The sequence below is a fragment of the Arthrobacter sp. Z4-13 genome (assembly GCF_054792705.1).
Genome location: NZ_CP096459.1, coordinates 1,769,644 through 1,825,577 on the forward strand (window position 1 = coordinate 1,769,644; position 55,934 = coordinate 1,825,577).

General features: G+C 61.7%; 56 protein-coding genes and 1 pseudogene (2 of these 57 only partly in view). 25 read left to right on the forward strand and 32 right to left on the reverse strand.

Annotated elements, in window-relative coordinates; all coding sequences use genetic code 11:
• The 9 genes from M1E07_RS09825 to M1E07_RS09865 all read right to left on the reverse strand — a co-directional run.
• On the reverse strand, positions 1-451 hold the 5' portion of the coding sequence (locus M1E07_RS09825; protein ID WP_461190023.1) for an ABC transporter substrate-binding protein. 1,226 nt of this gene lie to the left of the window's left edge; only the first 451 of its 1,677 coding nucleotides appear in the window; it begins with the start codon at positions 449-451; the stop codon falls past the left edge of the window.
• A 78-nt stretch (positions 452-529) separates the two neighbouring features.
• On the reverse strand, positions 530-1,600 hold the full coding sequence (locus M1E07_RS09830) for a LacI family DNA-binding transcriptional regulator (RefSeq protein WP_461190024.1): 1,071 nt from the start codon (positions 1,598-1,600) through the stop codon (positions 530-532).
• A 161-nt stretch (positions 1,601-1,761) separates the two neighbouring features.
• The gene (locus tag M1E07_RS09835; RefSeq protein ID WP_461190025.1) at positions 1,762-2,718 is read right to left on the reverse strand and encodes a carbohydrate kinase family protein; all 957 of its coding nucleotides are present in this window, start codon (positions 2,716-2,718) and stop codon (positions 1,762-1,764) included.
• 27 nt (positions 2,719-2,745) lie between these two features.
• Positions 2,746-4,263 (reverse strand): glycoside hydrolase family 32 protein, encoded by a 1,518-nt coding sequence (locus M1E07_RS09840; RefSeq protein WP_461190026.1) that lies wholly within the window; start codon positions 4,261-4,263, stop codon positions 2,746-2,748.
• Between the two features lie 23 nt (positions 4,264-4,286).
• Entirely contained in the window at positions 4,287-5,198 is a 912-nt protein-coding gene (locus M1E07_RS09845; RefSeq protein ID WP_461190027.1) for a carbohydrate ABC transporter permease, read from the reverse strand.
• Between the two features lie 8 nt (positions 5,199-5,206).
• Positions 5,207-6,136, reverse strand: a complete 930-nt coding sequence (locus tag M1E07_RS09850; protein WP_461190028.1) for a carbohydrate ABC transporter permease — start codon at positions 6,134-6,136, stop codon at positions 5,207-5,209.
• Positions 6,133-7,590, reverse strand: a complete 1,458-nt coding sequence (locus M1E07_RS09855) for an ABC transporter substrate-binding protein (protein WP_461190029.1) — start codon at positions 7,588-7,590, stop codon at positions 6,133-6,135. The genes M1E07_RS09850 and M1E07_RS09855 overlap by 4 nt, the downstream gene beginning before the upstream one ends.
• 241 nt (positions 7,591-7,831) lie before the next feature.
• On the reverse strand, positions 7,832-8,875 hold the full coding sequence (locus tag M1E07_RS09860) for a LacI family DNA-binding transcriptional regulator (protein WP_461190030.1): 1,044 nt from the start codon (positions 8,873-8,875) through the stop codon (positions 7,832-7,834).
• Positions 8,876-9,493: 618 nt separating this feature from the next.
• Complete coding sequence (locus M1E07_RS09865; protein ID WP_461190031.1) at positions 9,494-9,925, reverse strand: universal stress protein; 432 nt, start codon at positions 9,923-9,925, stop codon at positions 9,494-9,496.
• Between the two features lie 272 nt (positions 9,926-10,197).
• On the opposite strand from M1E07_RS09865, the gene M1E07_RS09870 reads away from it, so the two are divergent.
• Positions 10,198-11,541 carry a GntP family permease gene (locus tag M1E07_RS09870; protein WP_461190032.1) on the forward strand — a complete coding sequence of 448 codons (1,344 nt, stop codon included), beginning with the start codon at positions 10,198-10,200 and terminating at the stop codon, positions 11,539-11,541.
• A gap of 303 nt (positions 11,542-11,844) precedes the next feature.
• On the opposite strand, the gene M1E07_RS09875 is transcribed toward M1E07_RS09870, so the two are convergent.
• Entirely contained in the window at positions 11,845-12,123 is a 279-nt protein-coding gene (locus M1E07_RS09875; protein WP_461190033.1) for a hypothetical protein, read from the reverse strand.
• 283 nt (positions 12,124-12,406) lie between these two features.
• Here M1E07_RS09875 and M1E07_RS09880 point away from each other — a divergent pair, with 283 nt between their 5' ends.
• The 8 genes from M1E07_RS09880 to M1E07_RS09915 all read left to right on the forward strand — a co-directional run bounded on the left by M1E07_RS09880 (position 12,407) and on the right by M1E07_RS09915 (position 19,407).
• Positions 12,407-12,556: a hypothetical protein gene (locus M1E07_RS09880; protein ID WP_461190034.1), complete on the forward strand. Its 150-nt coding sequence runs from the start codon at positions 12,407-12,409 to the stop codon at positions 12,554-12,556.
• Between the two features lie 685 nt (positions 12,557-13,241).
• Positions 13,242-13,835: a lytic transglycosylase domain-containing protein gene (locus M1E07_RS09885; RefSeq protein WP_461190035.1), complete on the forward strand. Its 594-nt coding sequence runs from the start codon at positions 13,242-13,244 to the stop codon at positions 13,833-13,835.
• Positions 13,836-14,626: 791 nt separating this feature from the next.
• A complete protein-coding gene (locus M1E07_RS09890; protein WP_461190036.1) occupies positions 14,627-15,007 on the forward strand; it encodes a VOC family protein in 381 nt (126 codons plus the stop codon).
• A 340-nt stretch (positions 15,008-15,347) separates the two neighbouring features.
• Positions 15,348-16,013, forward strand: coding sequence for a maleylpyruvate isomerase family mycothiol-dependent enzyme (locus M1E07_RS09895; RefSeq protein WP_461190037.1), 666 nt, complete (start codon positions 15,348-15,350; stop codon positions 16,011-16,013).
• A gap of 217 nt (positions 16,014-16,230) precedes the next feature.
• Positions 16,231-16,794, forward strand: a complete 564-nt coding sequence (locus M1E07_RS09900; RefSeq protein WP_461190038.1) for a dihydrofolate reductase family protein — start codon at positions 16,231-16,233, stop codon at positions 16,792-16,794.
• A 380-nt stretch (positions 16,795-17,174) separates the two neighbouring features.
• Positions 17,175-17,834, forward strand: a complete 660-nt coding sequence (locus M1E07_RS09905) for a hypothetical protein (protein ID WP_461190039.1) — start codon at positions 17,175-17,177, stop codon at positions 17,832-17,834.
• A gap of 237 nt (positions 17,835-18,071) precedes the next feature.
• Positions 18,072-18,668: a hypothetical protein gene (locus M1E07_RS09910; RefSeq protein ID WP_461190040.1), complete on the forward strand. Its 597-nt coding sequence runs from the start codon at positions 18,072-18,074 to the stop codon at positions 18,666-18,668.
• 268 nt (positions 18,669-18,936) lie between these two features.
• Positions 18,937-19,407: a hypothetical protein gene (locus tag M1E07_RS09915; RefSeq protein WP_461190041.1), complete on the forward strand. Its 471-nt coding sequence runs from the start codon at positions 18,937-18,939 to the stop codon at positions 19,405-19,407.
• Positions 19,408-19,789: 382 nt separating this feature from the next.
• On the opposite strand, the gene M1E07_RS09920 is transcribed toward M1E07_RS09915, so the two are convergent.
• The 7 genes from M1E07_RS09920 to M1E07_RS09950 all read right to left on the reverse strand — a co-directional run bounded on the left by M1E07_RS09920 (position 19,790) and on the right by M1E07_RS09950 (position 26,785).
• Entirely contained in the window at positions 19,790-20,986 is a 1,197-nt protein-coding gene (locus M1E07_RS09920) for an acyltransferase family protein (protein ID WP_461190042.1), read from the reverse strand.
• A 662-nt stretch (positions 20,987-21,648) separates the two neighbouring features.
• On the reverse strand, positions 21,649-22,038 hold the full coding sequence (locus M1E07_RS09925; RefSeq protein WP_461190043.1) for a four-helix bundle copper-binding protein: 390 nt from the start codon (positions 22,036-22,038) through the stop codon (positions 21,649-21,651).
• A 273-nt stretch (positions 22,039-22,311) separates the two neighbouring features.
• Positions 22,312-22,656, reverse strand: coding sequence for a beta propeller repeat protein (locus M1E07_RS09930; protein WP_461190044.1), 345 nt, complete (start codon positions 22,654-22,656; stop codon positions 22,312-22,314).
• 260 nt (positions 22,657-22,916) lie between these two features.
• Positions 22,917-23,552: a DUF305 domain-containing protein gene (locus M1E07_RS09935; protein ID WP_461190045.1), complete on the reverse strand. Its 636-nt coding sequence runs from the start codon at positions 23,550-23,552 to the stop codon at positions 22,917-22,919.
• A gap of 146 nt (positions 23,553-23,698) precedes the next feature.
• On the reverse strand, positions 23,699-24,172 hold the full coding sequence (locus M1E07_RS09940) for a hypothetical protein (RefSeq protein ID WP_461190046.1): 474 nt from the start codon (positions 24,170-24,172) through the stop codon (positions 23,699-23,701).
• Between the two features lie 82 nt (positions 24,173-24,254).
• On the reverse strand, positions 24,255-26,411 hold the full coding sequence (locus M1E07_RS09945; RefSeq protein ID WP_461190047.1) for a copper-translocating P-type ATPase: 2,157 nt from the start codon (positions 26,409-26,411) through the stop codon (positions 24,255-24,257).
• A 56-nt stretch (positions 26,412-26,467) separates the two neighbouring features.
• Positions 26,468-26,785, reverse strand: coding sequence for a heavy-metal-associated domain-containing protein (locus M1E07_RS09950; RefSeq protein WP_461190048.1), 318 nt, complete (start codon positions 26,783-26,785; stop codon positions 26,468-26,470).
• A gap of 1,069 nt (positions 26,786-27,854) precedes the next feature.
• Between M1E07_RS09950 and M1E07_RS09955 the strand changes: the two genes are divergently transcribed.
• The 5 genes and pseudogenes from M1E07_RS09955 to M1E07_RS09975 all read left to right on the forward strand — a co-directional run bounded on the left by M1E07_RS09955 (position 27,855) and on the right by M1E07_RS09975 (position 32,953).
• A complete protein-coding gene (locus tag M1E07_RS09955; RefSeq protein WP_461190049.1) occupies positions 27,855-29,180 on the forward strand; it encodes a BTAD domain-containing putative transcriptional regulator in 1,326 nt (441 codons plus the stop codon).
• 109 nt (positions 29,181-29,289) lie between these two features.
• Positions 29,290-29,477, forward strand: a pseudogene (locus M1E07_RS09960) (IS3 family transposase); the annotation flags it as partial.
• Positions 29,478-29,676: 199 nt separating this feature from the next.
• On the forward strand, positions 29,677-30,417 hold the full coding sequence (locus M1E07_RS09965) for an HNH endonuclease family protein (protein WP_461190050.1): 741 nt from the start codon (positions 29,677-29,679) through the stop codon (positions 30,415-30,417).
• Positions 30,418-31,031: 614 nt separating this feature from the next.
• Positions 31,032-31,826: a hypothetical protein gene (locus tag M1E07_RS09970; protein ID WP_461190051.1), complete on the forward strand. Its 795-nt coding sequence runs from the start codon at positions 31,032-31,034 to the stop codon at positions 31,824-31,826.
• 272 nt (positions 31,827-32,098) lie between these two features.
• Positions 32,099-32,953, forward strand: a complete 855-nt coding sequence (locus M1E07_RS09975) for a CAP domain-containing protein (RefSeq protein ID WP_461190052.1) — start codon at positions 32,099-32,101, stop codon at positions 32,951-32,953.
• A gap of 136 nt (positions 32,954-33,089) precedes the next feature.
• Here the strand turns inward: M1E07_RS09975 and M1E07_RS09980 are convergent, their stop codons facing one another.
• Positions 33,090-33,686: a dihydrofolate reductase family protein gene (locus M1E07_RS09980; RefSeq protein ID WP_461190053.1), complete on the reverse strand. Its 597-nt coding sequence runs from the start codon at positions 33,684-33,686 to the stop codon at positions 33,090-33,092.
• A gap of 192 nt (positions 33,687-33,878) precedes the next feature.
• On the opposite strand from M1E07_RS09980, the gene M1E07_RS09985 reads away from it, so the two are divergent.
• Positions 33,879-34,043, forward strand: coding sequence for a YciI family protein (locus tag M1E07_RS09985; RefSeq protein WP_461190054.1), 165 nt, complete (start codon positions 33,879-33,881; stop codon positions 34,041-34,043).
• Here the strand turns inward: M1E07_RS09985 and M1E07_RS09990 are convergent.
• Positions 34,015-34,260, reverse strand: a complete 246-nt coding sequence (locus tag M1E07_RS09990; protein WP_461190055.1) for a Rid family hydrolase — start codon at positions 34,258-34,260, stop codon at positions 34,015-34,017. The two genes, M1E07_RS09985 and M1E07_RS09990, sit on opposite strands and share 29 nt — an antisense overlap.
• On the opposite strand from M1E07_RS09990, the gene M1E07_RS09995 reads away from it, so the two are divergent.
• Entirely contained in the window at positions 34,255-34,740 is a 486-nt protein-coding gene (locus M1E07_RS09995; RefSeq protein ID WP_461190056.1) for a hypothetical protein, read from the forward strand. The genes M1E07_RS09990 and M1E07_RS09995 overlap by 6 nt on opposite strands.
• A gap of 70 nt (positions 34,741-34,810) precedes the next feature.
• Positions 34,811-35,272, forward strand: coding sequence for a tyrosine-type recombinase/integrase (locus tag M1E07_RS10000; protein WP_461190057.1), 462 nt, complete (start codon positions 34,811-34,813; stop codon positions 35,270-35,272).
• Between the two features lie 413 nt (positions 35,273-35,685).
• On the opposite strand, the gene M1E07_RS10005 is transcribed toward M1E07_RS10000, so the two are convergent.
• The 5 genes from M1E07_RS10005 to M1E07_RS10025 form a co-directional block, all read right to left on the reverse strand.
• Positions 35,686-36,660 carry an IS481 family transposase gene (locus M1E07_RS10005; protein ID WP_461189410.1) on the reverse strand — a complete coding sequence of 325 codons (975 nt, stop codon included), beginning with the start codon at positions 36,658-36,660 and terminating at the stop codon, positions 35,686-35,688.
• A gap of 93 nt (positions 36,661-36,753) precedes the next feature.
• Positions 36,754-37,239 (reverse strand): hypothetical protein, encoded by a 486-nt coding sequence (locus M1E07_RS10010; RefSeq protein ID WP_461190058.1) that lies wholly within the window; start codon positions 37,237-37,239, stop codon positions 36,754-36,756.
• Positions 37,229-38,137 (reverse strand): lysostaphin resistance A-like protein, encoded by a 909-nt coding sequence (locus M1E07_RS10015; protein WP_461190059.1) that lies wholly within the window; start codon positions 38,135-38,137, stop codon positions 37,229-37,231. Before M1E07_RS10015 ends, M1E07_RS10010 begins: the two co-directional genes overlap by 11 nt.
• A 328-nt stretch (positions 38,138-38,465) precedes the next feature.
• Complete coding sequence (locus M1E07_RS10020; protein ID WP_461190060.1) at positions 38,466-39,128, reverse strand: hypothetical protein; 663 nt, start codon at positions 39,126-39,128, stop codon at positions 38,466-38,468.
• Between the two features lie 125 nt (positions 39,129-39,253).
• Positions 39,254-39,523 carry a DNA gyrase subunit A gene (locus M1E07_RS10025; RefSeq protein WP_461190061.1) on the reverse strand — a complete coding sequence of 90 codons (270 nt, stop codon included), beginning with the start codon at positions 39,521-39,523 and terminating at the stop codon, positions 39,254-39,256.
• Positions 39,524-39,625: 102 nt separating this feature from the next.
• On the opposite strand from M1E07_RS10025, the gene M1E07_RS10030 reads away from it, so the two are divergent.
• Entirely contained in the window at positions 39,626-40,156 is a 531-nt protein-coding gene (locus M1E07_RS10030; RefSeq protein WP_461190062.1) for a hypothetical protein, read from the forward strand.
• Between the two features lie 676 nt (positions 40,157-40,832).
• Positions 40,833-41,318: a hypothetical protein gene (locus tag M1E07_RS10035; protein WP_461190063.1), complete on the forward strand. Its 486-nt coding sequence runs from the start codon at positions 40,833-40,835 to the stop codon at positions 41,316-41,318.
• A 124-nt stretch (positions 41,319-41,442) separates the two neighbouring features.
• On the opposite strand, the gene M1E07_RS10040 is transcribed toward M1E07_RS10035, so the two are convergent.
• From M1E07_RS10040 to M1E07_RS10060, 5 genes are all read right to left on the reverse strand, one after another.
• Positions 41,443-41,610, reverse strand: coding sequence for a hypothetical protein (locus tag M1E07_RS10040; RefSeq protein WP_461190064.1), 168 nt, complete (start codon positions 41,608-41,610; stop codon positions 41,443-41,445).
• Positions 41,611-42,214: 604 nt separating this feature from the next.
• Complete coding sequence (locus M1E07_RS10045) at positions 42,215-42,580, reverse strand: hypothetical protein (RefSeq protein WP_461186784.1); 366 nt, start codon at positions 42,578-42,580, stop codon at positions 42,215-42,217.
• 4 nt (positions 42,581-42,584) lie between these two features.
• Positions 42,585-44,360 (reverse strand): IS30 family transposase, encoded by a 1,776-nt coding sequence (locus M1E07_RS10050; RefSeq protein WP_461186785.1) that lies wholly within the window; start codon positions 44,358-44,360, stop codon positions 42,585-42,587.
• 210 nt (positions 44,361-44,570) lie between these two features.
• On the reverse strand, positions 44,571-45,164 hold the full coding sequence (locus M1E07_RS10055) for a hypothetical protein (protein ID WP_461190065.1): 594 nt from the start codon (positions 45,162-45,164) through the stop codon (positions 44,571-44,573).
• Positions 45,165-45,638: 474 nt separating this feature from the next.
• Positions 45,639-45,821 (reverse strand): hypothetical protein, encoded by a 183-nt coding sequence (locus tag M1E07_RS10060; RefSeq protein WP_461190066.1) that lies wholly within the window; start codon positions 45,819-45,821, stop codon positions 45,639-45,641.
• 642 nt (positions 45,822-46,463) lie between these two features.
• Between M1E07_RS10060 and M1E07_RS10065 the strand changes: the two genes are divergently transcribed.
• From M1E07_RS10065 to M1E07_RS10075, 3 genes are all read left to right on the forward strand, one after another.
• Positions 46,464-47,048 carry an RNA polymerase sigma factor gene (locus tag M1E07_RS10065; protein ID WP_461190067.1) on the forward strand — a complete coding sequence of 195 codons (585 nt, stop codon included), beginning with the start codon at positions 46,464-46,466 and terminating at the stop codon, positions 47,046-47,048.
• Positions 47,045-47,905: a peptidase M56 family protein gene (locus M1E07_RS10070; RefSeq protein WP_461190068.1), complete on the forward strand. Its 861-nt coding sequence runs from the start codon at positions 47,045-47,047 to the stop codon at positions 47,903-47,905. Before M1E07_RS10065 ends, M1E07_RS10070 begins: the two co-directional genes overlap by 4 nt.
• A 409-nt stretch (positions 47,906-48,314) precedes the next feature.
• Positions 48,315-48,569 carry a hypothetical protein gene (locus M1E07_RS10075; protein WP_461190069.1) on the forward strand — a complete coding sequence of 85 codons (255 nt, stop codon included), beginning with the start codon at positions 48,315-48,317 and terminating at the stop codon, positions 48,567-48,569.
• Between the two features lie 887 nt (positions 48,570-49,456).
• On the opposite strand, the gene M1E07_RS10080 is transcribed toward M1E07_RS10075, so the two are convergent.
• The gene (locus M1E07_RS10080) at positions 49,457-49,810 is read right to left on the reverse strand and encodes a hypothetical protein (protein ID WP_461190070.1); all 354 of its coding nucleotides are present in this window, start codon (positions 49,808-49,810) and stop codon (positions 49,457-49,459) included.
• Between the two features lie 1,161 nt (positions 49,811-50,971).
• Positions 50,972-51,523, reverse strand: a complete 552-nt coding sequence (locus M1E07_RS10085; RefSeq protein WP_461190071.1) for a hypothetical protein — start codon at positions 51,521-51,523, stop codon at positions 50,972-50,974.
• Positions 51,524-52,600: 1,077 nt separating this feature from the next.
• On the opposite strand from M1E07_RS10085, the gene M1E07_RS10090 reads away from it, so the two are divergent.
• Together M1E07_RS10090 and M1E07_RS10095 are read left to right on the forward strand one after the other, a co-directional pair.
• Positions 52,601-53,767, forward strand: coding sequence for an IS30 family transposase (locus tag M1E07_RS10090; protein ID WP_461190370.1), 1,167 nt, complete (start codon positions 52,601-52,603; stop codon positions 53,765-53,767).
• 379 nt (positions 53,768-54,146) lie between these two features.
• A complete protein-coding gene (locus M1E07_RS10095) occupies positions 54,147-54,953 on the forward strand; it encodes an AfsR/SARP family transcriptional regulator (RefSeq protein WP_461190072.1) in 807 nt (268 codons plus the stop codon).
• A gap of 5 nt (positions 54,954-54,958) precedes the next feature.
• Here the strand turns inward: M1E07_RS10095 and M1E07_RS10100 are convergent, their stop codons facing one another.
• Positions 54,959-55,201: a hypothetical protein gene (locus M1E07_RS10100; protein ID WP_461190073.1), complete on the reverse strand. Its 243-nt coding sequence runs from the start codon at positions 55,199-55,201 to the stop codon at positions 54,959-54,961.
• Positions 55,202-55,330: 129 nt separating this feature from the next.
• Between M1E07_RS10100 and M1E07_RS10105 the strand changes: the two genes are divergently transcribed.
• Positions 55,331-55,934, forward strand: the 5' portion of a protein-coding gene (locus tag M1E07_RS10105; protein ID WP_461190074.1) for a cyclodeaminase/cyclohydrolase family protein. 65 nt of this gene lie beyond the right edge of the window; 604 of the gene's 669 nt are visible here — the first part of the coding sequence; it begins with the start codon at positions 55,331-55,333; its stop codon lies off the right edge, out of view.

Sequence of the window (55,934 nt, forward strand, 5' to 3'; positions counted from 1 at the left end):
CGGCGCTCACGGTGTCCAGGTACTCGAAGCCGCCCTTGATTTTCTTCTGGAGCTCGAAGGTGTAGGCGACGTCCTCGGCCACGAAGGGCTGGCCGTCGGACCACTTAACGCCGTCGCGCAGGGTGAAGGTGATGGACTTGCCGTCGTCGGCGGCTTCCCATTCAGTGGCCAGCCACGGCACCGTGTCACCCTTGGCTGGGTTGAAGATCAGCAGCGACTCGTAGATGGACTGCTGGACCATCGGGTTCACGGTGGGGGCGAACGGGTTGAAGTTCTGCACGAACGTGCCCATGTCCTCACGCGGAATGGTGAGGAAGGCGCTGGCGTTCGCTGCGGCGTCGGTGCCGGCAGCCTTGTTGCCGGTGGCTGCACAGCCGGTCAGCAGCAGTGCGCCTGCCGCCAGCCCGGCCGCCGTGATGCGGGCAGCCCTCAGGAATCGGGGTTGTGTCATGATGGTTATCTCTTTCCTATCTTCATCAGCAAGGTGAAGGGGTGGGGGAGGGGTTGCTCTTCGCTAGTGATTTCGCGGTCAGACCGAAGAGCGTTCTAGCAGCGGACAGCCGACTAATTGCTGGTCGGCAATTACCGGCTGTCCTGCTGTCAGAGCTGCGAGCGTCTGGACTCCCAGGGCGCCCATTTTTTCAAAGGGCAACGCAACCGTGGTCAGCTTGGGCCTGAGGTAGGCCGCAATCAGTTCCTGGTTGTCGAAGCCGATCACGGCGATGTCTCCGGGGATGGTCAGGCCCCGTTCCTTGATGGCGTCGTAGGCGCCCATCGCCATGCGGTCGTTGAGGCAGAACAGCGCGGTTGGCCTGCCTTCCTGTGGGTAGCGGTCCAGGATGCGGCACGCGGCCTCATAACCGCCGTCCGCTGTTGCGTATCCGGGCACCACGAGTTCCGGGTCCAGCTCGAGTCCGGAGTCGGCGAGTGCTTCGCGTGCACCCTCCAAACGCCCGATTGCTGCGGGAATGTCCGGATCCAGGTTGATGACTCCGATCCTGCGGTGGCCGGCCTGGAGTAAACGTTCGACGGCGACGCGGCCCCCGGCACGTTCGTCCGGGACAATCGAGGGCAGCTTCCCATCGGCGTCGAAGCAGTTGATCAGGACGGTGGGTACTTCCTTGGTGCTTTCCGGCACCTGCACGCCACGGTGGAACGTGGCTGCGTAGAGAAGCCCTTCCACGCGCTGCTCCAGCAATTTCTCGGTTGCGGCGTCCTCCATACCCTGGTTGCGTCCTACGGCATCGGCCTGGTCGGAGGGTGCGATGAGCAGGAACTTGCGGTCGAGCCAGGCTTGGTCTTGAGCACCCTTGATGATGTCGACGGCGAACGGTGCCGTCACGATCTCGGTGACAATCCCGTACCAGTCGCTGCGCTGGGATGCCAGCGCACGTGCTCCGGCGTTCGGGCGGTAGCCCAAGGCCTGGACAGCTTCGTTGATCCGAATGCGGGTTTCCTCGGAGATGCTGGCATTTTCGCGGTTGCTCAGTACGAACGAGACCGCGGTCCGGGAAACGCCGGCATGTTTGGCAACGTCATTCATGGTGACACCCCGTTGCCGTGCAGCCCCGGTATGGTTCGGGGTGGTGGTCTTCGCCATTGAATGCTCCGGAGTCGTCGGTGAAACTGCTGTATGTAACGCGCGTTACCTAAGCGCTGTGATAGAGGTTACGCGCGTTACTGAATCTCTGTCAAGGGTTATTTGTCTGGACGAAGTCACCGTATTGCCAACGTCCGGCGCAGGCACCTGGGAGGGCCCTGTTATGCGTGCAGCTGGAGCTGGAGCTGGTGCTGAAGCTGTGCGCGAAGTTCGTCTTCGGTCGGGGGCCGGGCACCGGCCCGGGATACGGTGATCGCGGCAGCAGTAGCAGCTGTGCGTCCGAGCTGGTCGAGGACGGATGGCGCCAGGCCGCCGGCTCCGCGGGTGATGAGTCCCAGGATCAGGGCTGACATGTAGGAGTCGCCGGCGCCGATGGTGTCCACCACAGGGGTCTTCACTGCAGGAATGGTGAGGGAGGTGGCGGGCGTCGCGAGCAATGACCCTGATGAGCCCTTGGTGATGACAGCCAGCTCCGCTCCCAAATTCAGGATGTGTGTTGCGGTCTCCTCCAAGGCCATTTTCGGGTAAAGCCATGTGGCATCCTCATCGCTGAGCTTTACGACCGTGCTGAGGTGTACCAGTTCCTCGAATGTATACCGTGCTTCCCCGTGGGTTCCGAGCAGGGCCGGCCTGATGTTGGGGTCGCAGGTGATGATGCATTCGCTGTGCAGTTCCTGGAGCATAGCTTTGACCCTGCCGGCGCCCGGTGAGAGGAAACTTGCGATCGAACCGGTGTGGACCACCTTCGGCGGAGGAAGTACAGGATCCAGGGGTTCCACGTCCCAGATGATGTCAAAGGCGTAGTTCGCCGAGCCGTCGGAGGCGATGGTGGCGGTCGCCGTCGACGTTCTCTCCAGTGAGCGGGAGCCGGGCAGGAGCGTCACGCCGGCGCAGGCGAGGTGTTCCGCAAGTGCATCACCACGGCGGTCGGCGCCGATGGAAGTGAGCAACCCGGTGCGCACTCCCAGACGGGCCAGACCGTAGGCGACGTTGGCCGGCGACCCGCCGGGATGCTCAGTTGTCCCCTCGGGTGTGGTGACGACGTCGATCAGGGCTTCGCCGATAACGACGACGTCCAACACCTGTCCGGGAGGGTCCGGCTTGCTGTTGCTGTGCATGTTTGTTGTTCCTTGCTTTGGTGCCGCCTACGCGAGCTGCGTGACCTGGAGGCTGGTAATGGTTGCCGCCCCGCCGATGGCGTAGACGGCGAGGTCGGTGCTGGTTTCGGCCGGGAAAATCAGTTCGGTCATGGTGACCCGGCCGTCTTGGGCGAACACTTCAATGGAGCAGCGGTCCACGAAGATGGTGAGGCTGTAGGAGCCCGCTGTTGCCCGGATGGGGGCAGTATCGATGGAGGGGAAGGAATCGTGGAAGTCTGTCTGCCCGGATTCCCGCCGGTCAACGAACAGTGTGCCTTCACGGGAGCGGATGCCTACGCGGGTTCCCATCACGCCGTCTCCACGCAGGATGAGGCCGAATTCCTCTGCGCTTCCGGGGGCGAAGCTAACGTCGATGCGCTGGACCGTGCCTTCCGCGCCCGCCAAGACCTGCACGCCGTCGTGAAGGGTGGTTTCGGAAAGGCAGGACGGGTCACGGCCAGCCAGGGCAGCCCAGTCGCCCGCGGGTTGCTGGACCAGGGACAGGCCGCCGTCGCTGGTCTGAAGAGTGATCTCACGGGCGAGGCTCATGGGGCTGCGCCAGGGGGTGGTGGGGATGTGGTTGGCGTATTCCCAGTTGTTCATCCAGCCGATCATGAGGCGGCGGTTGTCCGGGGCGTCGCTGAAGGAGACGGCGGCGTAGTAGTCCCGGCCCCAGTCCAGCCACTGGTATTCGCCCAGCCGGTCAGGGGCCTGAAGGCCTTCTGTGACGGTGCTGGCCGAGGTGAAGCTGGTCCCGTCGAAATCGCCGATGAAGTATTGGCCGGCCGAACCCTTGTTCGGTCCGCCTGGGTTGAGGTTGACGGTCAGGACCCACTTGAGGTTTTCCGGATCGCCGTCCACCGGCAGGGGAAACAGGTCGGGGCATTCCCAGACGCCGCCGGTGGCGTTCGCCGGGCCGAAGGTGCTCAGCAGGTCCCAATGCTTCAGGTCATCGGACTTGTAGAGCACCACCTGGAAGTCTTTGGCTTCGACGGCGACCATCACCCAGTAGCTGCCCCCATCGCCGTCGTATCTTATGACTTTAGGGTCGCGGAACTCGGCGGAGCCGCGGCTAAGCACTGGATTATCACTGTGCTTCGTCCAGGTGTAACCCCCATCCAGACTGTAGGCCAGCGATTGGGCCTGAATCCCCTCATGCTCGGAGCCCGGTTTGAAGGCGCTGGTGTAGATGGCCACGAGCGGTGCAACTGACCCGGTGCCGAAGCCGCTGGCGTTCGCACGGTCATAGACGATGCTGCCGGAGAAGATGTCTTCGTTCTCGTTACAGGCGATGGCGACGGGGTGTTCGGTCCAGGTCAGCAGGTCGGGGGAGGTGGCGTGGCCCCAGGACATGTTTCCCCAGACGTTGCCCAGCGGGTTGTTCTGGTAGTAGAGGTGATAGAGGCCGTCATGAAAAATCAGGCCGTTGGGGTCATTGAGCCAAGTGTTTTGGGCTGCGTAATGCAGGGCCGGGCGGTAGATGTCGGCAGTGGCCGTCGTGCTATTCGAGGTGAGTGTACCCATGAAGTTCCCTTTGAAAGTCTGTGTTATTTGCTCGCGCCGGCTGTGAGGCCTTCGCGCAGGGTGCGTTGGCCGAAGATAAAGACCACCAGCGCGGGCAGCATGGAAAGGATCACGCCGGCGAGGACCACGGATATGCTCCCGGTGCCGAGGTTGCCTTGGAGCGTGACCAGCCCGAGGGGAAGAGTGAAGTTCTGTTCGCTGATCGTGAGGATCAGCGGCCGGAAGAACTCGTTCCAGTGGAAGTTGAAGGCGAGGATCCCGACGATGGCCATGCCGGGGACCGCCAGCGGGACGTAAACGGAACGGAAGATCCGCCACGGTCCGGCTCCGTCCAGGGCGGCCGCTTCTGCGAAGTCGTTGGGCAGTCCCAGGAAGTATTGGCGCATTAGGAAGGTGCCGAAGGCTGTGGGAATGGCAGGCAGGATCAGGGCCAGCAGGGTATCGGAAAGTCCCATCCCGCGGATGAGCATGAACACCGGGACGATGGTGACCTGCACCGGGACCATCATGGTGGCCAGCACCAGCGAGAAGATTGCCTTCTTGCCGCGGAAGTCCAGGCGGGCGAAGGCGTAGCCGGCCAGAGTGGCGGAAGCCATCTGGCCAAGCGCGATCAGCCCGGTCACCAGCGCGCTGTTCAGGACCAGCAGGCTGACGTTGATCTGCTTGAACACCTCTTGGTAGGCGGTGAAGTCAGGGTTGATGGGCAGGAAGGATGGTGGCAGGTTGAAGGATTCCGACGGCGTTCGCAGCGAGGTGGATAAGGTCCAAAGGACCGGGCCGAGGGTCAGCGCCGCAGCCACGGCTAACGCGGCGTACCTGCCGACGGTTCCTGCAGCGGGCAGGCGACGGTTGCGGTAGGGCTTGTGGGTGGTTGGCGTGCCGGTGGTGGCACCGGAATGCTTGCCGGTCCCGGTCTGCAGGGTCTGGCTGGACATGAGGGACCTCACTGGTAGAAAACGAAGCGGCGGCTAAGGCGGAATTGCAGGGCGGTGACGGCAAGGATCAGCACGGTGAGTACCAGGCCTATGGCCGAGGCTTCGCCGAACTCCAGTTGCTGGAAGGCGGATTCAAAGATCACCATGACGGCTGTGCGGGTGGAATCCCCGGGACCGCCGTTGGTCAGGACGTAGGGCTGATCGAAGACCTGCAGGGCACTGATGATGGCCATGACAGAGGCGACGAGCACGGTGGGACTGATCAGCGGAAGAGTGACGTTGCTGAACTGTTTCCAGCCTGTGGCGCCGTCCAGGTTCGCTGCCTCGTGCAGTTCTTTCGGAATGTTGGTCAGCGCGCCGAGGAAGAGCAGGAAGGAGAACCCGAAGTTTTGCCAGACGTAGACCAGGACCACGACGGCGGCGGACGCCACGGGACTGGTCAACCAGGGCACTGCCGGGATCCCGATCAGGGACAGTAGCCAGTTCACGACGCCGAACTGTTCGTTGAACATGTACCGCATGAAAATGGACACCGACGCTGCGGACAGGACCAGCGGAAAGAAAAAGGTGGAGCGGAGGAATACCCTCAGCCAGGACGGCATTCGGGCCTGCAGCATGGACGCCAGGCAGAGGGCGATGCCCAGTTGAAGGATTACCGCGACGATGACGAACACGATGGTGTTCAGGAACGACACGCGAACGGTGGGGTCCTGTGCCAGCGAGGCGAAATTGGCGAAACCGACGAACTGCGGTGCTGAAATGATGTCCCAGCGGAAGAAGGCCAGGACCAGCGAGCCGATGATCGGCAGAAACGTGAACAGGGCCATCCCCAGCAATGTGGGGGCAAGGAAAATCATGGCCAGCCATCGTTCCACGAAGGAGCGGCGCGCGGCGGGTGGTTTCAGGCTTTGGTGTGGGGCGGCGGAAGTGGTGGTCATGAGTTTCTCCTCAGAGCAAGTTCGAGATCGCGCTGCAGGGTGCCCATCGCTGTCCGTACGCCGGCGGAGCTGCCGCTGACAGCGGTGGAAACATTTTTCATCAGGGCGGTCTCGACGGCGGCCTGCTGAGGTGGCGCGGGGATCGGACCGGAGGTTGGGAACCTGTCGAGGGTGTCGTAGAAGACTTTCCAATGTCGAGGCCCGGTGGCGGCGTAAAACGACTCGTTGACCATCGAACGGCGGGTGGGAGTGGTGTTGGGCTTGGGCATGGCCAACTGCATCGCTTCGCGGCTGGAACAGAACTTAACCCATTCCCAAGCAGCGTCCTTGTTTTTCGCCGTGCGCATAATCGCGTAGCCGGCAGCACCAAATTGATGCCGCTGGGTGCGCCAGCGGGGGAAGAACTGCACATCGAACTGATCGGCGGTCATGCCGGCGTCGTGCAGGCCCTGCGCCCAGTAACCACCTGCCGGTGTGGTGCCGATGCGGTTGTTGCCGAACAGGCCAACCAAGGCATTGCCGCCGCCGGATTCGGGACGCACGCCCAGTCCTTCGGCGACCAGTTCGCGCAGGTAGTCGAAGGTTTCGATAACGCGCCCGTCTTCGGCGTTGGGCGCCAGCCATTGATAGCCGCCGCCGCGCGTCGTGCGGGCCGGGTCGTTCGGATAAAAACGGTCCCACAGCCAGTCCCCGCCGGAGGCCTTGGTTTCGGTCAGGAAGCTGGTGTCGTTGGCGTACAGCCAGGGCACAACCCCGCCGAAAAGCCGGTTGGTCCAGTAGTACGGGGTGAAGTCGGCCGGGCGGGCCTTCCGCAGTGCCCGCAGGGTGGCGCTAAAGTCATCCTGCGTCCAATCATCCTTCGGCCGGTCAAGCCCGGCCTGGGCGAAGGTGGTGGTATTCAAATACATGTTCGCCGCGTTCCAGTCCAGCGGAAGCTGGTAAAGGCTTCCCTGGTACATGAAGGCTTCCAGCAGGCTCGGATGAACGTCGTCGAAGTAATCGCTCATATCGGCAGCGTCCCGGCGGACATATTCATCCAACGGCTCGGCGAGCTTGTCCGCGAACAACTGGGCGCCCTCGGTCGCAACGTAGACGACATCCGGAGGCGTTCCGGCGGCGACCATGGTGAGAATCTTGGAGAAGAAATCCTTCCAGTCCGCGCCCTGGATGGCCTGCACCTGCACCGGAATATCGGGGTGTGCGGCCGTAAACGCCTGGACCAGGCCCTGGCGGGCCGCCGCATCCGCTGCCGTTCCAAGGATGGCGATGTTCAGGGCCTTGCTGCCACGGCCCGGAATATCAGTCCCGATTAGTCGTGGCCAGGCTCCCACGGTGGCTCCGGCTACCGCGATGCCCGTAAGGCCCAGCAGGGAACGCCGGGTGAGTTGTGAAAGTCCGCTGGACCGCAGCGGCTGCGAAGGGGCTGGTTGCCCCGGTGTCTTCTCAGACGTCATTGTCGGCTCCTCCTAACACGTGTTAAGCAGATTAGGTGGCGAACCTAACACGTGTCAAGCAGTAGGATTTCGGCTTTCAGTTTCGACTGGATGTGTGGGGGATGAGGGTGGCGCTACCTGCAAGAGGAACCCCTTCAGGGGCTGATCCGGGCAGATGACTAGATCACTGGGAGGATAACTGGTTGTGCCTGCTGGATAAGGGTTCACCAGACGAGATGCTGATGGAAAGTGTCCCGCCTGGTTAAGCGGGCGGGACCGCTGCCGTGGATGACCGTTCGATGATCCGGCAGGGCATGTACACCGTTCCCGCTTCAGCGTTCCCTGCCGCCGGGGCTTTTCCTTCGACCGCATCCAACAGCATGGAGATCGCAGTCGCTCCGATTTCCATGTGCGGAAGCGCCACCGTGGTCAGGGCTGGAACTAGGTTGGCAGCGACGTGCTGCTGGTCGTCGTAGCCGACCACGGACAAATCCTGCGGTACGCGCAGTCCTGCCGCTGCGGCATACAGCAGAACGCCGGTAGCCACCCTGTCGTTAGAGCAAATGATCGCCGTCGGCCGGTCTCCGCCCCCCAGCACTGCGGCAGCGGCCCGGTACCCCTCATTAATGTCCCAGCCGGTCAGATGGACGCGCTGCTGATCAGGACCTAACCCCGCCCGTTCCATGGCCTCGCGGTAACCCTGTTCGCGCTGTGGAGCGGCCGGCGAGGTGAGGGTTCCGGTCAGCAGGGTGATGCGGCGGTGGCCCAATTCGATGAGCAGCTGTGCCGCGGCGCGTCCACCGTCCACCTCTGCCGGTACTACGGACCGCAGCCCGGAGGCAACATCAGTGCAATTAGCCAGAATACCCGGCAGGGTGAGCATCGCCGGCGGGGCCATGACTTCCCGCAGGCCCCCGGTGGCGTACATGATGCCGTCCACCTGCCGGTGCACCAACTGCTGCGCCACGGCGCCCTCGCGGGACATGTCATGCTCTGTATCCACAACCAGAACCATGTACCCCCGGGCCAGCGCGGTGCGTGAGGCGCCGCTGATCAGCCGACCGGCGAAAGGACTCGTGACAATCTCATCCGTAACGATGCCGATCGTTGATGTCCGCTGGTTGCGAAGGCTGAGGGCAACGGAGTTGGGCGTGTACTCCAGCTCCGCCGCAGCGCGGAGCACGCGCTCCTGGCGTTCCGCGGTGACGTTGCCGCGGCCCCTGCCGTTAAGCACCAGTGATACTGCACTGCGGGACACCCCTGCCCGCTGTGCCACATCCAGTGCCGTAGCTTTACGTTTGATCATGCCGATCCCCTTGCCTTTCGACTTAGCATACTAACTCGTGTGAGGTGAGCAGATGCCTTGTTCGGGTGCCCCTTTTTGCAGCAGCCAGGGCCCAACGAAATCGACAGGGTCACCCCTCCGGCACGGGTGCTAGTGGGCATGCAAGTATTTTGAGGCGCAGGCGCGCAGCCTTGAATTCAAAACGCGGAGAGCACTTTACCGCCGGCCAGGCAAACCCATGCTTGCTGATCACGCGGCCGGAACAGGGGCGAATTTGATCCACCATGGCTGGAGTCAATTCAGGTTGTCCCGGCTGTGGGCGCAGAATACTTCTTCACGGTTGAGCAGAGAACCAATTCCCACTGTTTCTGCAGTCCAGGCAAGGAGACGTTCGTCAGGTTGGGTGTACCCAAACGAAATGATCACAAGGCCGTGAAGCAGGTTCTCCGACTTCTCCGAGTGTGGCCCGGCCAGCAGGTCTGGTCCTACAGCGTTGTTCAGAAGGTCTGAATAGTTCGAAATCAACAGTTGCTACCCCTCGACCCAGCTCCCCACCTATGGGCCGGGCGGCGTCTTGGCGAGATGTAGGAATCCGTAAATGCAGGCCAGCTCAGCTGCAGTTTCCGCTTAGCCGGCGGATTACTGGTCTGTCTTTACAATCAACACGTCGCAGGGTGCATTGTGAGCCACGCTGCTCGCGACGCTGCCCAACACACGGCCGAGGCCCTTCATGCCGACGTTTCCCACAACCAACAGCCGGGCTCCGGTACGCGCCGCTTCCTCGACCAATGCCTCCTGCGGCTTGCCGCGAACAGCGGCGGGGCGGATGCTCAGATCGGGATGTTCCTCGCGCAGTTTAGCTGCAACCCGTTCCGCCATTTTTTGCGCCTTTTTGGCGTCATCAAGTATCCAGGTGTCGCTCCCGATCTTGATGGCCTCGGCACTTTCCTTGACATGTGCGCTGAGTACGGCGAGTTCTGCGTTGAGAGCCTCTGCGATGAGTGCCGCCTGGGACGCCGCTTTGAACGCACTGTTGCTGCCGTCCACTCCGACCATCACGATATTTGACATGATATTCCCTCCCGGGACGCGCCAATTGGGGGTCTTGACACTGCCGACCGGCCAGTATGAACTGGGTCAACTGGATTTAAAGCTACATCAACTGGTTTCCGTATTGGGCCGGTGTGCATTTTGCGGAAATGTGCAGTGTCCGTATTGATACCGCCGTCAACCTCGTCGTCGACGGTGAACGGCGGAGATCGATCAGTGCCAGAGTGAGGGAGGGTCGATGTGGCTACGGCGCCCAAGGACCCCGCCCTTCCCCTTATCGGCAGGAGCAGGCCATGATCGCCCTTCACACCGCGATAGCCATCGTCGTCATCATCCTGCTCATCATCAAGGTAAAGGTCGACCCGGTGATCTCGCTGATCATCGGCTCGCTCTACCTCGGCCTGGCTACCGGCGTCGGTTTCACGGGGACGATCGTGGCGATCGCCACCGGTTTCGGCGAAATCATGGGCGAGGTTGGCCTGCTCATCGGTTTCGGTGTGCTCATTGGGGCGATGCTCCATGCGATCGGCGCCTTCAAGAAAATGGTGACGATGCTTGTCAACGGTGTCGGCGCGCGCCGGCTCCCCTACGCGTTGACCGCGGCAATGTCAACAATTTTCCCCTCGATTTACGTGGACGTGCAGGTCGTGCTGGCCTCTCCGGTGGCGCGCTCCAGCGGCCCCCTAATAGGCCGGACCGGTTTGCCACACATGGCCGGTGCGCTCGGGACCGGGATTTTCGCCGGCTACGTTTTCGTGATCCCGGGACTGGCCGCGGTCTCCATCGCGGGCCTGATGAACATCCCGTTAGGCCTTTGGCTGATCTACGGCCTCATACTCGGGCCGCTGACCGCGATCGCCACAACCTTAATCTTCCGCTGGCTCTTGCGCGGGCGATATTGGAAAGCGGAAAGGGATGAAGAAGTCGACGACGCGATGGTTGAACTGGAGACTACCGAACTGGTCGAGAAGGACACCAGGACTCCTCCGCTGTTCGTCTGCATGCTGCCCATTCTCGTGCCGCTGGTGATGATTGCCTTTGGCGCCTTCGCGGAACTGTTCGGTTTCTCCAACGATTTCATCGCCTTTCTCGGTGACGCCAACTTCGCGCTGTTCGTCGGCCTGCTCGGTGCCTACGTGCTTTGCCGGCGCACTCTGGGCTCGAAGGGTACAGACACGGCCATGAGCGAAGGTTTCCACACCACCGGTGAGATCCTGCTCATCACCGGCATCGGCGGATCGCTGGGCGCCGTCATCGGGGAGACCGGGCTTGACACCATCCTGGCCGGCCTCTTCACGGCGGACGCATCGGCGCCGGTCATTCTCAGCATCTTGCTCGCATGGGTCATCGCCGCGGTGCTGCACCTGGCCATCGGGTCCGTGTCAGTGGCTGCCATCGCGGCCGCCGGGATCATCAGCCCGGTGATCGGGTCGATTAGCGTCCCGCCGATCGTCATCGGCCTCGCCATCGCTTCGGGTGCCATGTTCGCTCTTCAGGTCAACAGCAACTTCTTCTGGATGTTCAAGTCCCTGATCGGACTGTCCACTCAAGGGACGTTTAAGACGCTGACGATGGTCACTTCCATCGCCTCGGTGGTCTCGCTGCCGTTGGTTATGGCAGTGGCCCTCATCGCGTAGGGCAGGGTTGCGCGTGATTCCCAGACGGCTGTTCCTTAAGCCACTCCTTCAGTGCACCATGGTCTAACGAGGACCCGCCCCTGCCTCCCTCGTAGGGGTGGACCCGCCCCGCCTTCGCACATACACCGGTACTCAAACCATCGAGCTTGGTGCCCCGCCCGCAGAAGCTCCGTTGCGGTTCCCTGGATGGGGGTCTTGTCTATAGGAACATCTCCGCCGGCCGCCATAACGCTGGCCCGGGCGCAGCCAGTTTGGAGCTTGAGGTGGCCGCCAAGGGACAACTGCCCGAAGCAGCGACAGCTCCTAGGTGTAGAGGCCCAACACTGACATGACTGTGATGAGTAGCCCGAAGATTGCGATGGCGTAGCCGACTGCGAGGGATGCCCGTGCAAGCTGCCGCCCTTGGCCGCCGTCGAGATTGGTCTGGTTGAGGGCAACATGACCTGCCCCGACGGCGAAGACCGCCAGGACGGTGAAGCCGCCAAAGAAGAAGCCGGCTACTGCCACCGCGGCACAAGCCAGTGACACGATAGCCATACGGTTGTAGCCGGCCACTGCCGGTGAAGCTGCCGCTGCTGACATCCTATGAGCCCCCCGCCTTTGATCGTTTCGGTGAGTCTACTCCGCGCCGAGTGGTATGGCCGATGTCAATCCGACCAAGTCGATCTCGTATGGAATATCGATCTCAGCATAAGGAGCGGGGTGGATGTAGAGGCAATTCAGCCTATGGGCTTGACTAGTAGAAACATCTCCTCCGGCCGCCGATAAACGCTGACGCGGGCGCAGCACCAACAAAAGGGCAAGGGGCTGCCGCCGGGCTACAGTGAGAGTGCAACGGACACCACTCACGCCAGGGAGCAGCACGATGAGCCATGACTTCATTTTCACGGACGACGACGCCGTACCCGCTGACGCCACCCACGCCCAGGACATGCTGGAGCTATCCATGCTGACCATGCCCCAGGGTGCCTCCGTCGTGGACATCTCTTGGGAACAATCCCCGCTGGACCTATAACTTTCCGCAGCGACGACGCTGACACCACAGTCCCTCACGGGACTGACGTCCCTTTGATCGCTGAGGCGGGCGAAGCGGTAGGCGGGGTCGGAGCCGAGGGCGAGTTGGAGAAACTTATGGGCTTTGCTGCCTTGTCCTTCCCCCCAGTTGATGTAGCCGATGGCTGTCAGGACCGGCGACCGCTTTGGTCTCTGCCCGATTTGCCGGACCGGCGCCGGGGGCGAAAACTTCACCAGCCAGTGTGGACATGTTGAGCTGGAAAGTTCTTGTTGCCGGGGTCGGCGCGGTAGCGCCCAGATTGTGCGGAGGACCCGCCCAGCGATCTTGGGATATATCAGAATGACAAGCAGCGATACAGCTTCCACTTGTTCATCCAAGTGCGGAGATCAGGCGGGGTGACTTCTGCCGGGAATGAGCTATTGGATTAAGAAGATTCCGTGCGGCGAGTCACCGCGGAGGCGCAAACGAACTGGCCGGCTACGCCCTTGATCAACGGTTGCTGGGGTTTGGATGGTTTGATTGGTCGGTGCTCGGTCTCAGACGTCTCGTTGTTTTTGTCCTGTTTGCGGTTTTTGTCACCACAGGGTTCTTGTTCTGGGTCCTTGGCCAACCGGGCGCGGATGCCCGTCGTGTCGTTTCTCCACCGCCGCGAGCAGGGGCCGAGCTCGAAATGCTGTCCTCTGGCATGACCACCGCCGTGAACGTCACCAGAAGTCCGGACGCCCAGTGGGTTATCCGGGCTGCCGGGCAGACAGGGATCCCTGAACGTGCACTGCGGGCGTATGTTGCCGCGGCTGCGACGGTAAATGATTCCGTTCCCGGCTGCGGCATCGGTTGGAACACTCTGGCGGCTGTCGGTTTCGTCGAAACAGCACACGGGACGTACGGCGGCGGCAGCCTGACCGCCGAGGGGCAGGTGAGCCGCTCGATTGTGGGCCCGGCTCTCAACGGTGCCGGATTCGCCGCGATCGCCGACACGGACGCCGGTGCCCTGGACGGGGACGCACGCTGGGACCGTGCTGTGGGTCCGATGCAGTTCATCCCCGCTACGTGGCGGCTTGTTGGGCGGGACGGGAACGGGGATGGAACGGCGGACCCGTTCCATATCGACGATGCCGCCGTCAGTGCGGCGGCATATCTGTGTGCCCATGGCCGTGATCTCACAACCGCGGAAGGGTGGACCGATGCCATTTACGCCTATAACCAATCCGATGCCTATGTTGGGCAAGTTCGTGACCACGCCACTGAATACGCCGCGAACACTGGCACCGGGGGATGAGTCCGCGGGTTGATAGCCCATGGTCCCTTGCGCAGGGTGAAACGAGGGATCTCTTCAGGCGGCAGCAGCAGGTTCGGAGAGTGCGGCTTGCCCCTATCTTGGAGCAGTATCAGATATTGCGCTTCAGCCCAGGCTGCGGAGGTGCCCTCGCTTAGGGTGCCTGATCCAAAGCCGATGCCCGATATGGGCCAAGAGAGTGTGTACATGGGAGCTTCAAGAGAACTGGACCCAGGAACAGGACGCCCAACGTAAGGATATGTCCAGGGAATCCCGCATCCGCATGACACAGCTGGCCGACCAGCTCGAACGTGAACCTGAGTATCGGCGCGGAATAACCCATATACGCGTCTCCATCGCGAAGACCCTTCTGGAACCGATGCTGCAATCCAACGAGGGGGGGCTACGTGACCACTCTCATCCTGCAAGAGTCGAGCCGTCTCGTCCGCGATGACGCACAGGCCGAATACGCGGAGCTTCCTGATCAAGCAGTCGGGCGGATACTCAAAGCTGAGAGCATGATGCGGCGATGGGCACCGGCTGCTATAAGGGCGAACTGCTGTATGCCGGCATCATATTGCTGTCCTCTTCGCCCGTTCTTCGTGGCGTCCATTAAAGTGGCCTTACAGCATCGCCAAAGGGCCCGCCGACTGGCCAACTCGCTGCCACTTTCGGTCCTCTGCGCAGTTCCGCAGACGGTGATCATGCTGTCCGCCCACACCGCAATCGCCAATCCAAACGAGTACTTCTAGAGTGGGTTTTCGGGCCGCCAACAAATCCAGTAAGTTCTTGTCATGACCGGACCCGTGGGACAACTTGCATCCATCTCTCTTGACTGCCCTGATACTGACATTCTGGCGACGTTCTATTCCCGTCTACTCGGTCTTGAGGAGGCTTTCGCTACTCCGGACCGCGGCGTTGTTGCACTCTCTGGAGCAGGGCCGATGCTTACGCTGATGCGGGTGAACAGCTACGTTCCGCCGTCCTGGCCCGAAGGCCCGCAGCATCAGCAGCTCCATTTGGATGTGGCCGTTGCGGAACTGGATTCGGCAGCCGCAGCAGCTGTCGAGTTAGGCGCTCGGGCCGCCGAGCATCAGCCTTCGCCGGAACAATGGCGCGTACTGCTGGACCCAGCAGGCCACCCGTTCTGCCTCACGGCCGTCAGACCGGAATAGCCGGCGGATTGGCCGCGGCTGGAGATTCGGGGAGTCGGCGGCCCATTTTGGCGGACCCGCGATGCCAGCTAACTGCCAGTACAATCCGAGCATGGGTCACGACCAAGGCTTTTGCTGCATTCGCCGGCCTTCTGGTTGCTGCAATTTCGCTGGCCGCTGGGTGGTTGAACGGAAACGTCCCGATACCGTCGGTCCTCGCTGCTGCGCTGGTCCCCGGAATCGCAACTTTCCTGGCAATGAGCAAATTGGGTGCAAGGGGTTCCGGATAGCCCATCATTCACATTCGGGCCGCGATATAGAGGACATTGCGTTACCGAGAACGCACCGGGGAAGGAAGCGCATGCGCAAGGCAGCAGCAGTGGTCTGGCGGACCGTCCACTCTGAGAGACGGCTGCTCACCGCAGATCTTTCCGAACTGCCCGACGAACAATGGCGCCGCCCCTCCCTCTGCCCAGGATGGGATGTCCACGATGTCCTGGCGCACCTGGTGGACACGGCGCGAACCGGCCGGCTCTCCTTCGTCCGGGACCTGCTAACGGCACGCATGGACTTCGACCGCGCGAACGAGAACGGCATCGCCCGAGAGAAGCGGCAGGACCCACAGGACACGATCAACGCATTGAGGGAAGCTGCCGACCTCACGCGAACGCCGCCGGCGAACCTCGCAACACGCCTGGTCGAGGCAATCGTGCACGGCGAGGACATCCGCCGGCCCTTGGGCATCGCTGGAAGTTACCCGGAACCGGCGGTCGTTCAGGCCCTTACCTACCAGCTGCGCACTCCTGTCTCCTTCGGCGGAGGACGCGAGCGTGCCGCAGGACTTCGGCTGATCGACCGGAAGAGCGGGACGGCCTGGGGCCAAGGAGCCGACGTCGAAGCTGATCCGCTTGATCTGCTGCTCGCGGTTTCCGGGCGTCGCGTGGACCGGAAGAGCCTCAAAGGCAGCGGAGCATCCCGCCTCGCAGCCGCAGCGACGTCGGCTGCACATGAATTGCGTCAACGATGAGAAGTGTCCGGAGTGAGATGGCGACATGGCACAAAATCCGCTCATGGGGACAGGATGTAGCGCCGTTCCGGTCGGCCTGACGAGTTGCGGACTTTAATGTCAGTCATCTTGGTCTGATAGGCGTGGTGGTCAACTGGCCCTCGTGTGGCTTGACCGATGACTTTTCCGCGCCGTGCTGGTCTGTACAACGGATACCGGCTCACGGGAGACTGACGCCATGCGTAACCTGACTTTCGGCATGAACCTGAGCCTGGACGGCTACATCGCCGCGCCCGGCAACGACCTTGGCTGGAGCGTACCGAGCGAGGAGCTGTTCCAGTGGTGGTCAGACCGAGTGGGGACGACGAGCCTGGCGCTGTACGGGCGCAAACTGTGGGAGACGATGAGCTCCCACTGGCCGACCGCCGACCAGCAGCCTGGCGCCACACCGGCGCAGATCGAGTTCGCCCGCCGCTGGCGGGACATGCCGAAGGTGATGTTCTCTTCGACGACCAGCACGGTCGATTGGAATACCAGCCTGGTCACCGGCGACGCGGTTACCGAGATCACCCGGCTCAAGGCCGGCGACGGCGGCCCCATGGACATCGGCGGTGCCACACTCGCCGCGGCGGCCATGCGGGCGGGGCTGATCGACGAGTACGCAATCGTCACACATCCGGTCCTGGTGGGCGGCGGCACGCCGTTCTTCACAGCCCTGGACAACTGGGTGAACCTGAGCCTGGTGGAGAACCGGACGTTTCCTGACGGAGTGGTCCTGACCAGGTACGAGACAAGGCGCTGAGTGCCGACGTCGAATCAACGGGGGTTTCGAGCCACCCAAGCTCGCGGAGCTGTTCCGAGGCAATCGTGGCGTTCCTGCTGGATCCGGTTCTTCACCGCAGACGATCCGTCCGAACCGGGATCCTCTCCCGCCAAAGCCGTGGGCCGCTGCAGTACCTCCCGCCGATCAGGATGCCGGCCAGGGCGCCGTAAGCCCACGCATAGGGAAGACCCATCTGGTCTGTGGCATCGCCCCACGAACCCCAACACGAAGAAAACAACGGGCAGGCCCAGCATGATGAGACCGTTCCTGATTGCAGCGACGGCGGGAACCGAAAGAGAGCCCAGCCCGCAATTGCCTCAGCGCGGGCGCGGTTCCAATGAATGTGTTTAAATCGATCCATGCGCGAACCCGTGGATCAGCCCGTTCCCTTCCCCGCCAGCGTGCCCGTACATACCCTCGATCACTGCCTCTCCCCTGAACTGGCCCGGGTGAGTCCACCGAACGCACCGTCCCGGTTGCGGCAACTGGCGGACGCCCAGGGCACCTTGGCGGCAGGCTGGAGCAGCGCGATCGCCGGCGGACCCGTTCTGGCCCTGGCAGGCGCGTTCTTCTCAGCCATGTCAGGAAACCCCGTTGCAGTGTTGGTCCTCGGTCCACTGGGTGCCGCCCTGATGATGCTCGGCCTGTCCTCGTGGAAGCGGGTAAGGGCTTCACTGCCAAATACCAACAGAGCCCTCATCACACACGGCCCTGGATCGGCCCGGGGCGGCATCATCATGGTGTCGGTGCTGGCGGTTGCCCTGGGCGGGATCCTGTCCACGTTCCTGCCGTCGGCCGCTACAAGGGGCAACGCCACGGTCGTGACACTGGTCGGCGCCTTCCTGCTTATTCTGGCCCTCCTGGTGGCCTGCATATTGGTCCCTTCGGCGGTGATGGGACGGGCCCGGCAGTCCTTCCGGCGAAGGGTGCAGGAGAACCATGTTCTCCGCGCGGCGGTCGAGGACGATCTGGCCTCCTGGCGCGACCCCTACGGCAACGCAGGTTATGGGCCGCTCTAGGCGTCCGTCTACCAAACGTCTCCCCCTTGTTACGCGCCCTAATATTGGTCCTCAGGACAGCGTCCGCCAGGGACAGGGCCGGTGCCCGCGAGAAGGCTTCCTGTAACGGTATTCTGTTGGGTTTGCCCGTGATCGCACCTCTTTTGTTGAAAGCGACCGGACTCGGGTGGGGAGTGGGCTTCTGGAACCGGCACCTGTGGACTCTTGGTTGGGCAGTACCTACACTCAGCCATGCCCGTGACCGGCCCAGCCGTCTCTGCCGCGGTGCTGCTCGTCATTGGGGCGGGACTGGCGTTACTGGCTGTGCTGGTCCACTACGAATTCATGAGGATATACGGCGATGTCAGCGGTACCGCGTCCGAAGGGCTGACCTGGGGGTTGACGACCGGCCCCTCCGGATTGGCGTTTGGTCTGGTCGCGGTGGTTGCCATGATCGGCTTCATGCTCTCGACACGACGGTTGATGCGGCTGACGGCCGTGGCCATCCCGGTCCTCATGCTGACCGGGATGTTCGCTGTCACGCCCTCGGCGCTGGCTCAGCGGCTTGAGATGCAGTTCGACTCGACCCCGAAATGCGTGACCGAGGGCACGGACGAGCCCATGGCCACCGCAGCCCGTGAATCCCAGCAGGCGTTCGACTCCATCGAGCACATCGGGTTGTCCAGTGGTGGCGGCATGAACGGTGTCGCCAGCTGTACCCGGGGGTTTGTGCTCTCAGGAGGCGTCGATGTTTTCAGCACTATCGTGCAGCGCTGCCAGCGGCGGGCTGGCAAGTGGTCGAGGATGACGGGCGCTAGCTGCGGGCGCACCTTGATGGCCGGGCGTTCGATGTGATGCCCTGCCCCGTACGCGGTGTCATCTGGGCAGGAAGCGACGTCGTCCCCTCATACGGACAGGGGAGGCCTGAGCTGGCGGGCAATGAAATTTGTCCACACGACCTCTGAAACCATGAGTAAGGCGTTTGCCTAGGTGGGGCGCCCTCACCAGTTATCGGCTAGGGGCCATCATGCTTAGTCGTCTCGCAGGTCCAGCGTTTCGAGACGGAAAGGCTTCGCGACGCCGCGTATGCTTACCCGGATCCACTTCATAGACAGGACAGACCATGGTCTACGACCGTGAGCGTGAGCGGCGTAACGATGCCGTGTATGCCGAACACAAGAGGGCTGTTGCCGCCGGTGAGAAGCGCGTGCTCCGCACGACCAGCACCGGCGAGCTCCACAGCTACCCCGGTGATGAGATCGGCTTCACGCCCGGTCGTGGCCAGGCGCAGGTTAGCACCTGGTGGGGGATGGGAATCATCTGCGCCATCTCTGGAGCCGGATTCATCGTCGGCTGCTGGCTGTTTCAGCGCCCGTTGTGGGATGGTGAGGGACCCTTTTGGGGTGCTTTGTGGGTCATAGGACTTGCAGGATTTATGTGCTGGTACGCCTTTACACTCTCGCGTGACGAGTACCGCGCCACCCAACTCCGCAAGCGGCGCGGCTCCCCGAAACCCGGCTCCAGCGGCAGGGTCGACATCGATCTCCTAGAGCTGGGCCAGAAACGTCCCGACTGGTCCGACACCTCCCGATAGGATTCGATCAATGTTTTCGCTTCGGATCCGCATGTTTTCGTGCCTTCCCTGTGATTTGCAAGCGGGGAATGCAGTTTGGGTCCCACCTCGGGCGTAACAGACGTCCTCGTCAGTGGGGGGTTGATCCAACGTGTGTGCAAAGCTTGCGGTTGCGCCCCTTTGACGCTGGTGCACGGGCCGTGGCCTGGCCGTGTGTGGGGTGGCGGGGGTCAGTGTCCTGGCTAGTGGGCCCTCCGCAATCCTCATTCCGCTTACGTATGTATCCTCCTATCCGATGGTTTCCTCTTTTGGGACGACAGGTCGTTGGTGCTCCCGAAAACTCGGGATGTTGAAACGACCACTGGAACTTAAGGACCTACCGCCGTCATCCGCTCTTGCTTCGTTATTTGTCCGGCCAGAGCCGCGGAGTCCGCTTAGCGGCTACGTCCTCGGCCCAGCCGATAGTGAGGAACGCGATGGCGAGCAGCAGCCAGATGCCGGCGAACAGGGTCCACTCGCTTTCCAGCAGCCAGGGCATGGTCTCGCCAAGTTGGTCGTTGTCGTAGAGCCTGTCGATGATTGTGTAAGTGACCGTCAGCAGCAGGGTATGCCAGAGATAGATGGTGACTGCCCTGTTGTTGATTAGCGTGACTGGCTTGTCGAGGAGCCTGATCGGCCGCGGCAGCGACTTCCAGGATGGTGAGATCCGCAGGAGCATCGCGCAGAACCCCAAGGCCCACAGGCCCTCTGCACCGGGAATGTTGTTCAGGTCCCAGCCCGTGTCATAAAGGTTGGGTGCGGCCCAAAGGAGGCCAAGCGCCATGAGCGCCGGTCCGGATGAGAAGACCACCCGTCGGGGGATGCTGCGCAGCATGCCGGAGTAGTGGGCGAAGCCGAGAACCCAGCAGGAGCCGTAGGTGGCGAAGTCGCTGACGCCACTTTCGGCCCAGGTGGGCAGCGTCACCCATTCGGCGGCGATGGGCACCATGATGCCGAGCGGCGCCGCCAGCGTAATCCACGGCAGGCGGTGAAACGCCGCTAGCAGCAGGGGAGACAAAAGCATGAACCAGAAGTACGCGCGGATGTACCAGAGGATGACTCCAGCCTCGTGGGCCCAGATGCTATCAAGCAGGCCCTCGTCAGAACCAATGCTATCCGGGAAGGGCGGGTCGCCGAGCGGGATGAACCACAGAAGCATTTCGGCCCAGGAGCGGCCCTCTTCCTGGTCCGGGCTCCAGCCCTGCCAGACCAGGAGAAACAGAACTGTGGCGCTGTAGACCCACAGGGGCAGCAGTAGGCGCCGGGTACGGCTTTTCAGAACACCCAAGGCAGGCCGCTCGAGGGAGCGCGCCATCAGGGATCCCGCGAGGGCGAACATGACGCCCATGGAAGGGAAGACCAGACTCAGCCAGGCTACGCCGGTGAAGGTATGGTAGGCGACAATCCGGATCAGGGCCATCGCGCGCAGCAGGTCCAGGTACCGGTCGCGCCCGAAATGGTCTGGGGCGGGATGGTCCGGCGTTAGAAGGTTGGGTCCGGCGTCACGTCCAGGTGCGGTGGCCGGCGGCGCGGGATTTGTGCTGACTATCGGTTTCTCCATCGCCTGGTCCCCTTGCCGTTGCCTGCAGTCCCTGAACGGCGGGCGCAGGAGACGCTACCGTCAAACCGGACCCGACGTTATCAGCGGCTGCGTCCCAAAACACCGGTAGCGAGTACTCGAATTTTCGGTGGGGGGCACGTGTGCAGATGCGCCAGCAGCAGGGCGGTGGCCAGGGCGGTTATCACTAGCTTGATCAGGACCCAGTAGTGCCGGAACAGGCCCCAGACCGTGCCGAGGCCCTGAATGATCCCGAGATGAGAGAGGCCAGGCTTAGCGGAAAGATGATCATCCAGCCGACAAAATTCATGCTCAGGTAGGCCGCAGGCACCAGTTGCGCGTCAGGGGACGTCAGCCCGGCGATGGCCAGGAGGAGGACACGCAGGACGGGCTCAGAAACACCTGAAGGATTTCCTCGCAGAGCTCATTCGAGAGGGCGCGGAGGCGACAGTGTTCCGCGCGGACGTTGCCCCGGATGAGCTTGCAGCTTTCTGTCTCCATGCCCTTGGGGCTGCAACTGTAATGACTTCACATGAAGCTGTGCTCAGGCTGGTCAAAGTCACCGTGGACGCAATGCAGCCGCCTCAACTGTCGGGCGCCTAGTGTGAAGGCCCGCGCTGTGGCGGGCCTTCACATAATGGTTCCGCGGAATGGTCAGGCTCTAGTCAGCCGAGGGAAGTGAGGAGTTCATTACAGGCTGTCTCGCAGCGCCGGCACGCCTCGGCGCAGATCCTGCAATGCTCGTGCATGCCTGCGTGCTGTTCGCATTCATCGCCGCAGGCCTTACATACGGTGGCGCAGGCCTGGAGCACGGCGCGGGTGACGTTGGCATCGTAACCGGTGTGGCGGGAAAGGATGTTGCCCGTCGTGGCGCAAATGTCCGCGCAGTCCAGATCGGTGCGGATGCACTTGGTCAGCTCGGCCACCATGTCCTCGCTTAGACATGCATCAGCGCAGGCAGTACATGCTTGCGAACAGTCAAAACAGGCTGAGATGCATTCCGTCAGTTTGTGCCGGTCGATGCCGCCGAGGTCCTTTGGGTAGGCGTCGAGCATTGTGTGAGTGGTCTCGTGGGACATTTTGCGCTCTCTCTTCCAAGGGTTGACTAGTTGGAGAATGATGTTCCGGACCGCATGAAGTTTTGTTTGTGGTGCCCGGCCCTCTGTTTTTCTAGGCCTCCTTTTCACTCGTCGTTGCGCTGCTATGCACCCCAGTATGGCTAGTCTTTGCCGGAAGGGAACCCCCTTTCTATCCAAGGGACCGGCTTTGGAGGCCGCAAACCCTTGTGGTGTTCATTGGGGTTAGGGGCCCGGAACAAAAAGCCGCCATCAGTGGATACGACGAGCCCTTCGGTGGTGGGGTCCCAGATCAATGGTTTGCCTTCTGTGGACTGAATCGTCGGGTTCGACGCCGAAGACCTCGGTGCCGCTGGCGAACGCGACGAATTGGATAATGGGGGCGGTCGTGTTCAGTTGCCAGGTTTTCCCGCCATCGGTGGATCGTTGAAGCCCTTCGCGGGTGGTGGCAAGAACAGTGTCAGTTTCGGGGCTGCCGGCCAGAACGGCTGGTACGAACGCGGCGCTGGCAGCGGTCCAGGTTTTCCCGTCGGAGCTGGTTTGAAGTGTTCCGTCGTAGGCGACGATTCCGGATTTGACTGTAGCGGTGAAGCCCATCAGGTCGTTGGAGCCACCGATCCGGGTGGCGGGGGATTTGGTGACGTCGGACAGGCCTCCACGGGTGGCCAGCTTTCGCGGTTCACGCTCAGGCCGTGGACATGGGAGCTAAAAAGACCGGCAGCCGCCGTGAGTCCAGCGGCGGGACGGCCTGGGGTGATGAGATGCAGGGGCACGGGGAACTCCACGGTGGTCCGGGAAATGGGTTTAGGAGGAGGCGCCGGCCCCAGGGGACGGGGCCGGCGCCGATGATGTGCTGGCTACAGGGTGGCCAGCAGGTCTTTCATTTCCTCGATTTCTGCTTCCTGGGAGCTGACGATGTCCTTGCTGAGCTGGATCGCGTCAGCGTTTTTTCCATCGGTGGTTTCGGTCTTGGCCATCTCGACGGCGCCTTCATGGTGGGCAATCATCTGGGTGAGGAACAGTTTGGCGCCCTCGGTGCCTTGTGCGGCCTCGAGTTTGGCCATGTCGTCCTCGCCCATCATCCCGGACATGCTGTGGCCCGAGGGCATGCTAGTGGGCATTTCGGTGGGCTGGCCCCAGCTTTGAAGCCAGCCGGTCATTTTCTCGATCTCGGGTCCCTGGGCCGCTTTGATCTTGGTGGCGAGGTCGGTCACCGAGGCTGGAATGCCTTCCTTCTTGAGCATGATGTCGCTCATGGACACGGCCTGGGCGTGGTGCGGGATCATCATCTGCGCGAACATGGTGTCCGCGTCATTGAACTCAGCCGAAGCTGCCGGGGCCGAGCTTGATGCCGTGCCGGAGCTGCCGTGGTGGGCACCGGACGTTGCGCTCGTCTCCGGGCTCCCGGCGGCGCCCGGCCCGCTGGGGGAACACCCGGCGAGGGCGATGGCGGCGGCGACGGCGGCAGCGGAAATGGACAGGGTCTTCTTCATGAAAATCAGGGTCCTCTAAAGTATCAGCGGCGCGTGGCGCCTTGTGGTGTTCCGTGCAGTGACGGCCCCGCCCCGCGGGGCGGGGCCGTTCGATGCGTGCTGGCAGGCGGATTGCGCCGGGCAGGACATGGCGCAGGAGTGCTGGTTTACGTCCGGCTGATGCAGAGGTCACCGGGGGAGGGGCTGCCCGGTGCGTAGGAATATTTGGTGCCCGCTGCGGCCGCGACACCGAAGTCCGGCAACGCGTACGGCGCTGTTCCCGGCGGGGGTGCTGAGAAGGAGGTGTTTCCTGGAGAGAGCACGCAGGCGGCGTCCATGGCAGACATCTCGTGGCAGGTTCCCGCGGCCGAGCAGGAGGAGGGTCCCGATGCCGTTTCTGCGACTATTACCGGGTGCGGGGACGGGACCGCCTCGTGGCCGGTCTGGCCGCCCGGGGTGCTGAGCACCTGTGTGATGACGGTGTCCGCAGGTGCCGTAGGCATGTTGTGGGCACCGGTCATGTGGTGCGCGCCGGTCATGATGTGCATGCCGAGGATGCCGGCGATGATGGCCAGCGCTGCCAGCAGGAAGCCTGCGCGGAGGAGGGAATCGGTGAGATGGCGGCGGGATGCTGCGGTCATAACGTTTTCCTCCCTTCGTGCAGGTTGTTCAGAGTCTTAAGCCTACTGGCAGGGGTTTTTCCTGCCGGTCAAAGCTTCTTGTTCAACGTACCTGGGAGGGATTGAGTTTCACCCTCCGCAGCAGTTGGGCGTTCAGTGCCACCACAATCGTGGATACGGACATCAGCACGGCAGCGGCTGCCGGGGACAGAGCGACCCCGGCGAAGGCCAGGACACCGGCCGCCAAGGGAACGGCGAGGATGTTGTAGCCGGTGGCCCAGATGAGGTTTTGCCACATTTTCGCGTAGCTGGCCCGGGACAGGTCCACCATGGACAACACCGCACGGGGATCATTGCCGGCCAGGACAACCCCGGCTGATTCCATCGCCACATCTGTGCCAGCGCCGATGGCGATGCCGACCTCAGCCCGGGCCAGGGCCGGGGAGTCGTTCACCCCGTCACCGACCATCGCGACCTTCAACCCCCTGATTTGCAGCTCGGCGACCTTTTTGTCCTTGTCCGCCGGGAGGACTTCGGCGAACACCTCATCGATGCGAAGGTCCTCGGCCACTGCTTGGGCGACCTGGCGGGCGTCCCCGGTGATCATGGCCACCTTGACGCCGCGCTTCTGCAACGCCGCGACAGCCCGGCGGGATTCGGGACGGATCCTGTCCTCCAGGCTGACCGCCCCCAGCACCTGATCCCCATCGATGACGTGCAGCACGGCCGCACCGCGGCTCATCCAGGTACGGGTGGATTGCGCCAGCGCGTCGGGCTCGGAGATGCCGAGTTCACGCAGCAGAGCAGGCCCGCCAACATGGACGGTGCGGCCATCAACGGTGGCGCGGACACCCCGTCCGGTCAAGGAACTGAAATCAGTTGCGTGCAGGATCCTCAGGTTCCGCTCCCGGGCCGCCCGGACGATGGCCCGGGCCACGGGGTGCTCACTGTCGGACTCCGCCGCGGCAGCAAGTGCCAGCAGCGCATCCGCGTCCTCACCGGGCGCCGTCGTGATGTCCTTCAGGTCCGGCTCGCCCGTGGTGAGGGTGCCGGTCTTATCGAACAGGACGACGTCGATGGTGCGCATGCGCTCCAGAGCCATCCGGTTCTTGATCAGCACCCCGGCGCGGGCTGCCTGCTCGGTGGAGATGGCGATGACCAGCGGAATGGCCAGGCCCAGGGCGTGCGGGCAGGCGATCACCAGAACGGTGACGGTCCGGGTGACAGCCTCCGGGACACTGCCAAGCAGCGTCCAGGCGATGAAGGTGATGACGCCCGCGCCGGCGGCGAAGTAGAACAGGAACGCCGCCGCCCGGTCAGCCAGAGCCTGGGCCTTGGAAGAGGACGCCTGCGCTTCGGCCACCAGCCGCTGGATGCCAGCCAGCGCCGTATCATCACCAATGGCAGTGACGCGCACCCGGACGCTGTTATCCGTCGCGACGGTTCCGGCCACGACAGTGTCCCCGGGGCCCCGGGGAACGGTTTTGGATTCGCCGGTGATCATTGACTCGTCGAACTCGGCCTGACCGTCCACTACCGTTCCGTCAGCGGGCATCCGTGCCCCGGAGCGGACCAGGACAGTGTCGCCCTCGCGGAGCTCAACAACCGAAACAGTTTCGGTGCCGGCATCGGTGATGCGTTCTGCCTCATCGGGAAGGAGCGCGGCGAGGGCATCCAGTGCCCCCTGCGCCGAGCCAAGGGCCCGCATCTCAATCCAGTGGCCCAGCAGCATGATCGCTACCAGCAGCGCCAGCTCCCACCAGAAGTCCAGATCGAACCCGCCGATGCCAAGGCTGGTGACCCAGGACGCGGCGAACGCAACGCTGATGGCCATCGCGATCAGCAGCATCATCCCGGGCCGCCGGTCCTTCAGTTCCTGCCATCCGCCTTTGAGGAACGGTTGTCCGCCGTAGAGGAAGACCACCGTGCCCAGGACGGGCGGTATCCAGGTAGAACCGGGGAACATCGGCGCCATGTAACCCAGGATGTGCCCGACCATCGGGCTGAAGTAGACGACCGGGACGGACAGGGCAAGAATCAGCCAGAACCTGTTCTTGAACATGGCGGTGCTATGCCCGGCATGTTGGCCGTGGCTGTGCACGGCGTGGTCATCCTGCCCGCCGTGGCCCTGGCTGTGGCTGTGCTCGATAATCGTGACGGTGTTGGCGGACACAGGGGAAGGGCTGGGGGATTCGGTGGCGGGCGTATGTAGGCGGTTGTGGCCGGCACGGCCACCGTGATGCTGGGTGTGGTCTTCCATGATTCCTCCTTCGAGAGGAAACTCCGCGTCCTCCATGCGAGGGGAGGCTGAAGAGGTCAGTTACTGATGAGTGTGTAGCCGGCGGAGGTAACAGCCTCACGCACAGCGGAACTATCGGCTTTGCCGCCGACAACCAGACGGGAACGGCCGCCCGGGACGAGGTCAACAGAGGCCGACTCCACACCCTCAAGGGCGGACACGGCCTTCTCGACGCTCTGCACGCAATGTCCGCAGGTCAAGCCTTCAACAGCGAACTCAACGGCACCCGCGCTGCCTGCCGTGGAAGGGTCGGAGGAGGCTCCGGTTGAGCAGCAGCCGCAACCCGTAGCGGCTGAAACGAGGGGCAGTTCAATCCGGTTTTCAGATGCACACATGTCAGTTTCCATTCCTTGACGAAGGTTCGATGGGCGCTGGGGTTGAACGGCTGTGGAGGCGGTGCGGGGCACCTGCCGGGACATACCACTTCACTGACAACACCCTCAATATACCCCCTAGGGGTATCGACTGGCAAGAGCGAGATTCAAGATCCCGGACACTGCATTATGCAAGGGGGACAAATTTTGTTGCTCTTGTGACATCACGGCGAAAGGCCACTCCTCCGGGACTCCGAAGGCCAGGAAGAGCAGATGGGCCGAGTACAGGGTTGGCGTCATGTCCGGCCGGCACCAGCACGGCGAGGCCGCTCGAACCGGCCGCCGGGGCGCGTATTGACGAAATATCGGAGCCGACGGCGCGGACGGGCCTTGTGGCCCGCTACCCCTGGACGTCAGCCTAGCCAAGCGACACGACTGGTGGCGAACAACAAGGGCGGACGGGCCCTGGCTCATGCCTGGCTGGTCAGCCGGCGCCGTCGACTACGACGGCGTTCACCTCACCGTCCCCCGGCTATCTCACGACCGCCGGGGGATTCCTCCGCGTCGGACATTCCGGAACAGTCCTGGCAGGTTGGAACCTAGACGAGACCTACCGGCTCAACGACGTTCTCCGTTCCGGCGCGGCCCCCGGAGAGTGGTACAGCCACGCATCCCAACCGCCCACACGGGCGGGCAACACCTAGGCGAACTAGTCCAGTGAACGTGCGAAGGAGACATAAGAAGCGACATTTACTGTAACGCTGCGGTGCTTCTTCCCCATTCGCCCGCTTCTGAGAACTCCGTTGCCATGGCGAAACGCCTGAACACCGGTACCACCTAGGTTTTCACAACGTCTGAAACCTATCCTGAACCTGCGGCGGTTTCACCAGCGGAAACACTTCCGGGGAGGTTTCTTTCCCACTTTGCTGCCGGGTCTGGCCCCAATAGGAAACCGGGTAAACGGCTGCTGAATCAAGTACCCGACAGAGCCTGGCCCTGGAAAAGCGAGTACTGACCACTGTTGTTGGCGTTTTATTCCACCCCTTGAATGGGAACCAAGCAGTACTGGACTACTTGGGGGATTCCTTTCGTGATTACTTTTGACGTGGTGAACGAGACAGCGGATGCAGGTTTCGTTCCGGGAGCGGCGCCGCAGGCACCGGTGCTTCAGATTTCGGTTTTCGGCCCATTGACGATTCGACGCGGCGACATGGAGCTGAGCGCCAAAGACCTGGGCGGACCGAAGCCACGTCAGGTGCTGGAAATTCTTTTGATGAATTTTGGTTCGGCGGTGTCGAAGACACGGCTTATTGATTTGCTGTGGGCCGGCAACCATCCGGCCGTTGCACTGCCTACCCTTGAAAGTTATGTCAGCGTCCTCCGGCGCCGCCTGCAGCCAGGTACGGGGCGGTCTGGTCCCCTGCGGACGGTTAATGGTGGCTATGCCATAGACCGGTCGCTGGTGGAACTGGATCTGGACCGGTTCGAGACCTTGACCAAAATGGCCGGCCAGGCGGAGCCGCGTATGGCGCTGGCACTGCTGACGGAGGCACTTGACCTGGCCTCCGCTCCGCTGCTCGGGGACGAGCTGCTACCGGCCTGGGCGGAGGAGGAGCGGGCAGCACATGCAGCGCGAGTGGGTTTTGCCCGCGTTTTGGCTGCAGAGACTGCGCTCGCCGTGGGGGAAGCAGGCAAGGCTGTTGCCTGGGGCGGTGCGGCGGTGAAGGAAGATCCCCTCAATGAACGGGCATGGACGGCGTTGATTCTGGGGTTGGAGCGCAACGGCGAGAACACCGAAGCCCTGCGGGCTTATGACCGCTGCCGCAGAATCATTGACCAGGAATTGGGTTGCGCTCCTGGACCAGCTCTAAGGGAGGCACAAAGCCGGCTCCTGAGGAGCACCGCGGCAACTTCTGGGCCAGCGGACATCCGTGTCACCCTTTCCGTCGTCGCGGGAGGCCGTTCCATCGCCCCCGCAGTGTCCAAGAAGCCAGCAGAATGCCTGCGGATCCTGATCGTTGATGACCACACCACGTTTTCCGAGTTGTTGACCCGAGCGCTGGATCGGGAGCCGGACCTGCAAAGTGTAGGAGTGGCGAAGTCAGTCGCATCCGCAGTGATGATGTTTCAGGACCTAAGGCCCGATGTGATCCTCATGGATCTGCACCTTCAAGACGGCTCCGGGCTCAAGGCTGCCGAGCGCATCCTCTCGGAAGCGCCGGAGTCCAGGATCGTTATGCTGACGGGCAACCCTTCGCAGGAAGCGCTGCGTGAGGCCGCCCGCATGGGTATTTGCGGATTCCTTCCCAAGGACGGTGCCCTGGGAGTCATGTTGGATACGCTCAGGCACGCCCACGTTGGCAGCATGATCGTCAATCCATCCCTGCTGGCGAGCTGGGGCAGCGCCGCAGCGTGATCTCACCATCGGCTTGCTGTGGTGGCGTTCCGCAGGGATTGCACCCCGCATCGAAGTAGCCGCTGGCGTTCGTTGTTACGGCGGCCCAGGCCCAGGGGTTCGAAGGCCGGCATTAGCCGCGCTGGAAAATCCAGTTCGGGCTCGCCGTCCGGCGAGGGATCGTGGTGCATTCAGATCGCGGACCCCAGTTCCGGTCCCGCCGCTTCGTTGAATCCTCCGGCACCACGGGCTCGCCCGATGACCCAGCACCGCCGGCGACGGCAAAGACAGCTGAAAAAACTCACGCCGATCGAATAGGAAGCAATCAACCTGACCGCGCTCACCGCGGCTTAAGACGCCGAGTCAACAAAAGCCGGGCAGTCCCGACCGCGTATGACGCAAGGGGGTTCAGAACCTGCGCGGGCAGCAGTTGTGTGACAGGCACCATCAGGGTGGCTTCCTGGGACGACCGCTAGACGCAGGTAGCGTGAATCTTTCGGACGTAGACGTAAGGACCATGAAGATCACTGACACAATCACCAAGACGCTCACCGCCGTTTCCGCCCTGCTGCTGGCAGGATTCCTGAGTGGCTGCGACGCCGCAGCCCAGGCCGGCGCCAAGGCTCTTGAGGCCCTGGACTCTGCGCCCGGCATTGAGTCGGGACCTGCGAGCCCGGCCGACCAGCTTCCTGCCGGTGACGCCGCAGACGCCATCGTTCTGCTGGACAGCATCCCGGTCAAGGGCCGGGCCCCAAAGACCGGCTACAGCCGCGACGAGTTCGGACCCGCCTGGTCCGACACGGACCACAACGGCTGTGACACCCGCAACGACATCCTCGCCCGGGACCTTACCAACGAGACCTTCAAGCCCGGCACCAAAAACTGCGTGGTCGCCAACGGCACGCTGGCTGACAAGTACACCGGTACGACCATCGACTTCGTCCGCGGCCAGGACACCAGCTCCGCGGTGCAGATCGACCACATCGTTCCGCTGTCCGACGCCTGGCAAAAAGGCGCCCAGCAAATCAGCGCCGGCCAGCGCAAAGAACTCGCCAACGACCCCCTGAACCTCATGGCCGCCGACGGTGCAACCAACAGCGCCAAGGGGGATAAGGACGCCGCCACATGGCTCCCCCCGAACAAGACGTTCCGCTGCGAATACGTCTCAAGACAAGTGGGCGTTAAAGCCAAGTACAAGCTCTGGCTCACCCAAGCCGAGCACGACGCGATTGCGGGCATCCTGGCCACTTGCACGTAGGCGCACAGGGGTTTCTCCGGCATGCTGGGCAGTAGCAGAGGATCCCTGCCGCCGGTCCTTCTCAAGGCCGGGATACGAAAAATCCCGCTGCGTCATGGACCGTGCTCGGGGATCAGGATAGGCGTCTGAAATGGCCCGGCCGGATTTGTACCAGGATTGGCAGCGCCAACTGGATGGGGGCGGCGCCGACGGGCTCGTCGAGCAACTCGTTAACCGACGTCTGCCCTTCCAGCTCTCCGGACTTATCCCTATCCATCACTTGACCTTAAGCGGGCTGGGCAGTCTTGCCCCAGCGGGACACGCGGCGGATTAACGGTTGCCCCGGCTGGACCCTCCTCCGCGTCGAGGTCGAAGTCCAGTTCAAGGTCCTCCGGGAGTGCCATTTGCACCGGGTGGAGCCTGCCCGTGCTGCGGGAAGGGCCGAGGCGATGGGCATCCGGGCGAGGCCAGTAGCTGTTCCAGGTCCAGGTCGGTCAGGGCTGCAATGCTGTTGACGGCAGTGATACAGCGACTACTGAGGGCTATCTGTTCCTGAAAACCTCGCGCCTTGTCACAACCATTACTGGGTTTGGCGGACGACGGCGGGCTGCCGCCGGCGTTGCTACAGTGAGCCCATGAGCATGGCTGGAGGGGAACAAACCCCGCCCGACGCCCCGGCAGGAGCCATCCCGGACCGCCCGGTCGGGGTTGGTCCGGCTGCTGTTGGACCCGCAGTACATGGGAAGGGCCGGAATCCTGCTTCCCCGCGGCTCCCGCTGGCTGGTGCACCGCCTAAGCGACTGCCTGCCTGGCTGGTTCGTAATCCCCTGTATGCCGGCTGGGCGTGGACGGGTTTTTGGGCGTTGCTGATCATCGCTGACGAGTTCGTGGACCTGGCCGGCTGGGCCTGGTATGTGTTCGTGGGGGCGGCTGCCCTGCCCACACTGGCCTGTACTGTGGCCGTGCTGTATGCGACTCCGCGCCGGTACCTTAAGTCGCAGCGGGAATCGGTGCTCGCGCACTTCTTTGTCCGGTTCCTCGCGCTAACGGCTGCGTTTTTGGTGTGGGGCCTCTCTGTGGTGGCCAGTGCCTCGATTTCCACAACCGTGCAGGCACTGGCCGGTAATTCGGAGCGTGCCGTGACGTCGTTGGGATTCAACCTGCTTCTGGCCGCCGTCCCCCTGGTTGTCTCGGTGTTGTGGCTGGCGCTAATTGTGCGTTGCGCATGGTTCCTGCGGCGGCTCCGCGGGTGGCGCCAGACGCCGCAAAATGTGCGGCTGCCCAAGAAGTTCCTGCGGCATTCGCCTCAACTTAGACGCGTCGTGATAGGTCTCGCCCACCCCGGCCTGCTTCTGGTGGCCGGGCTTGGCACGTCGGTCCTGGCACTCTTGGTCAGCGCCATCGAACTCACAATCAGTGTGATTGCCTGACGAGGACAATGCTTCGTTAGGACGTGACGCGTCTGGTCTCCCGTGGGCTGTGCCCCTCCTCGACGTCCCGGTCCCGCCTGGGCGCCGGCGAGGGTCTGGGTTGGAGTTGACGCAGCGCGAGCAGCGGAACCAGGAGTGCCGATAGCATGCCTGCGCCAAGGAGCGCGGACGCGATTCCGCTTGAGATAAGGCCCCGCCCCGGCCCAGCGTGTCCGTTGTGAGTGGCGTCACGCGATGTGCGGGGGGAAAGGAGCAGCGGATACGGTCTTCTGATGCGAAAAAACAAGAAACATCTCGCTGCCTCCCTGACCATCCTCGTTGTGGCCGGCGGACTGGTGACGGCGGGTTCCGCTTCCGCGGGCACGTTTTTCTGGCCTTTCGACTGGCCGGCCTGGACCGCCGCGAGCATGCAGTCCCCGGCATCCTTGGGCACCGCTTCGGCGTCCGCGACTCCATCGGCCTCGGCTAACTCCACTGCCAGCGCTCCTGCGACGGCGTCTCCCGCACCGGCGCGCGCAAAGGCGTCTCCCGCCGCGGCAACGTCCGCTCCGGCCCCGGCCCCGGAGCCCGCTGTGGTGCCTGTGGTTTCAGCACCGGCTGCCGCTGCGGCTCCGGCAGCGGCAGTTGCCGCTCAGGCCCCTGCCCCAGCCGCCGCCCCGGCTCCTCCCGCGCCGGTTCCCGCCCCCGCGCCCGCCCCGGCGGCGCCTGCTGCCACCGGCACCGCATCCAACGCCGTGGCCCAGCGTTCCTTCGTGCTCATCAATGAGTACCGCATGGCCAACGGCCTCGCCGCTCTGCGTTACAACAGCGGACTCGAAACCGTGGCGCAGAACTGGTCGAACACCATGAAAGCTGACATCGACGCCCAGGGCAGCTCAGGCTTCCGGCACAACCCGGACGCATCCGCCCAGATCCCGTCCGGCTGGACCCGTACCGCGGAAAATATCGCAGTGAACGCAGACGCCGACGCGCTTTTCGCCGCGTGGAAGGCTTCCCCGGGACATAACGCCAACATGCTCAACGCCAACCTGACAGATTTCGGGTTCGGCTCGGCCCGCCTTTCGGCCGGCTCGCCGTACGGGGCGCAGCTGGTGGCCACCCAGAACTTCGCCACCTACGCGAAGTAGTCCCGGCACACAGCCCAAGCAGCTGCCCGGCCTTAAAGTCCGGCAGGAGGCTAGCAGACACAAGGAACGACGGCGATTCACCGCCGTCGTTCCTTGAATCTGGACTTTCAGGCCCTGCTTAGCAGACCACGTTTGCCTACCGGATCACCCTATAGCGCACATGGGTCACCAGGCGGGTGCCGCTGACCTCCGCAGGTTCCAGCTTGAGATTACCGACGCCGTCCAGGAGTCGCTCGCCCCCGCCGAGGATGACCGGTGCAATGTGGAGCCGCAGCTCGTCGATCAATCCGGCCGAAAGGAATTGACAGGCAGTCGCGGCCCCTCCGGCTACGGCGACGTCCTGCCCAGCCGCCGCCTCCCGCGCCTGGGCAAGTGCTGACTCAATTCCGTCGTTCACGAAGTGAAACGTTGTGCCGCCAAGCATTTCCATCGGAGGGCGCGGATGATGCGTGAGAACAAAGACGGGGGCGTGATACGGCGGTTCTTCGCCCCACCAGCCCCGCCAGTCCTCATCCCACGGCCCGGCCCCTGGGCCAGCGAACATGTTGCGGCCCATAATGTACGCGCCCGCGGCAAGGATCCCCTCAAGTGCTGCAGCATTGTCCTCGGGTTCCTCGAACTGCCACCGGTGCAGGTCCTCTCCGCCCTCACCCAAGGGCTCGGAGTGGCTCTGATTCGGGCCGGCAAGGAATCCGTCGAGGGAGACGGTGAGATCGCAGGTGACGCTGTTCATGACTTCCTTCAGCGGTTGCAGAGTCTTTAGAGCGTTTATCAATTACAGGCCATGCTATTGGCGTTCGACGGCGGCCGAAAGGTAGTCATTGACCTCCCCGCCATCAGGCCTATTTCGAAGCGTTCCACGCTGACGACGGCGGGCTGCTCGCATTGGGGTTTTTTCCTAACATCGGACCCGGCAGGCTCGTCCATGGGGCTTTTCACCTCGCGCGAGCATGCCGGACGGTTCATCGCCGATGATCCATTCGTGGTCGAAGGGCTCGCTGTTCCACGAATCCTGGAGTGGGACGTCGTTCGCTTCGACTACGCGGACCCCGCCTCCTTGCCTATTGGAGAAGGGCGGCAACACCGCTGATCTCGACCAGAGCGCCGGGAACGGCCACGGCTGCCACCCGCGCTTCGGTCACCAAAGCCGGTTCGTCCGACGCGAGCTCGGGGGCAACCGCTCCGTAGGCCGCGGCGAGGTCGACGCCCTCAACGAAGAGCACCGTCCACTGCACGACGTCGCCGACCGTGGCGCCAGCGGCGGCGAGGGCGGTCTTCGCGTTCTCAAGGGCGGGGGCAGATTGCACGGCAATGTCGCCCTCCCCGACGAGTGTCCCGCTGTCGTCGACGGCGTTCTGGCCGCCGAACCGCCGACCCTGCGCGCGGCTTGGCACGCCAATGTCGTCAACCGCCGGCACACCGTGGAAACACTGGTCAGGCGATATGGGATTCCACAATCAGGGGTGAGGGATATGTTGATCGACTATCTTGAGGAGCTCAAGCCGAACATGGACTACGGTTCCCTTGAAAGCCTCGCCTATCGGCTCATCCGGTTGTTTTGGGCCGAGATTCTCGACATCAACCCAGACCAGCAGAACCTGCACCTTGCCCCCGGTGTTGCAGAACTGCGTATTCATGGAACCGCCCTCCTTGAGCAAACTCTCGCGGCCGGCCACGGTGAGGTTTATCAGTTCAGGGTGTCACTTACCGTCGTCACGACCCGCGGTAGGGTCCAAAATCAATGCCCGCGTCCGGGCATGGGCACCAATGCCCCCTGGGTTGGCTAAAGTCCTGCTCGAGGTCCAACGCCGTACCCGCGGCACCAGCAATCCCGTGCCGCTGTCCATGAGATACGACGTGAGCGACAAGACCTTCAGCGATGCCTTGCCGCGCCTGTTCGCCAGGCTCGTAGGACCCACACAGAATGTGTTGTCGTACCACTACGTCCGCAAAATGCTGATCAACATCGCAGGCAACGCGCGTCTCAGCGATGGCGGGTTACCTGTGACGTTCACACCCCATGATTTCCGCAGGCTGTTCGCCACCGAACTTGTCGGTTCAGGGCTGCCGCTGCATATCGTCTCGACCCTGCTTGGTCACCTAAACCTTGAAACCACGGGCGGGTATACCGCAGTGTTCCCCGAACAGGTCATCCAAGCTCACCACGCTTTCATCGAACGGCGTCGACGAACCCGGCCCGATCACGAACTCCGGTCAACAACCGAGGCCGAATGGGGGAGAGTTCGAACAGCAATTTCTCTTGCGACGGGTAGCTCTGGGTACCTGTCATCGTCCTTACGCGACCCCCTGCGTGCATGAGCACGCCTGTATCAAGTGCCGGTTCCTCCAGGTGGATCTGACGCAGTCAGGCCGAATCGAGGATATGGCCGCCAACGCGGAAGAACGGCTCGAGGAGGCACGAAACCACCAGTGGCTTGGGGAAGTCCGTGCCTTAGAAGAAAGCCCCGTTCACATTCGGTGCCGCCGGGACGAGGCGAGGCGGTCCGGGGATCAGGCATTAGAAAGATCGTTGAAGTAGATATCCGCGAAACTGGCTGAGGATGGGTAACGAGCCGGCCAGATCCAAGACTGCTGCCCGCCGCCGACGTGCTTTTGCTTTTGGAGGACTGGCAGCAGCAGTCACAGCCGGGTTAGTCGTTATGCTTGCGCTCTCGGGAGGTGACCTACCCGCGACGCCAACGGATCGCTTCGGAAGCACTCTCTAGATGTACTCAGCCAACAGGTTGGTTGCACCTGCTGATGGGTGGTTTCCCTCCGAGGCTGCCGTGTGGCCGGTGGTTGTTGTAGAAGTTTAGCCATGGCTGCAGAGCGTCGGTGCGCTCCTGGTTGGACGTGAAGGGTTGGCGGTAGGCCCAGCCTTCTTGGAGGGTGCGGTTGAAGCGTTCTGCTTTACCGTTCTGCCAGGGATGGCGGGGTTTGATCAGAATGTGTTTGGCGCCCAACGCAGCGAGTGCGTCCTGGAAATCGCGGGAGAGCCGGTAGGCGAAGGCGTTGTCAGTCATGACGCGTTTGACCGGTGCACCGTTGGCTGCCATTGCTGCGGCCGCCCGGATAAGGAACCCGGCGCAGGTCGGGCCTTTCTCGTCGGGCAGGACCTCGGCGTAGGCGAAGCGGGTGTAGTCATCGACGGCGACGTGGACGTAGTCAAAGCCCATCCTCTGATGCGATTTGCGGTGGTTTGCCGGGCTCTGGGAAGGGTCAGCCCGCCAGCCGCCTCCCTCGGGGATCCTCCCGAGTTTCTTGACGTCGATGTGGATCATGTCCCCAGGGGCGTCGCGTTCGTAGCGGCGGTCAGTGGCTCTGGAAGCCCGGATCCGTGCCCCGGTCACGGGGTCCAGGTCCCACAGGCGCGGCATGCCGGCGCGGGCCAGAATCCTGGAGATCGTCCGGGCGCTGGTGCCACAGCGCAAGGCCAGATCCGTCGGCCCCTCGCGGTGCTCCACGCGCTGGGCCAGGACATCGGCAACGACATCCGCTGGGGTGGCATGCGGGCAAGACTTTGGTCTGGAGCTGCGGTCCTGAAGGCCACCCCAGCCCTGGGCCCGGTACCGGCTGAGCCAGCGGTGGGCGCAGGTCCGCGAGACGCCCATTTCCTTGGCAACATGGGCAATCGGACGGCCGCTCAGGACGCGTTCGACGAGGATTCGTCTACCGGTCGGGGTCAGGCGGGCATTACGGTGGAACATGAAGACCTCTTAGTCGTTGGCTGTGTGTGGTAACCACCAACCTAAGAGGTCTTCACCTATTCACGATGTAACCAACGTCCTGACTCAGTACATCTAGAGGGCGATCAGCGCCGCAAGGTAGAGGGCGGACGCGGACCAGGTTGTGACCATCTGGATCCAGTTGATCGTAAAGTACTTCTGCCGTCCGGCCTCCCAACCTGGCGGCAGCGCCTCGGGGTCCCAGGCCAGAATCACTTTGTAGTGCGGCGTTTTCACGGCGTTCGAGACGATGATGACGCCGACGAACACGACGCTCAGGCCGATCGCGGTGAGTACGAACGGCGCGGAACCGCGGTCCTCCCAGAGAAGCACGAGTGCCACTATCGGCAGGAGGAACATCCCAAGGGACCAGCCGAGGTTGTACAGCTTTCCCCAAGAGTGGTCCGCGAATCGGAGGAACGCTTCCATGAAGTTGCGGAACTCGCGGCCGTCCATCTCGGCGAGCTTCGGCCGCATGATCGTGCACAGCATCCCCAGGAGGCCGCACGCGAGCCCGGACAAGAAGACGGTCGCTGAGAGCGCCCATTGCTCACCCGTCATGGCGAAACGCTCTTTTCCCGGCTCTGCGGCCGGTTCGTGGAAGGCGCAGATGTCCAACATTAGTCAGCGAAGGTGGCGCTAAAGGACATGAGAGGACTCTACGCGGGACCACCAGGGCGAGAAGGGGTATGGCCAGGCTCACCATGACGAGAAGCAACGAGAACGTCAAAACCGCCGATGCCGGCAAAAGGAACAGCTTGAAACTGTCGATGGCGGTATGGACAAGCGCGGGCGCCCAAATCGTGCCGCGTCCCGTCTCATAGAGATACGCCAACGGGACCGAGGTGCTTGCGGCGACGAGCAGTGCACCCATACCCACAGTGGATCCATTTCGGAGGACGATCGGTATGTGGGCCGCGGCTACTAAGGGCATCGTCCAGAGAACGGTGCGCGAGAAGGAGCGTCCCAGCCGCAGCCGGCGGAAAGCATAACCACGCCAGACGAGTTCTTCCGCGAGGCCGTGAAAGGCGAAAAGTCCGATCAAAATCCAGGGCCAGTCGATCACGAGCTCGAGGTCGGCCCCCGTGACGATTTCGGTGATCGGAAAGACGAGCAACACCAGTATGGACACCACCAAGGCGAGTGCAACGGCGCGCCAGGCGGGCAGTCCCAGACCGAGGTGCCGGATCGTCGCGCGCCACGGTGTCCCCGGGGTCGCCCGATCCACCACTACAGCAACGAGGACGACGACTGTCAGGATCAAGATGCCCCACCGTCCGGTGGCATCCCATTCGCCGAGCAGGGCGAGCGTGCCCCACAGCAAACCGAACCCGATCAGGAACGGGACCCAGGCGCGGCCGCGCACGACACCCGGCTGGTTCGTCGGCGATGTCGCCGAGGCAGGGTTGGTCGGAGTGATCAAGGCGGCCTTTCGTTCGATGGCAAAAGCGGTCCTCACGGAGTCGTCCCAGTGTGCGAGCGATCAGGCGCCCGGACCAGTGCGCGCGATCGGGCGACCGGAATTATCCGCCCACCAACTACTTCAAGAACCTGGCGATGATTTTGTTCATGGGGCTGAGCCTAGCTGGCGGTCTCCATGCCCTGATCGAGTAGCACCCTGTCCCGCAACTCATGGTTGGCCTCAAGGGGTCGTTGCAACACCTGCTTCATTTGAGGTGTTGTTGTGGGAGGAAATCAGGCTTCGAGGGGTCGGTGGTTCGCAGCGCTATTTGGCGCGTAGTAGAGCCCGCAAGGGGATCCGTCAGCGTGCATGAGGGAGGCGTCCCTCAAAAGTCTTCAGGCAGCACGGTATCCGTTTCTCGGATGAGGTATGCGTCCAGTTCTGGATCGCCGAGGATTTTCCCGGCTTTGGTGCCATCACACCCGATGATGAGGCTTCGAGCGTATATATCTTGGCCGATACACCAGTGCAGATCATCCGGCCACCAGTACATGGGAACGCGTCCGCTATCGGTGATCGGAACGATAGCAGTTCCGTTTTCATCGACCAGCTTGCCCGAGTACAGGACCATGCCCCGGTGGGCTGGGGAGAACTCGATCACCGATTTGCCGTCCTCCTCGGCATAACCTTCCCATGTTGCGAAGTTGTAGCGACTGGAAGAGTCGAGGTCGAGAACGCGTATCAGAGCTTTGGCGAGGCTCGGGTGTGGGTTGCCCATGTCGGGTTGGGAATTGTTGGCCGGCATGCCTTCGGGGCTGACCATCACCTCATCCCATTGCATCCATGGACTCGTCTCCAGGCCACCGCGTTTTACGACGTCCGACCACATGACCACCAAGCCGGGTGCAGTCTCGATCGGATTGAGAATGCGAATGTACCGCTCATAGCCAGGCGGTACGAACGCTGTTACTTGTTGGCCGTCGCGGTCGAGGGACGTTGCTAGTGACTCGGCAAGCTGATGATCCGATTCATGACGCAGAGAACACATTCTGCCCCCTCCTTCGAGGTCACACTACCCTCAGCTCCGCCCGTTAGGCGGTCGCACTTCATTGCACTGAGAGCTGTGGAGCGATGCCAGGACGACCAACCGTAAGCTGATCGCGCGCAGCCAGCTCAGCTTCCATCGTTCAACATCGACCTGAGTTCTTCTGCCCGAGAAGCGCTGGCCTGACGCTGGCCTCGGGTAAATCTTCTCGCCTGCAAATCTAGGACTGCCCGGCTGCCCACCGTTCCCACGCCCAACAGTTGACCCACGCGACGGATTGCTTCGTCCACGTCCTCTGAATCCTCAATCACCTGGAAGACCTCGTCGCGCCGATCCATCGCCTGCACCAAAGCGTCGAGGATCATCAATTCTTCGCTGTGCCGCTCATCCTGATCCATACGGCGATTCTTGCATCAGGGCAATCCTAGAGACGACACTCATGGACGAGCGTTAACCCATCGGCTTACGTGCGGCGATTGGAGACATAATAGGATCCATTCATGAAGCAACCCGCACGGCTCTCCGGGCGCGAGCCGCAGTCTCCTGAGGGTCAGTCCTTCGTGCATCGATTCGCCGAAAATGTGGACCAGTGGGGAATCCCTGGTGCTGGCCCTGATGCGTTCGAAGTGGTCAGCAGGCTGATTCCGTTGTTGATTGTTCTTCAGGTGCCTGGCGTTGTGGTGCCGAACAATCAGTGCACTCTTCAGATTGCATACTGGCCTGATCAGGCCGGCGCTCCACGGGTCAGTGGAGAGTGGGGCGATGATCACCTGCTAGAGGGGCAAGGCCATGACGAGGGCGACCTCCTTGTCGAAGGTGTTGAGCTTTCACCAGAGGTATGTGCGGAGAAGGCCACCGCGTGGCTGAAGGATCAGCTTCACCGTCCACTGGTCCGCGAGGACTGGATCAGAAGGGGCAAGGTGATCAAATCCAAGTGGGTTCTCGGCGACACCAAGACAGTGGTCGTCTCTCATGATGAGATCTCTCTGTCCTTTGGATCTCTTGAACACCGCACTACCCGCCTACGCTGAGGGTTCCCTTATTGGACACTGCTTGTAGCTTCCACAGCGGCATCATCGCTTCAAGTCCACGCCAATTCCCGGGCGGTAGGGTGAGCTTATGAGGCTGTTTGGTCGGCGATCCCCAGCAATGAGCCCAATCAGGACCGAGATCGCTGACTTGGTCGCTGCCTTGTCCGCGGTGCTTCCGGCGCATGTACCGATGATGCAGCGCCCGGATCCGATGTATCCCGAGGATGTTCTTCTCGAGTGGAGGCCTGAAGCTGCCGGGGCCAGCATCCTCGATATTTGCTGGGAGGCGAGCGGAATGGACATCCAGATCGGTTTCTCCAGCGGGTACTTCGATCTCTTCGGGCCTGTATCTGATCAAGATGGCGCAGATGCTCGACTCCAAACCCTTGTCGAGCTCGCAGAGGCAATTGCTTTGGGACGTATGGTCGCGTTCACCGAGACGACTCGGAAGGCGCGCGTCGAGACAACCGTTTTCGGCCGCCGGTCAGGCCCACACGTATTTCGAGCTCACGAGAAAGCGAAGGGAGCCCCTGACACCTACACGCCCTTTGCGCCCTGGTAGCTGTCAGCCGATGTCCCAGTAGCCGATCCCTTACCGGGCACCGATTCCACCGGCGCCTTATGCGAACGAACGTCGTAACGTTGTGTGCAATAGCTTTGGAAAGGAGCGGATGTTGTGAAGGCAGCCGAGGTGACCTTGGGATGTTATCCGCGCGATGACGTCTCATGGATGAAAGATGGCAAGGTTCGGGAAGGTCACGCGAGGATATGGGTCCGCCAAGCTGACGGGACTCTGAAAGTCGCCGGCGAAGTCAGTATGGGCGGCCTGGGTGTTCTGCATCCTGATGTGGAGGTCGGTGGCAAATTCGTTATAGAGCTACGCGCCCGCTTCGAGTCGGAAATATTTGAACGCCGGGTGGCCTTCACCGCCAGTGGTGACGAGAACGATGTCTTCGTGTCGGCAGTCGGGCCCGGCGCGCATGCTGAACCGAAAGTCGGCCTATTAAAACGGACGAGGTACTCCGGCTTCGAGTTTGGTGTGCTGGTAATGGCCGCCACGACTGAGCAGGGTACCCGCATCAGCGGCACATCAGGCCCGCTCGTCGAGCATGGACCTGGCGATGGGGTAGCAGACGCTCCTCCTCCTAGGCAGCGCCAGTAGACGTTTGTGCTGTCTCCCAGAATGTGGGACTCCCCTACATAGCGGAGCTTGTGTGTTCGGTGCGCGTAAGCGCCCGGAAGCCGATCCTTCACCGGGCGGACTTCAGAACTGCCCGTCTAACGAGCTAGTTACTGGCTGAGTTAGGAGATCTCCTGGCTCCGAAGCCGTCCACTACATGCGGCGGCTTGCGCAGAATAACGAAGAGCGGAATGGAGCAAAGGAGTGCCAGGAGGATGTCGCCGCCGCCCCAGGTGTTGGTTATCGCGGACCGGAGGAAGGCAAGTCCGATCATGGTGAGCACGGAGAATGAGGCATAGAAGCCCCACCTTCGCCGAATACTCCACCATCGATTGACGGGACCCAGATGCGTTGCACGGCCCTGGGGCACTAAGTCCAGACGATTCCCCAACTTGGGTAAGACAACAAAGGTGGGAACCACATAGACGACGCTCATGGTACTTATCGGTGTGAGGCTGCCGGTAAGCATGGTCACGAGTCCGGCAAGAAGTGGCGCCACAACAAAAAGAAGCATTTTGACGAGTCGTGGGCTAAATCCCTCTAGCTTCGAAGTGGCTGACCCTGACATGAGAACAGCCAAACACAGAATCTTGCCAATATCGATAGGCCATAGTTGTGTGCACTGAAGGGTGGCCGAGCGCGTAGCCAGGCAAGATTCTTCCCTCGGCGCCGTTGCTAGCCTCCCTGCGCACGTTTACCCCGCACGATGATATGCACGGTGAAGGTGCGGCGGATTCTAGGGATCGACGCAACAATGGATAACTGTGGCACGGCTGTCGGCTGTCTCTTACTGTACGCAGAAGGCGGAACGGAGTGACCTCTTTGCGTTTGGAACAGCGCTTCAGCAGGGAGTTAAGTGGGCAGCTGTTCTGCCCTGCTTAGCTGCCAATATTGGATGCTGTTCCCTTGTCCGTTAGGTATGGCCAGGTGATGATGAGCGCGACCGTTAGACCCCCCGCGACGGCACCAAGTGCGGGCCCGGTTCCAAATGAGAGTGCAAGGATGATCGCCGGAATGATGAGGGCCAGTGCTATTGCCCAAAGCCCGTGACGCATAGTCGGCCTGTCATTCCGTACCCAGGTGGCGACCATCATTGCCAGCAGAACAGCGGCAAGGAGTGCGACGCTTGACCAGTACCCTTTATCCGCTGGGTTCTGAAACAGAGCAGAAATGCCGGCACCTGCCCCGACTCCCACGATCCAGGCAAAAACCATGACCATGATCTTTTTCGATCTCGTGCTCAATTCATCACCTCTTCGTCGGCGCCGACTGCATCTGAGTGTACTCAGCCAACGAACGGCCAGAGCGCCTTTCCGTCTGGAATAGCACTTCTGGAGTGAGATAACCCAGGGTCTTGCGGGGTCGGGTGTTCAGCTCTTTGCAGACCGTACTGACGTATTCATCGGGGTGCTTGGACAGATCGGTGCCTTTGGGAAAGTATTGGCGGGCCAGCCCGTTGAAGTTTTCGTTCGCGCCGCGTTGCCAAGGGCTTGATCGCTCAGCGAAGTAGATCCGGAGTCCGGTGGCAGCCGCCAATTCCTGGTGGCGGGCCATTTCCACGCCTTGGTCCCAGGTCAAGGTCCGTTTCAGGCGAGCGGGTAGGGTCTCAAAAGCTGCGGTGATGGCCTTATTGGTCGTCGCAGCGGTGTGGTCGGTGGGCAGGTTGATGATGATGCCGTACTGGGTCTTGCGTTCGCGCAGCGTCACCATGGCGGAGGTCGACCCAGTCCCGACGATTAGATCGCCTTCCCAGTGGCCGGCCTCTGTCTTGGTTTCGACCTCGGCCGGGCGCTGGTCGATCATGGTCATGTTCTGCACCGTAGCGCCGTGGCCGGAACTGGTCCGCCAGCGGTGTTTACGGATCTTGCGGCCGGTGCGAAGCCGGTCACGGTATTTCTTATCCAGGCCGCCATCGTCATTGAAGAGCAGCGCCCGGTAGATCGTCTCCGGACATAGGCGCAGGACCGGCTCTGTGGGGAATCGCAGGGCGAGCCACCCGCAGATCTGTTCCGGGGACCAGTTCCGGTTGAGTTTGTTTTGCACGAGCGCGCGAAGGCGCCGGTTCGTTTTTAGCTTTCTCTCCCGCGGCCTCTTGCGGCCCAATAGGGCGTTATGGTCAGCGGTGTGGGGCAGGTATCGGCCCTGCTCGTCCCGGTGTCGGTCCAGCTCGCGCTTGATTGTTGACGCGGCACGCCCCAGTTCTCGGGCGATGCGTTGCAGGGAACAGCCCAACCGGAGCAGATCCGCGATTTGCAGCCGTTCCCGAAGCGACAGATACCGCCCGGAGGACAGCCGGGTCTGTCCTGGGGGCTGCGCCGCCCGCTGGCTTCGAAGCCTCGTCCCGATAACCCTACTCACGCCCAACATCCTGCAGGCCGCAGCGTTGGATGCACCGGAGCCCACCAACTCCCAATATCGTGTCTCCCGTAAAGCGCGCCGCTTTTGTGCTGGTGACAAAGGAGCTGCCGTTCTCTCGGCAATGATCCTCGCGGTCCGGATTGCGTCCCGCTCGGCTTTCTGCAGACGCGCTTTTTCGGCTTCCCGCTCTTGTCTCCGTTGGGTTTCCCAACTAACGGAGGTCCCCGGGGAGAGTCGTAGAGCCTCTACAACCTCGGCCAACGGGAGCCTGCTTCGCAAGAGGACGAAACGGCGGTAAACCCACCGGTAACCGGTTGTATGCTTCACGCCTGCCGATGCGGTAGCGGCCCCTACGCTCACGCCGGTCGAGTAGGAGGACCAGAACGCTTCTTCAACCGCTGGGTCTACCTGGAAATGATGGCGGCCGGCGCCTCTTAGGAAGCGTTTATTCCATTCCTCGGCGTTGCGTGAGGTGAACCCCAGTTCTGTCTGGGCTGCCGCATGATCGCGTCCTTTACTGCGGAATCTGAGGTACTCATCACGCAGCCACCGATAACCGGTCTCCTTACCGATTCCGGTCACCCGTACTGATTCTCTGAAACTCTTGCCCTCCTTGATGAGAGCAAGAAACCTGACACCGGTGGGCGAATCGAACTGTTGGTACATCGAAGGAACTCCCTTATCGGGTGTTGCTTCGATCAACAGAATCCGGGGTGCCCTAACCGTTGCAGTCCAGCTTGTCTCGAAACCCTAGCGTTTCGAGACGGAAAGGTTTCGAGACGCCGAGTTGGATAGGGAACCCTGACTGGGCCGGATGGTGATACCCCCGACCCGAGTACCGAAAAGTCATCGATCAGGATCTAAAATTTGTTCGTTCTAGTGAGTCTTCGTGAACCGATTTCTGATCCTGTCGAGAATTGTGTGGCGCCCATCGGAAGCAGAGAATGGGCGCCACCCCGGCTTGATCAGGCTCGTAAAGTGATCCCGAAGTGCGAGCAGCTCGGTTTCGTAGGTCGTCCGCTCGAAGGAAAGACTCTGTTCAGGGAGAAGCCAGGGCTGGGGCCCATCAGTGATGCCATCCTGCCAACCAAGGTGTAACCAGGAGATAGTGTCGGCAGTAGCCCGCAATTCCATGGTCAGTGCGCCGCACGCCAGATCCGAACAAATGGGACAGACGAAGAGGGCAATGCGTCCGTCATCAAAGTCTCCGTTGATTCTGCCTAACCAACGGTCGATTTGAGGGATAGCAAGTTCGGGTCGGGCTTCACGGAGGAACGTCGTGTGCTGCGCCGGTCGATCGTCCTCCGACCTGACGTGCAGCGTGTCCCTTAGCGGTTTGCCGTCGACGACAATGTCCAAAAACTCCATCTGGTCGAGAGCCGGCTCATCAGGGTCGAGGACGGCGCCATCAGGACCGAGAGCAGACGTCCGCATCTGGAAAGTCAGTCGGTTCTTAGATTGAAGCGGCATGAAGCAACGGTACCCGTCGAACTGCTGCTGGAGGTGGCCAGTCCCGTAGGTGCAAGGGGAAGCTGGTCAGGGAGCGTCCAGTCGCTAGTGGGTAGGTGCTTTCCTTACGTAAAGGAGGGCCGCTACGGCCAAAAGGGAGCACAAAACATTTATTCCGCTGCTGAGAAGGTCACCCCGGAAGAATTGAATAATGCCGATAATGGCGAAAAGCGCAATCCCGCCAGCGAGAAGAATTAAACCCAACTTCCTAGCGCGCATGCTTTGTCTCCTCAATATCGGTAAGGCTCACCTCTTGTGCCTCAAATGAGAGCCAATTTTCCTCGTTTGGCCGCCGTGGGTGGACCCAAGCGTCCGTCAGACGGCTAGCCGTGCCGTCAGCGTAACAGCGGCGCGGCTTCCCGTCCCGTACCGCCAAGGGGGCGCTATGACCACCGGGAGGCGGGCGATGCCATTGGGGGATTACCCCTCCCGAGGTCAATCGGTTGAAAGAATCATGACGCCGACGACAGCGAGGACGCCCGCACCAAACGCCGCGTACTTCACTTTCCGCTGACGAAAGAGCTCGCCTGTTCTTAGTCTGTCAACCAGCAGATAAAAGACCAGGGCAAAAAACACGGGCCCGAAAACCGCAACCATACCGAGCCCGAGCGTCCTCATCGTGTGTCTCCTTTGGTTGGCGTTCTTTGCACGAGCAGGACCAGCGTGAGTGTTACGGCGACTCCGAACAAGTAGTAGGGCCAGTTCCCACCACCAGATACCACGTGGATAACCAGCTGCGTCATTGCCCCTGCGAAAAGAAGCAGCGTCCCAACGATCATGAGACGTTTATGTGTCACTGGCATGGGACCTAACCCAAACACTCGCCAACCTCCCTCATGTATCACGCCACCACGGTGCAGGACGTGACGGCCTGATGGTCATCTTGCCTGACCGAGGGCTCCTTGACCAGCTACGACGTCTCGTATCCCTAGGGATATGAGACGGTCGGTGGTGCCAGTTGGGGGATCTTGCCAGAGCGATAAATCGGGCAGGTCTTAACGGGCTTTCCGGCGCCGACCACCACTAAGGCTTACAGGATCGAGGGAGTCGCCTTCCATCGGACCCGAATGGGACCGGCTTACGGGACGAGGTGCGGACGGTCCGCTTTCGGACAATCAGTCGTTCAAATCCGCGGGAACCGAGCGACTTCTGTTCCTTCAACTTAAATGCTCAGGCCGCGTAGCACTTACCCGATCAAAGATTATTGAGAAAATCTCCTGCTTTGTGAAACCTTTTGGGAGTTCCCGGACAATACAGGGCATGGGGAACGTTGAAGCCGATGACGGCGGGCTGTGGGAACGAAGCCTTCAAGGCGAGGGTGACGCTTTCGGTTTGCTGTTTGACCGGCACCGAGACCGGGTCTTCCGCCACGCTTACCGGTTGTCCGGGCAGCGGCACGACGCTGAGGACATTTTGTCTATGGCGTTTCTGGAATTGTGGCGCCGCCGGCTAAAGGTCCGGCTTGTTGATGGGTCTGTTCTTCCGTGGCTCCTCGTCACAACGACGAATGTGGCCCGCAACAGTAAGCGTGCGGCGTTCCGCTACCGTAGGCTCCTCGATTCCCTTCCTCGGGGAGATGAGATCACAAACGCCAGCGATGACTTCTTTTTACAGCCTGAAATGGACAGGGACGCCGCCAAAGCACTTGCAACGCTGAACAGGGAGGACCTGCAGTTGGTGAGCCTGGTCGTCTTCGAGGAGTACACCGTCGCCGCAGCTGCAGCCGTGCTGGGTCTGACACCGGCGGCTGCAAAGTCCCGTATGCACCGGGCGCGGCAGCGAATGAAGACGGCAATCAACGGGGCCTTGCAGCCTGCGCCAGCATTGGAAGGAGACCGGTCATGAACCAGCTTCACGTCGACGATACGTTCAGTCAGGCCCTGCGCGCTGAGCTAGTCGCACAGGTCGAAAGGACATCCCCTGTCCGTCAAAAGAAACGCACCCGTGTGTGGCTGGGCGTAGGTATTCTGGCCGGAGCTGGAATCTTGGGCGGAGTCGGGGCGACCGCTGCCGGCCTATTTGTCGTTCCGGGCTCCCCACAGGTCTCACCCCTGTCCACGCCCGTCCCCGAAACCACATATCAGGGATCCGCCACCGTAGAACTCGGCGATCCGCCAGCGGGTACCACCGGCATCCAGATGGACTTCACCTGCCTTACCCCCGGGTATTTCCAGTACCAGGACGGCTCCGGCGGGAGGTGCTCGGCGGAAGACGTCGGCACGCCCGGAGCCTGGTCGGGGTATCTGGTCCAGCTCGCTCCGGGACAACACAGCGTGACCTTCAGGACCGAGCCCGAGAACAAATGGAAGCTGACCGCCAAGTACGTCAATGTGGAAATAACAGACTGGGCAACCAACACTGACGGCGACACTTACGGGGCCGAAAACGAGAACGGCACACCGGACATGGTCGCAGTCATAGCCAGCAATGGAACCCCTGGCTACGTATACAGAACCGAGCTGGAAGAAGCCAACGGAACGGCAGCAAGTAGGACATTCAAAAGTCCGGAGGAGGCCTTGGCCTGGCAGGAGGCCAGACAAGGGAAATCATTCTCAGTCCCCGTCTACGACGCAACGGGCAAAACAGTAGTTGGAGAGTTCGTTATCGCAGCTAACAACGGAGAAGTGGCGACAGGCCCCACCGAAAAGAACTACTTCCCTGAAGCCCCCAGACAGACTGCCAAACCGGTAGTACCGAACTGACGGGTATACGTTCACTAACGATAGTTCCGAGCCGCCCAGCGTTGTCTCATAGGAGGTTCCGCCTGAGGGGCGGCCTGCTCTTTCTCTCACACCGAATTGGATTAGGAGAACGAGCCGACCGCCCCTCAGATGGAACCCTAACGGCACTCACGCGCTCCCCTTGATAAACCGTCGTCTGGACCGTCTATTGCAAAAGGGCACGACACCAAGCAGGATCAGCACAAGGCCGGTGGAAGCCGTTCACGCCAGATTCCAGGAGTGAGTTATGGAGGAAAATCATTAGAACCATCCGACTCATCAAGCGACTATTCACTGAATTGCCTCAACCCGCGAGGGCATTTGAACAGTGGTTTGCTGTCTTGTTCGCAGGGACCTTCCTTGTCGGGGCGGTCACCGCCTGGACTGGGTGATGTTCATCGGTATGGGCGCGGCAGGAATTTTCTTAGGCCTTTTCGGCTGGTGCGTTTTCCGGGACGTCAATGGCACGACAAGCGCTTGGTCGAGGTTCTACAAGGAAAGCAAAGGAATAGGTGCGCAAGGTTTTACTCTTGCCGATGGTCCCGCGCTCAAGGGACTTGGTTTCTGGTACATGCTCATAGGCGCGGGATTTCTGTTCGGAGCGGTCCTCGGAAGTGCAGCCAGCCTGGTTCGTCTGTTCGGATAGCGCGACCGGCAGAGAGAGGACCCGTATGGCGGGCTATTCGCTAGGGAACCTCAAATGGGTTATCGAAGCCCTGCCGTCTCAAATCCCTAGGGTGGCGAGTTCAGGCGGAGAGGTTTCGAGACACCGAATGGCCTATCTGAAGAGGAGTCGGCCGCCCCGCATACGGAACCCTGAGAACTGGATATCAGCGGGGCGAAGCAATCCATATCTCACCACTTGTCAGAGTTTCCGCTAGACATTCGGCTACACGAATTGCGTCTTCCTCGGTCGAATTCGGCCGAAGTTTCATGCCGAGATGCGAGGAGGGCAGGTCGGCGCTCACAATGGCGTTTTCGACACTGGGGTCCCCCTCGCAGGGAGCAAGTGTGTCGTATCGAGGGTGAGTTGCGCCGACATTCCAAGACTCATCATGGCTGCTGGTTCGATGATACGAATCCGAAGATGAACCAGCGGCCGCGCAGCCTGCAAGGAAGAAGGCCAGGAGCGGTGTGATCATTCGCGCAGGCTTGCTCATACCTAATCCTAAAGACGCGGCGGTAGTGGTTGGATGCGGACGAAGGACCAACCTCTAATGGATTATCAAAGCCCTGCCGTCTCAAATCCCTAGGGTTTCGAGGCGTGGAAGGTTTCGAGACACGTCAAGCTGGACTTGGAGAAGGATCGGCTGTCCGTAAGAGGATCCTTCTCCGGCCGGTAGGAACAGTGTTTCCCATCGTGAAGCCGGCGACAATAGTCGACGCACGGCTGTGAGCACGCACTCCCTCCATGACCAACGAAGTGTAGCGAAAGTGGAACCCTGACCAGACAGAACCCGGCTCACTCAAACTTGGGACTCGGAACCTATCGCCCGCCGGTTGCTAATGATTGCAATGGCGTTTGGGACGGTCTCAGTTGCCAGCCCTCGGTACTGATTCTTTGCCTGCCAGATATGGCCAAGTGATGATGAGAGCGACTACCAGGCCGCCAAGCAGCCCGCCCAATGCAGTGAGAGGCCCGAGCGAGAATGTGATGATGAGTGCAGGGATGATGAGGGCAGATGCCATTGCCCAAAGTGCATGGGCCCGTTCGGGTCTTTCAGATCGTATCCAATTGGCGACGACCATTGCCAAGAGAAAAGCGGCCAGTCCGGCCACACTTGACCAGTAACTTTTATCGCCTGGATTGGGAAAGAGGGCAAAGATACCGGCGCCTGCGAGAACCCCCAGGAACCAGACGAGAACCATAGCTGCGAACTTCTTCAAGTCATCACCTCTTGCGCCGCCAGCGGTCATCGCTAAGCATCCGCACCGCTGGTCCTGCAGTCAGGGTAACAGGAGCTTTGAACAAGCGCACGAGTAGGGCTACCCGAAAATATCAGTGCTCCTGTTGCTTCGCATGCAGTAACCCTCCATGGGACAGTCACTCGGTTCGGGCGTCGCCCGGATCGTTAGAAACTTCAGTCCGGTAGCTCCGGATGCCCTGTCGGTCCCTGTGGCCTGTGCCGTCGTCTTCGCGTTGGCAGTAACAGTCTCGTCTCGCAGGGGCGAAAAAAGGTTGGCCCGTACTGAGCATTCCGCCCCAATGAAGTCGCGGCCAGAGTAGGTCGTCCCCTTACCGCCTCGAATCCCTAGGGTTTCGAGGCGCAGAGGTTTCGAGACACCGAAGTGGCCAGGAGACGGCCGCCGTCAGCGGGTCAGCAATCCTGCAGGCTGCCCAAAAGATCGCTCTGTGTGGCTCCAGGACTTGCGGAAGCCGAATGGCACCGATGGCCCTTGCAGAGCCGTGTCCGATTTATGCGCCACTGCATGGCCTCTTCGATTAGGCTCGATTTTGGGTTAACTCTTTGCCGCACCAGGCGGAGGACAGCTTGTCACTAGTATCGGCAACTTTTATCAAGAGGAGTCTGAGAAATGGTCAAAATGTTGTATGTCTTGATCGCCATTGGGCTCGTCTTGATACTTGCGGGGATCTACTTCGACGAGTGGGTAATAATCCTCGAAGGAGTTACGCTAACGCTCTTACTAGGCATTCTGGTTTTGGTTATCAGGATAAGAGCCCGTCGGGCCGAAAATTCTTAACGCAAGGTATGCAACCTGGCCTTTCCTCTACTCCCCATCGGTCGTCCCTCGCATTAGGCTGTCGAACACCGGGGACAAGTGTGGAGGGGGAACCCCATGGTCGTCTGACCACCTGCCCGATGGAAGCACCTCCGATCACCAGTCAGGGTTCCCTACCGCTTACGTCGACACTCCTTAGCGAGCCCTCATCGTGGCTCAGACACGAACCTCTAATGAGTTATCAGAGCCCCGCCGTCTCAAATCCCTAAGGATTCGAGGCGCTGAGGTTATGAGACGGCGCAGGTTAGCTGTGGTCCTTGCGGCGCCCCGGAAGTCACAGCTGAGCAGATCCTGCACGGCAGAGAGCTACGATGGTGCCGAATCGAGGGCTTCCTGGAGCTGCTGCAGTGTGCCCGGGGCGGCGGCGATTTCGATGATGCCTCCGTCTGAGTTCAGAGTGAGGATCTGGAAGCCGAACGGCACACCATGCTTATTGTCGTGGCGGTTGGCCTTCCGCCGCGGTGAGTCGGTGGCTCTGAGCCCGGTGAGAGTCCTGCTGCGGCCGCTGGGGATCAATTCGTCGTAAACGGCCGGTTGGAAGCCGATACGTCCCTGTGCCGGCGTGGCGATGCCCATTTCCCAGACGCCACTCAAGGAACCGGGCCGGGCGTTAGGGTACCGCAGGTACATAAGCGACTGACCGTGCTCGTCCAGCCTGGCCTTGGTCCTCCGGAAGCGCTTCTCTGCGAAGTAGGTACCTCCAGCAATAAGGAACGAATAGAACAACGCGCTAAACAGTGCGCTGTCGAGGCTGTCCCTGAATATGAGCAGGATACCGCTGAGGTAGACGGCAAAGGCGAGTACGCCTACAACTGCCGCACGCATGGGCGGACGCAGGTCCCGCCACCACTTTGTCATGGCGAGAGTCTAAAGGCGGGCACTTCCTTGCGCTACGCCTCTTCAACCTCCTGCCCGTTCCACTTGGGACTCAAAACCCTAGGGTTTCGAGGCGCAGAGGTTCCGAGACGGCCGGAGTGGGAACGTTTATCGGACGTTTCAAGCGCCTGGCCTTGGGGCACGACGACCTAGCGGTCGATCTGCCGCCAGTGGTGGTCGAAACACACCGCCAAAGTCTTCAGGCGATGAGTATGCGAACTGTCTTCAGAGGGCTACGCTGCTGGCTTCCCTTGATTGTCGTGTATTTTTTTCATTCGGGCCAACCTCCAGTTGTTGCAGACACTGAACAAGATGGCGGTAGAAAGAACGATCGGGATCCAAACACGCGAGCTTCCTATCGTCGCTAAAAAGAGACCAACAGCAATCATCGCAGCAGGGACCATCGCTATAACGGGGGTTTCTTTGTTTAAGAAATTCAAGACAGCCTCTCGGCCTTGTGCTGACTGTTAGTAAGGGCAAAGGCACTGAAGATGCCGATTTACCCTTCGGTTCCCGGTTTTAGGAGTGTCCTTCCGACTTGGTCATGGAGCAATACACCTGACGCTAGGCCTTGCGACCTAGTTGATCAATGCTCTTGATCAAATCAAGAGCAAGTGAAGGCTCTGCTTGATTCTTCCGGAGCGCCTGAAGCGCGATGCAACGTCTTGGCGCGCTGATCATCCGATAAGGAACCAATCCGGCGGCGTCCCGCCTGGGCCCAGTCTCGAAGCCGTCCCGTTAGCCGGTCGATGGAAGGGGTGCAGCACCTCGAGTTCTCGCCTACGTGCGCCTGGCGGCCGGATGCCCCGCATGAACCTGTCCGTTAGCCTCCCGGTGAGCGTCTCTCAACTGGGCGCCTTGCCGTCTCATAACCCTTGGGAAACGAGACGTCTCAACGAGCGAATAGACGCCTCACCTGCACTGTCACAGATTTTCGGCCGAATCCTTGACGCCTGATGGCCAAGGCAATTCTCATAACTATGTCTTGCAACCTTCTGGCAAGAATCGGGCGAGTTCAGGTGGTGAGTGCAACACCCTGAATTCTGTGGGGTGTCGTCGATGGGCAGGCCGTGGTCGCCGTTGAGTGTTCGTTTAGCGTTCTGGGAAGGGCTGGATGCCGGGCTGTCGGTAGCCGTAGCGGCGCAGGCCGCGGGGGTGTCGCGTCCGACTGCGTACCGGTGGTTGAGCGACCATCAGAAGGTGTTGCCATCGCCGGTTCCGGATTTCAGTGTGCCCCGTGCTGGGCTTTTGTCGTTGCGTGAGCGGGAAGAGATCGGCTTTCAGCTTGCCCAGGGCCATGGAGTGCGTCGTATCGCCGCCATTCTGGGCCGGGCTCCGTCGACAATTAGCCGGGAGGTCGCGAGGAACCGCGTCAGTGACCGGTATTCGCCATCGCTCGCGCAGGAGCAGACGTGGGCTCGTGCCCGCAGGCCGAAGCCGCGGAAGTTGGACGGGTTAGCGTTACGGGAACAGGTCACCACGATGCTCACCGACCGGTTCAGCCCGGAACAGGTCGCTGGCCGACTGAAGGTGGAGCATCCGGAGAATCCGGAGATGCAGGTGTCACACGAAACGATCTATCAGGCCTTGTACGTCCAGGGCCGCGGATCCTTGCGCCTGGAAGTTGCGGCGGCGCTGCGGTCCGGGCGGGTGAGTCGGCGCCCACAAAGGCCGGAGGGTCCTCGCCCGCAACGGTTCCCGGAGATGGTGATGATCTCTGACCGGCCGGCCGAGGTCGAGGACCGCGCCGTTCCCGGCCATTGGGAAGGGGACTTAATCATCGGTTCGACGGCATCGAAATCCGCGATCGGGACCCTCGTCGAACGCACTACGGGATACGTGATGTTGCTGCATCTGCCTGGGGACCACACGGCCCGCACCGTCGCCGACGCGATGATCACCGCGATGAATACCCTCCCCGAGCAGCTGCGCCGTTCGACGACCTGGGATCAAGGGGCGGAGATGTCTCGGCATCAGGAAATCACGATGGCGACCGGTATGCCGATCTACTTCTGCGACCCGCATTCGCCCTGGCAGCGCGGCAGCAACGAAAACACCAACGGGCTCCTCCGCGAGTACTTCCCGAAAAGCACCGATCTGTCCTTCCACGGGCCCGGAATCCTCGAGAACGTCGCCGCGGAACTCAACCGCCGGCCACGCAAACGACACGGCTACCGAACGCCCGCAGAAGTCCTCGCCGAGCTAGTCTCGAACCCAGTCAACTAAATCCGGTGTTGCAGGCACCACTGGAATTCGCCTCGGATACTCATCGTTAGTTATGAGACAGATGAGCGCGAAAGCCTGAGCCGATTAATGCGCCAGCAGCTAACTGTTCACCAGCAGTCCGGTGGGCCCACTGATTGACAGAGTGCGGTAAATGTACGGATGCCATTCGCGTATGTCTCACGCCCCCGGGCATCGGGGCAGACCCGGCTCTCTACGGGTGTTCTACTCCTCCCACCAGTTCCGGCGGATGCACGGGTTGAGCCCCAAGGCGTATCGGACGGAGCGGAAGGGAAGTGTTGGTTAGTTTTTCCCCGTGCATCGTGGCAGGTCAGCCATTACTGCACTGTTACGGCAGACGGCCCTCAGAAGGCACCGATCATTGACAGCCCGCCACGGACTGCGGAAAGTGGTTGTTGCATCTGTTCCAGCCCCGCGCTGGAGTTCGGGGGTACCCATGGGCAATGACGGCTATGGTCTTCAGTTGAGGCTGCTGCAATCGTGGCAACTTCGCCAGGACACCGAGATCCTGCATGTCGCCACGCGGCAGCAACGGCTGATTACTGCGCTGGCCATTCACGGTCCCCGTCCACGGAGCTATCTCGGCGGTCTGCTGTGGCCGGAGATCGCAGAGCCCGGGCCGCTCGAAAGCCTTCGCGTTGCAGCGCACCTCATTTCGCGGCAGGTGCCCGGCTTGCTGGTCAACGGCGGGACGGTCCTGTCCCTCAACGAACACGTGGACGTAGACCTGCACAGGCTTCGGGCCCTGATCCGGGAGCTTGGCCGTGCCGGACTCAACGGGAATGTCGCCTTCCTTCTTCAGCAGTTACGGGATTCTGCTTTGCTCCCTGGCTGGTATGAGGATTGGGTGCTCTTTGAACAGAACAGGCTGCAGCAGGACAGGCTCCACGCCTACCACCTGATTGCCCGCCAGTCGCTGGCCCGTTGTGACTATGCGTCCGCCCTGGAGGCTTCGGAGGCTGCGCTGGCCCTGGAACCGCTCTATGAAAGCGCTGTTGGGCTGCTCATCGAGGCTGAGCGGCGGCAGGGCAACAACACAGCCGCGCTTCGCGCCTTTCACATGTATGAGTCGCAGTTGAAGGAGGACATGGGCCTTGTGCCGTCGGAGGCACTTCGACGCCTCGCAGCGGACACTGCTTTACAGGCAGGTGACAAGGGAAGTGCCTAAGCCCCTCAGGGAGCCTTCGACTGGGAATGCAGCCACTGGCGCACCAACCTGAGGACTTCATCCGGGTCAACCGTATAGACAGCCTCCGGCTCCGCGGTGGGGGACACACTGTACGTCAACCGTGCACGGAACCCCTGTGCCTGGTCCGGTTCGTTCCAGGTGCGGATCACCAGGGTGCCCATCGACGGCATTGCCCGGTCTGACTCGCCTCCGCCAGGAAGTCCTGACAGAAGATCATCCGTTGTCATGACATAACACCTTACTCTCATTTGGCCGAGGCCTGTTGCCTTGATCCTGCTAAACAACAATCAGGAATCGGCCTGCGTACGCCCAAAATTTGATCAAGATCGCCCCAGGAAGTAGGCACACTTGATGTCATGACTGATACAGAAGCGGTGACAACGCAGGGCTCAACGGTTGAGGAGTGGACTCAGGCGCTGGCCGAGGCCAAGGGTTCGCCGGGCGGAGGGGCAGGAACGGGGGTCATGCTTGCCATCGCCGCGTCCCTGGCGTCCATGGTGGCCGGCTACACGGAACCAGGGCAGGGCTTGGGCGGGCAGCTTACCGACCTCCACGCGCGGGCGCGTTCGCTCCGGAAGACCGCCCTTCAACTGGCCGACGACGACGCTGCCGCCTCCGAAGCGTTCGGCGCAGCCTTCCGCCTCGAACCAGGGCAGGAGCGCGACCGCGCGATCCACCGTGCGTCCGTTAACGCCGCAAAAGCATCGGCCGTGTTGGGCGAACGGGCCATGGAAGCCATTGAAGACCTTGGCTGGCTCGCTGCCAACGGAAACCAGGCGCTTATCGCTGACATCGTTGTCGCCTTCGGCGCCCTCCGGGCAGCAGTGACGGGGGCGCGCACGAACGTCAGTTTTGACCTCGCAACGCTTCGATCCGCCGGTGCCACCCTTGAGCAAATCCGCGAAGAGCATCCTGTCCTTTGGGCGACTGTCCACCAACTCAACTCGGGCCTGGACCGGA

Coding starts and splice junctions, on each gene's coding strand:
- M1E07_RS10100 (WP_461190073.1), bottom strand. CDS start 55,201: ATGACAACGGATGATCTTCTGTCAGGACTTCCTGGCGGAGGCGAGTCA.
- M1E07_RS09835 (WP_461190025.1), bottom strand. CDS start 2,718: ATGCACAGCAACAGCAAGCCGGACCCTCCCGGACAGGTGTTGGACGTC.
- M1E07_RS09855 (WP_461190029.1), bottom strand. CDS start 7,590: ATGACGTCTGAGAAGACACCGGGGCAACCAGCCCCTTCGCAGCCGCTG.
- M1E07_RS10090 (WP_461190370.1), top strand. CDS start 52,601: ATGGGCAGGCCGTGGTCGCCGTTGAGTGTTCGTTTAGCGTTCTGGGAA.
- M1E07_RS09840 (WP_461190026.1), bottom strand. CDS start 4,263: ATGGGTACACTCACCTCGAATAGCACGACGGCCACTGCCGACATCTAC.
- M1E07_RS09915 (WP_461190041.1), top strand. CDS start 18,937: ATGGTCTACGACCGTGAGCGTGAGCGGCGTAACGATGCCGTGTATGCC.
- M1E07_RS10025 (WP_461190061.1), bottom strand. CDS start 39,523: ATGGATCAGGATGAGCGGCACAGCGAAGAATTGATGATCCTCGACGCT.
- M1E07_RS09935 (WP_461190045.1), bottom strand. CDS start 23,552: ATGAAGAAGACCCTGTCCATTTCCGCTGCCGCCGTCGCCGCCGCCATC.
- M1E07_RS10005 (WP_461189410.1), bottom strand. CDS start 36,660: ATGTTCCACCGTAATGCCCGCCTGACCCCGACCGGTAGACGAATCCTC.
- M1E07_RS09845 (WP_461190027.1), bottom strand. CDS start 5,198: ATGTCCAGCCAGACCCTGCAGACCGGGACCGGCAAGCATTCCGGTGCC.
- M1E07_RS09880 (WP_461190034.1), top strand. CDS start 12,407: ATGAGCCATGACTTCATTTTCACGGACGACGACGCCGTACCCGCTGAC.
- M1E07_RS09885 (WP_461190035.1), top strand. CDS start 13,242: ATGACCACCGCCGTGAACGTCACCAGAAGTCCGGACGCCCAGTGGGTT.
- M1E07_RS10050 (WP_461186785.1), bottom strand. CDS start 44,360: ATGTACCAACAGTTCGATTCGCCCACCGGTGTCAGGTTTCTTGCTCTC.
- M1E07_RS09870 (WP_461190032.1), top strand. CDS start 10,198: ATGATCGCCCTTCACACCGCGATAGCCATCGTCGTCATCATCCTGCTC.
- M1E07_RS10010 (WP_461190058.1), bottom strand. CDS start 37,239: ATGACGGGTGAGCAATGGGCGCTCTCAGCGACCGTCTTCTTGTCCGGG.
- M1E07_RS10020 (WP_461190060.1), bottom strand. CDS start 39,128: ATGTGTTCTCTGCGTCATGAATCGGATCATCAGCTTGCCGAGTCACTA.
- M1E07_RS10055 (WP_461190065.1), bottom strand. CDS start 45,164: ATGCCGCTTCAATCTAAGAACCGACTGACTTTCCAGATGCGGACGTCT.
- M1E07_RS10060 (WP_461190066.1), bottom strand. CDS start 45,821: ATGAGGACGCTCGGGCTCGGTATGGTTGCGGTTTTCGGGCCCGTGTTT.
- M1E07_RS09860 (WP_461190030.1), bottom strand. CDS start 8,875: ATGATCAAACGTAAAGCTACGGCACTGGATGTGGCACAGCGGGCAGGG.
- M1E07_RS09940 (WP_461190046.1), bottom strand. CDS start 24,172: ATGACCGCAGCATCCCGCCGCCATCTCACCGATTCCCTCCTCCGCGCA.
- M1E07_RS10075 (WP_461190069.1), top strand. CDS start 48,315: ATGTTCATCGGTATGGGCGCGGCAGGAATTTTCTTAGGCCTTTTCGGC.
- M1E07_RS09985 (WP_461190054.1), top strand. CDS start 33,879: ATGGGGCTTTTCACCTCGCGCGAGCATGCCGGACGGTTCATCGCCGAT.
- M1E07_RS09890 (WP_461190036.1), top strand. CDS start 14,627: ATGACCGGACCCGTGGGACAACTTGCATCCATCTCTCTTGACTGCCCT.
- M1E07_RS10085 (WP_461190071.1), bottom strand. CDS start 51,523: ATGACAAAGTGGTGGCGGGACCTGCGTCCGCCCATGCGTGCGGCAGTT.
- M1E07_RS09965 (WP_461190050.1), top strand. CDS start 29,677: ATGAAGATCACTGACACAATCACCAAGACGCTCACCGCCGTTTCCGCC.
- M1E07_RS09980 (WP_461190053.1), bottom strand. CDS start 33,686: ATGAACAGCGTCACCTGCGATCTCACCGTCTCCCTCGACGGATTCCTT.
- M1E07_RS10065 (WP_461190067.1), top strand. CDS start 46,464: ATGGGGAACGTTGAAGCCGATGACGGCGGGCTGTGGGAACGAAGCCTT.
- M1E07_RS09950 (WP_461190048.1), bottom strand. CDS start 26,785: ATGTGTGCATCTGAAAACCGGATTGAACTGCCCCTCGTTTCAGCCGCT.
- M1E07_RS10030 (WP_461190062.1), top strand. CDS start 39,626: ATGAAGCAACCCGCACGGCTCTCCGGGCGCGAGCCGCAGTCTCCTGAG.
- M1E07_RS09865 (WP_461190031.1), bottom strand. CDS start 9,925: ATGTCAAATATCGTGATGGTCGGAGTGGACGGCAGCAACAGTGCGTTC.
- M1E07_RS09925 (WP_461190043.1), bottom strand. CDS start 22,038: ATGCTCGACGCCTACCCAAAGGACCTCGGCGGCATCGACCGGCACAAA.
- M1E07_RS09905 (WP_461190039.1), top strand. CDS start 17,175: ATGCGCGAACCCGTGGATCAGCCCGTTCCCTTCCCCGCCAGCGTGCCC.
- M1E07_RS09970 (WP_461190051.1), top strand. CDS start 31,032: ATGAGCATGGCTGGAGGGGAACAAACCCCGCCCGACGCCCCGGCAGGA.
- M1E07_RS09900 (WP_461190038.1), top strand. CDS start 16,231: ATGCGTAACCTGACTTTCGGCATGAACCTGAGCCTGGACGGCTACATC.
- M1E07_RS09930 (WP_461190044.1), bottom strand. CDS start 22,656: ATGGGCTTCACCGCTACAGTCAAATCCGGAATCGTCGCCTACGACGGA.
- M1E07_RS09945 (WP_461190047.1), bottom strand. CDS start 26,411: ATGGAAGACCACACCCAGCATCACGGTGGCCGTGCCGGCCACAACCGC.
- M1E07_RS09850 (WP_461190028.1), bottom strand. CDS start 6,136: ATGACCACCACTTCCGCCGCCCCACACCAAAGCCTGAAACCACCCGCC.
- M1E07_RS09875 (WP_461190033.1), bottom strand. CDS start 12,123: ATGTCAGCAGCGGCAGCTTCACCGGCAGTGGCCGGCTACAACCGTATG.
- M1E07_RS09895 (WP_461190037.1), top strand. CDS start 15,348: ATGCGCAAGGCAGCAGCAGTGGTCTGGCGGACCGTCCACTCTGAGAGA.
- M1E07_RS09975 (WP_461190052.1), top strand. CDS start 32,099: ATGCGAAAAAACAAGAAACATCTCGCTGCCTCCCTGACCATCCTCGTT.
- M1E07_RS10070 (WP_461190068.1), top strand. CDS start 47,045: ATGAACCAGCTTCACGTCGACGATACGTTCAGTCAGGCCCTGCGCGCT.
- M1E07_RS09920 (WP_461190042.1), bottom strand. CDS start 20,986: ATGGAGAAACCGATAGTCAGCACAAATCCCGCGCCGCCGGCCACCGCA.
- M1E07_RS09830 (WP_461190024.1), bottom strand. CDS start 1,600: ATGGCGAAGACCACCACCCCGAACCATACCGGGGCTGCACGGCAACGG.
- M1E07_RS10040 (WP_461190064.1), bottom strand. CDS start 41,610: ATGATCGGACTTGCCTTCCTCCGGTCCGCGATAACCAACACCTGGGGC.